Here is a 57,671-nt window from a genome sequence, read left to right as displayed (position 1 = left end):
GACCCGGTTAAAAGGGCGATCGCCCTTCATCCAACTGTTTTATCCAACCCCCACTCGCGTTCCAATTAGCCCACCCGCTCCAGGTATTTACGGATATTCAACAAAAAACATGAACTTTTATCCCGATTCACCCGTCACTCCTGTAAAGCCACTTCATCTTTTCCATTTGTTTAGATAAGTAAAGAAATCTACATAAACCTTGTATAAAGCAACCGGGTCAGTTCTGTAAAAATACGATGAAATCGATACTCGCTCAGTAACTTCTACCAGTCCATCACGTCAGGATAAACACGGAGGCGTGAATAGCGCGACTCCAACTAGCCGTGTCTACCAAGCTCCACTTCGTGATGCATTTTTGCGATGCATCTCTTAGACCGTCTACCAGGGGTTTGTTCATACCCAGGCTGTCCCAGCCAGTAAAACGTTTGGGAAATAGGCCTGCCATTCTTGCTCTGTCCGGGGTGCGCTACCCAGGCTACCGGACGACATTACCGCCCTCCTCAAAGCTTTCCTGCCCCCTTGGTTCAAGGCAGCCCTTTGAAGAGTTATAAAGTAAAATCCCACGTCTTGCCGGGTCTTCTACCAGAAGACCGGTAGCCTACCGAAGTTTGCAAACACGGTTCACGTTCAACAAACGTGCATAAAGGTAGGTTTTAACTATGAACTTAAGAAATTTTGGATTGAAGGCAGTTGCCCTCGCCGCAGTCGTTGCGGCGGGTGCATTATCTGCTGCTCCCTCTACACAGGCTGCTGCTATTAGGCCTGGAGACACGATTGACATTTCCAATGAACCCGGCTTCGGGGTACTAGTTATTGGATCTGGATTCGACGGGCTTTCCCCAGTAGTGGACAAGCTGGATTTTGCAGCTAGTTCTGGTACAGGACAAATTAAAGTCACGGGTGGCACAGGGGGCTTTGTGCCCTACATAGGGAAGGTCGGAACCATCCAGGATTTGACATTCATGGGAGGCGTTTCTGTCCCTGTGAATGCCTTCTTAGACATCGCTCCAGATTTATTGTTTGACCTTTCGAGTGCCACAGTGTTGGTCGGCAGTAAGAATGGAAACTTTCGTCCAGTTGATGTTGAGCTGTTTGGTAACTTTAGGAATGCTGAAGGGAGCATCCTAGGTCAAGGTTTACTAACTGCTCAGTTGCGCTGGACTAATCCTGGGGAGCGGCGGTCATATTCTATTTCCGCAGAAGCTGTTCCCACTCCAGCGCTGTTGCCGGGGCTGATGGCGATGGGGGCGGCGGCGCTGCGGAAGCGGAGGGAAGCGGAAGAAGAAACCCTGGATGCTGAGGTTTGAGCCGCAATTGATGTCGGGTGACATCGCCGTTTTGTAAGTCGCTAGGCATGTTTTGACGAAGCCACAGCACGGGTGTGCTGTGGCTCTTTTTTGTAGGACTTACGCGATTGGACGATTTTTCGCGGGCGCAGCCCGCGAAAAATCGTCAAAACCTAGAAAACTTATTGCGATTGCGTAAGTCCTGTTTTGGTTTGGTTTGTAGTGAGAGGGGATTGGCGGGCCGCTCATGCACGTCTGCTCCGCTGCGTCTTGTCAACCGGATCTCAGGTAAAAACCCCTAACGTCTGTGCCTTACCTGAGAAAGCTAGGCAACCCGGCTGCTACAACGCTTTACCAAATTAGGACTTATGCAGTTGGACAATTTCTCACGGACGCATCCTACAGGAGATTGTCTAAAATTCGGAGGGCTTATCGCAAGTGCGTAAGTCCTGAAAATATAAGGTTCTACAAATCCACAGACTTGACCACAGGCAGCATCACCCGCGAAGGCGTGTCCGTCGTGCCAGAATACACCGACACCGTGATTACCCGTGCCTCCATCAGTTGGCTATCAGCAGGGAGCGTGCCGCCGCCTGCATTTACCGGATAGGCGGGCGAACTGGCTCCGCTGAGGCTGAGACGCAGGGCGCTGCCCTTGGGAAGCTGGATGCAGGTGGGCTGGAGGGCGATTGTGTAGCGCGGCGCGGGCTGGGCGGGGTAGTGTGTGCCAATTCGCAGATAGCCCTGGGTGAATTGCAGCACCGTGCCGTTGGGTTTCACTTCCGACAGCGCCGCGCCCAGGTCAAAGCTAAAGGTGTCTGCGTTGCAGCACACATCTACCAAAATTTCTCCAGCGATCAGCAGGTCATCGGCGAGCGGTTCGCTGGTGTAGGTAACGACATCCGTGCGGCTATCCAGCGCAGACCGATCGACCGGGCCCGGCGGCACAGTTGCATGTCCGCCCAGCGCGGGCACAGGCCGCCACGGGTCGTGGACAAAGCTGTCGGGGATTGCTGCGCCTCGATCCGTATCCGTCCCTGCTGCGCCTCCCTGAGGGGTTAGCGCACCGTGTTCGTCGCCCATGGCCGCCAGGCCGTTGCCTGCTAGCCAGAGCGGGGTCTTGGGCGGATTGGGAAACGCACCGAGCGATCGCCACTGGTGAGTTCCCAAATCAAACAAATGCACCGGCGACTCGTGCATTAGCTCGGAGTCGATGCCCTTCAAAAACTGGTCAAACCAGCGGATCTGCACCTGGTCGATGGGCGAACTGGCCGCCGGGCCGTAGTCTACGCTGCCCACGCGCCGCCCCCAAGGCAAGTGCGCCCAGGGCCCCACCCAGAGGTGCTGGAGATAGCTGCTGCGGGCCGCCATCGAGCGATAGAGCCGCAGCGTGCCCCGCAGGTGTGTGTCAAACCAGCCGCCAATATGCAGCATGGGCAAATCGACCTCGCCCCAATAGGTCTTGGGGGAAAGCCGTCGCCAATAGTCTGCCGTGGGGTCGGGGTTGCTCAGCCAGTCGTGATAAAAGGAGTCGGGCGCGAGGCGTTCCAGCAGTTCCGAGCGGGGACAGACCGGATCGACCTTAAACGGCGCATGGGCCACGGCATACAGCGCTTCGTAGGCTTCTGGGTCACCTTGGCGGCGGGCGGTTTCGCTGGCCAGTTGCAGCGCCCAACTGAGATTGTTCTGATAGCAAAAGGCTCCGCCTTCGTAGGCCCAATCGGCATAGAGGTCAAAGGCGACCATGCTGGGACAGATGGTGCGGAGGGCAGAGGGCTGGGCGATCGCCGCGTAGAGCTGGGTCATGCCCTGGTAAGAAAAGCCGTACATCCCCACCTGCCCATCGCTGCCGGGAAGCTGGGAGGCCCATTCCACCGTGTCGGCTCCGTCCTCGATTTCGTGGGCAAATAGGTGGAACTCGCCCTCCGATGTCCCGCGCCCGCGCACGTCCTGAATGACCACGATGTAGCCGTGGGCAGCATACCAGGCGGGATGAGCATAGACCACCGTAGAGGCGATCGCCCGTCCGTAGGGCTGCCGCATCAGCAGCACCGGAAACGGCCCCTCTGCATCGGGATAGTAGACATCCGCATCCAGGCGCACTCGGTCGCGGGTGTACATGGACGCAGTTTTCTTGGGCAATACAGGCAGCATAGCGGAATCGCAGGGAGAAGGGGGCACTATAAGCAGGGAGTGATCGGAAGGCGACATCAGGAACCCCTCAGTGACGTTGATTGGTGACGTTAACTTGGTGACGTTAACTTGGTAAGGCTGACTTGAAGACTTTAACTCGACTTCAAGCTAGCTTCATGGCTGGGTCAACTGGGGGAAAATACCGAGTTCCTTACAAAAAATTTCCAGAATTGTAAGGAAATTTCAGACCTGAATGTGAATCCTGTCACTATCATGGGCGCTGTTGAAACCACTCTGAGTGTCCACTCTCCCGCGAATCAAGACTATATAAACTACTACTGGCTAAACCAATCCAGACTGGCTAGGGCTACATGAGCCAAATACGTTTGAGTCACGATTTTAGTCAGGATCACCTCGCTCTTCTCACCTTGCTCTTCTTCTGATCAAAGATTTCGAGACTGTATCCTGTCTATTCGCACTTCATTCGCATTCTCTCTCGGTTATTCCCAGATTATTCCCAGGTTAGCGATAAGGACGTTTCTATGAAAAGTCAACGATTTCAATATAAGCGGCTGGGGCTGCTGCTGGCACTCTCCACCGGGCTAAGTTGCGTATCGCTGGGGCTACCCCTTCAGCGGGCCCTGGCCAACGGCTGGATTCTCTACCAGGAAGGAAACCTGCAACCTCTGGTGGGGACGCACACCTTCGCGGGGACAGCAGGGCAGACCGTGGCGATCGCCCTCCGCACGGACGGCTTTTCGGGTGCGGTGGTGCTGATTGCGCCCAACGGCGATGAAGTCGCCAGAAATGAATACTACGGCCGCACGAGTGGCCCAATGATCGTCACGACGCTACCGACCAGCGGCGCGTACAAAATCCTCGCACAGTCGCCCTACGGTCAGGCAGGAACCTACACCGTGAACGTGCGGATTGCGACAGCCTATGACTTGGCCTTTTCGCGCGGCGTTCAGTTGAACCAGGAGGGCGACTATGCTGGGGCGATCGCCGCCTTCAATGAAGCCATTCGTGCCGACCCGCAAAGCCCCGAAGCCTACGTGGAACTTGGCAATCTGCTCTATGACGATGCCAGACGGCTGAAGCCAGAAGAAGCTCGCAGCATCGTTTCTGCCTATGAGCGAGCCGCCGCCGCCTACGAACGGCAGGGCAACCAGGAGATGGCGCAGATGTTGCGCGACCTGATCGTCGTGGTTCAAGCGGAGGTCAGCCCTATTCCTTCTGGGGCTTTTCCTGGAGGAGGCGTTCGGTAATCGAACTAAACCCCTTGGAGGCTTGCCGTCTCCCCTAAACAAGCATTTTTCATCTACATTAGACCTCTTGCATAAATGCTTTTCTGAGAGCGTGAATCGTTGAGCGGCGGTGCTGCTCAACGATTCACACAAGAGGTTTATTCCAGCAGCGGCCGCCCCTAGGCGGTCTTTTTTGTGGTCATATCCTTTTCACACCCCACCTTCACCGCCCCCGGTTGGGGTGTATCCAGCAGAACTTACCGTTTCCGATACTTTCTGAGAGTATCTTTAGCAGCTTGGCACCGGGCTGGTGTCCAAGCGCAAAGGGCTTGCCTGTTCACAGGTTATTGCTTAAACGACTGCTTTAACTGCTTTAGCGAGGTGTGCAACTTTGCCGATCCCTCTCACCCGTCTCTGGTATGCCGAAGGCTCTAAGCCCAGAGCAGGAGAGGGATTCAAGCCACTCTGGCTCTCCTACTCGCCATGTAGGCTGTTGTGTACACACCAGTCTTCTAGGCTTGAGCGGCGATGCTTTGATCCCCCCTAGCCCCCCTTAGCAAGGGGGGAACTGATCCCCCCTAGCCCCCCTTAAGCAAGGGGGAAATGATCCCCTCTAGCCCCCCTTAAACGGAGAGATGATCCCCCCTAGCCCCCCTTAGCAAGAGGGGAAATGATCCCTTCTAACCCCCCTTAAATATGAGGGGAACTGGATCGGAAGTCCCCCTTAGTAAGGGGGATTTAAGGGGGATCTTTCAAAGCCTGATGCAAACAATCGAGATGGGTGTACCCAGTGACACCCTGTCGGGGAAGGGTTGGGGAATGAGGGAAGGCGGAAAGTTGCAAGTTGCATATTGTGTCTGCTTTAATAACTCGCTTTTAAGGAGCCTAAGGAGCCTGCTTTTCAGAGCGTCTATTTTCTGTATTTAGAAAGGCAGCTTAGTGTTTGTCCGTAGTGCCAATCCTATCGGTGACCTTCGATGATGCGACCCCAGCGATTTTTCCCAACGTTTTGCCTTGCGCTCTGCTCCACAGCGGCATCAGTTCTGCTGTTTGGCCCGGCGGCGATTTCCGCAGAGATCGCTCCGCGAATCGCCCAAACTGCTCCGTTCCAGCCTGTCCCACTGTTCGCTGAAGTTGCGCTGAGTCCGGCGGCCCCCAACACGGTGGCGGACGTTTTGGCAGAGGATCTGAATGTGCGGATCGACGGTTCGCCCACGATGCTGCCTATCAACCGGGCACTCAAGAAATATTACGAGCAGGAAGTCGCAGGCAGCGAAGTCACCATCGACGCAAGCGGCACCGAGGCAGCAATTGAGAAACTGCTGGAGGGCGACATTGACCTAGCGGCGATCGCCCGTCCCCTCACCCGCACCGAAAAGCTCAAGGGCCTGAAGGAAATTCCCATCAGCCTGGAAAAAATTGCCATTATCGTTGGCAAAAACAATCCCTTTGACGGCGTGCTGACCGTTGAGCAGTTTGCCCAAATCTTCCGGGGCGAAATCACCGACTGGTCAGAGGTTGGCGGCGAACCGGGGCCGATCCGCTTCATCGATCGCCCGCTGGACAGCGACACCCGCCTGGCCTTGGGCAAATACGGCATTTTGCAGAATACCGAGGTGGCGCTGGGCGACAACGTGGTGCGCCTAGACAAAGACGACACCGCCGAAGTGATTCGCCTGCTGGGGAAAGATGGCATTAGCTATGCGATCGCCAGCCAGCTCACCAACCAGACCAAAGCCCGCCCCGTGAAAATCGGCGTGCTGCAAGAAACCCTGCCCGAAGACACGATTTATCCCTACACCGTGCCCCGTGGCTATGCCTATCGCGACGGCAGCACGGCGATCGCCTCGTTTCTGGGACTGGCTCAGGGCGAGACGGGTCAGTCGGCGATCGCCGCCGCCAAGCTAGAAGAGGCCAAGGCGATTGCCACCGGCCGCGGGGTCAAGAAAGTTGCGGAACCCGTGGTCGAAACCGTGGCCCAGACCGCCGATGATGCTGTAGTGGCAGAGCGACGTGGACTTCCCGGCTGGCTGTGGCTGCTGCTGCCTCTGGCGCTGCTGGCGCTGGCGGCCCGCTGGCTGGGTGGCTGGCTGGCCAAGCGCGGCCCGGCGGCCAAGGATGTACAGCAGTCGTCAATGGTTCCGCCACCTGCACCCAAAGCAGAAACCCAGGTGGAGCCTGTGGTTACGGAAATGGCGGAGCCTGTGGTTGCGGAAACGGTCACCGCAGAACCCGTCGTTGCGCCGCAGCCCGTGATGGAACCCGTCGTTCCTGCGGAGCCTGTGGTCGCTCCTCGCGTGGTGGACGTGCCTGCGCTGTTTATCCAGGCCTCCAAGCTGGTGGAAGGTGGCCGCTATGCCGAAGCGCTGCCCTACCTGGATGAAGTCGTCGAGGCAGAATCCAACGACGCGCTGATCTGGCTGAATCGGGGGCTGGCCCTGGCCGGGCTGGGCCGCCATGAACCTGCCATCGAAAGCTTTGACCGGGCGATCGCCCTCCAGCCCGACCTCACCGAAGCCTGGATTGGCAAAGGCGAAACCCTAGTGCTGCTGGGTCGCGAGGACGATGCCCGGGCCGCATTTAATAAAGTCGTGGAACTGCGCCCAACCTTTGTGCGCCCTGGCTATACCCCCGTTCCCATCGTCACGCCAGAGCCGGAGGTCATCGCGCCCGCGCCCGTAGAGCCGCCTGCGGTGACGGAACCCGAAATTGTAGAACTGATCAGCACGGAAGAGGTGATTGAGCTGACGCAGCAGCCCGTTCCCGAAGCGCCCGTGGCCGACTCCTTTGAAGCGCTGAAGGAATCGGTTGAAGAAGCCGTTGCGCCAATCGTGGAATCGGTAGCGGAACCTGTGGCGGAAACAGTCGAGGAGGTAATTGACACAGTAACGGAAACGGTCATCGAAACAGTGATCGAACCCGTGATGGAACCGATTATGGAACCCGTGATGGAATCCGTTGCAGAACCCGTCACGGAAACCATTAAGCCTGCGATCGCCCTCTCGAATGAACCAGTCACGGAACCCGCTGCGGAACCCATTGTGGAACCCGTTCCAGAAATGCTCGTAGAACCCACCGATGGAACGCTGAAGCAAGCCTTTTTGGACGCGCTGATGCATCGTTGCGGCAAGACGCTGGACACGGCAGAACCCTGGGACAAGTACATGGCGCTGTCCTACGTGGTGCGCGATCGCCTGTTTGCCCTGAGAACGCCAGAGACGGATTGGGCCACCCTGGGCGATCGCTTGGTGATTGAGCTTTCGGCAGAATATCTGCCCGGGCCCCACCTAGCCAATAATCTGTTCGCAATGGGTCTGTCGCCCGAAGCGCAGACTTCGCTAGCCGAACTGGGCATTACCCTGGAGGACCTGATCGCGCTGGAAGAAGAACCCGGTCTGGGCCGCGGCGGGCTGGGTCGGCTGATGATTTGCTACCTCGACTCGCTGGCAACGGCCACCATTCCGGCAATCGGCTACGGCATCCGCTACGAGTTCGGCATTTTCGACCAAGACTTCAGCGACGGCTGGCAGGTCGAAGTCGTGGACGAATGGCTGAAAAACGGCAACCCCTGGGAAATTGAGCGCCCGGAAGCAGCGGTGAACGTGCTGTTTGGCGGCCGCAGCGAAGCCTACATGGATGTCGATGGCCGCTACCGGATGCGCTGGGTTCCCGACGAAGCCATTCGCGCCATCCCCTACGACACCCTGATTCCAGGCTATCGCTCTGGCGCGGCCAGCCTGCTGCGCCTGTGGAAGGCAGAAACCGATGCCAACCTATCCAAGGTGCTGTATCCCAGCGACATGGAGGAATACGGCCGGGAAGTGCGCCTGCGGCAGCAGTTCTTCTTTGTGTCTGCCTCGCTGCAAGATGCAATTCGCCGACACCTAGAGGCAGGCGGCAGCATCCACACCCTGCCAGAACGAGTGACGATCCAAATCAACGACACTGACCCAATCATTGCCATTCCCGAACTGATGCGCCTGCTGATGGACGGGCACGGGCTGGAGTGGGATCAGGCCTGGGACATCACCTGCAAAACGTTTGCCTACACCAACCACAGCCTGCTGCCGGAGGCGTTGGACTCCAACCACTACTCGCTGCCGACGGTGCAAAAGCTGTTCCCGCGCCACTTCGAGATTCTGCTAGACCTCAACAGCCGATTTTTGGGCACAGTGCGCGAGCAGTATCCCGGCGACGAGGGCAAGGTGATTCGCCTGTCGCTGGTGGATGAAGCGGGCGAAAAGCACTTCCGTCTGGTGAATCTGGCGCTGCTCAGCAGCTACGCGGTCAACGGCGTGTCGGCCCAGCATACCGAGTTGCTGAAGCAAAAGTTCGCTGATTTTGCTGAACTGATGCCGCAGAAATTTAGCAACCAGACCAACGGCGTGTCGCCGCGCCGCTTCTTGGCGCTGAGCAATCCGCCCCTATCCAACCTGATCACCCAAAAGCTGAGCAGCGGCTGGGTGACGCACCTGGAAACGCTGAAGGATCTGGAGGCCTATGCCGAAGATGCGGAGTTTCGGGCGCAGTGGCGACAGGCCAAGCTGATGGCAAAGCAGTTGCTTGTGGAACTCATCCAGCAGCAGTGGGGACTTTCGGTGGATCCGATGAGCCTGTTTGACCTACAAGCGAATGAAATCCACGAGCATAAGCGCCAGCACCTCAACCTGCTGCATGTGGTGACGCTTTACAACCGGATTAAGGCAAATCCGGGGGCTGCCTTCACGCCGCGTACCGTGCTGTTTGCGGGCAAAGCCGCGCCAGACTATGCCACAGCCAAGCTGATGATCAAGCTGATCAATGCGGTGGCGGAAACGGTGAACGCAGATGGGGACGTGGGCGATCGCCTCAAAGTGGTCTTTATCAAAGACTTCACCATCAAAAATAGCCAGGTGATTTTCCCGGCGGCCGATGTGGCGGAATTCATCGCCACGGCAGGCACAGAAGCCTCTGCCACGGGCAACCTGATCGCCGCCCTCAACGGCGGCCTGCTATTGGGCACGCTGGACGGCTCTAACCTAGAACTGGCAGATGCCGTCGGCGCAGAAAACAGTTTCCTGTTTGGGCGGACGGCGGCAGAGTCCCTGCCGCTCTACGAAGGCGACCACAACCGCTATCACCTGTACGAATCGATGCCCGAACTGAAGCAGGCCATCGACCAGATCGCGTCGGGAGCGTTCTCCTATGGCGACGGCGGCCTGTTCCGCCCGCTGCTGGATCGGCTACTCTACGGCGACCCCTACGGCGTGCTGGCAGATTATGCCGCCTATGTAGCCGCTCAAGAGCGAGTCGCAACAGCCTACGGCGATGTCGAGGGCTGGACACGCAAATCCATCCTGACGGCGGCGCGGGCGGGCTACTTTTCGAGCGATCGCGCGATTTGTGGCTACAGCCAGTCCATCTGGAAAATTGCCACCAGCCCGCTGCAATCCTCGATGTCGCTTCCCGGCTAGTCTCCTGCTAGCAGGGGTTTAGGTTTGATTGTCGGGATGTGAAACAAATGCAAGAGACGCTGCGTGAGCTAGAAGATTTTTTCCCTACTTACGCAGCGTCTATGAACTTTACACTCAGTTCATAAACCCGTATAATCCACGCTTGAAAAAGAAAAGTTATCATCTCGATTTCATTACTTTTTGATGGCTTCAGGTAAAGTTGCCAGTTGACATTTTTGAATGAGTTCAAGCTGTTTTTGTTTTAGTACAAGAGGTTAGCAATGGTGGGTACTGTCGTCGCCGAACTGGATGTTCACAGTCAGCGGAACTGCTATTTTTTCACGCCTGAGCAAATGGAGAAGCTGCAAAAGGAAGTTGCGGTTTCCACCGTTTTAGAGCCAGGTGTTTACACGCTGAAAATCAAGAGTGGAACCTTTAGCTATCGCGGACTGAGTGGACACTCTGGTGAGCCTCTGGTGCTGCTGTGGATCTATGGCGGCCCATTCACTAATCGAGACACGGGGGTTTCCGTAGGCGCGACCTGGGTTTCGCTAAACGGCTACGAAGATGCAGTGACGCTGGAGGTCAAAGGGCAGACTACAGTGTCTGCTTTCTTTTTTGACACCTATCTAGAAGACAACACGGGTGAACTTTTTTTAACCGTCGCCAAGCACTAGTTTTCTGAGCTTTCTAAGTGTTGCTGAGTTCACTGAGCAGTGTTCTGAGCGTTGATTTCGGGTTGATTCGCTGAGCAGGATTGTAGCGAAAAGTGCGACCCGTAGCCCTCGTAGGATGACACGCAGTTTCAATGGCTGTTTTCTAAACGTTTCCTGATTTCCTACCTGCATCTCCTAATAGTTTCTCAACATTATAGTTTCTCAACATTTGCCCCACTTACTTCGGTTGATTAATCATGCGCTTAAACTCTTCTGTCCTTCGACTATCGGCTACGGTGCTAACGCTAGCCGCCGCTACAGATGCGATCGCCGCATCGCTGAATCGCCGCCCCACGCTGATTTCCCAAGTCATTGCCCAAGCGCCCCAGTTCACCCTGCCCGACTCCCTGCCCGCAGATACCGTCGTGCGGGTAGATGGCTCCAGCAGTATGCGCGTCCCCAATGAGGGGCTTAAGGGTCGCTTTGAGGGCAAATACAGCGGGTCTAGAGTAGAACTGGCCGAAAGCGGCAGTATCCCAGCGCTAGAGGCACTCGACGCGGGCAACATCGACATTGCGGCCATCGGTCGCCCCCTGACCGAAGCAGACCGGGCCAAGGGCTTCCGAGAAGAAAAGCTAGAGCGCGAAAAGATTGCCGTGATTGTCGGCCCCAACAGCGCCTTTGACGGCGACCTCACCTTTGAGCAATTCGCTCGGATGTTTAAGGGCGAAATCACCAACTGGTCAGAAGTGGGTGGCCCAAACCTGCCAATTAAGTTTGTCGATCGCCCAGACTCTAGCGACACCCGCCTTGCTCTAAGTGGCTACGATGTTTTTAAGGAGGTGTTTGCAGGTGGGCCGATTGCAGTCGGAGCGAACGGTGTGCAGGTTGCAGAAGACACCACCGAAGCCGTAACAGCGGAACTGGGCGAAAACGGCATCAGCTATACGATCGCCGATCAGGCCATTGGCAACAGCGCTGTCAAGATCGTGCCCATGCACAAAACCTTGCCGGACGACCCCCGCTATCCCTACTCCCAGCCCCGCGCCTATGTTTACAAGGATTTGAACCCCGGCAGCGAAGCCCTGCTTGGATTTGCCACCACCGCACCGGGTCAGGAAGTGTTTGCAGCAGCCAGCCCTGCGGCATCGCCTTCGCCCAGCCCGGTTGCTGAATCTCCCTCCCCCACACCGACCCCAACTCCCACGGAAACCGTTGCGGCTGCTCCAGCAGAAACTGCTCCAGCACGGGGCGGCTTTCCCTGGTGGCTGTTGCCGCTGCTAGCGGCCGCGGGCGGCTTGCTGTGGTGGCTGACTCGTCCCAAAGCCGCGCCTGCGCCCGTGGTGGCCGCGCCGCCCGTGCCCCTGCCGCCCCCGGTACGCCCCAGCAGCCGTGTGGTGCTAACGCCTTACAATTGTCGAGATGCCTACGCCTATTGGGAACTGACGGACGATCAGAAGGCTGACCTAAAGCGTCGGGGTGGTCGAGATCTAAAGCTGAAACTGCTGGACGTGACAGACATCGACCTGAATCGTCAGGAGCCGCACAGCGTCCAGATGTTTGACGTGGCAGAAACCGACCAGGATCGCCACCTGCCCATCGCCGTGGACGATCGCGATTATCTGGTGGAGGTGGGCTACACCACTGCCGACGGCACTTGGCTTCCGGCAGTGCGCTCTGAACATGTGCGCGTCCCCGCTTGTCCAGTGGAAGCGGCTGATATTGCGCCAGTGGTAGAAACGCCCGAAACTCGTGAGTTCGTCCAGGCGGCTCGTGTCCCCGGCGTGGCTGTGCTGGGAGGTGCGGCGGCCGCTGGGGCAGCGCTGGTGGGGCTGGCAGGCAAGGACAAGACCGGCCGCATCGTGCTAACCCCCCGCGATTCCAAAACAGCCTACGCCTATTGGGAAGTGCCCGACGAGCAAAAGGCAGACCTGAAAGCGAAAGGGGGTCGCGACTTTAAGCTGAAGCTGTATGACGTGACCAACATTGACCTGGACAAGCAATCCGCCCACGATGTCAAAACCTATGACGTGTCGGAGCTAGACCAGGATTATCATGTGCCCATTGCCACGCCCGATCGCGACTACTTGGCCGAGGTGGGCTACACCGCTGCCGATGGCACTTGGCTCCCTGCTGCACGGTCGGAGCATGTGCGCGTTCCTTCGGTGTTTGCCGATGGGATTCCGGCGGCGGGTGCAGTGCTGGGGGGCGTGGCGGCAGGTGGTGCGGCGATCGCCGGTTTGACCCAGCCGACCTATACCTCCGTCACCGACCTGAAGGTAGACAGCAAGGCAAACTGCTTCCTGCTGAGTGACCTTGAAATCAGCCGCATTCAGAACGACATCGCGGTCAAGACCGACCTGGCCCCCGGCAAATATGCTATCCGCATCGCAGAGGGAGCCTTTGACTACAAAGCCGAAGTCGGCCATCCCGGCGAACCGTGGGTCATCCTGTGGATTTACAACGGCAAGGTGATTAACCAGAAGACGGGCGTTCCTGTCGGTGCAACTTGGTCTACGCTGAACGGCTACGATGACGTGCTGCACCTGGAAGTGCTGGAACCGGCCAAGCTAGATGCCTTCTTTGTGGATACCCACCTGGAGGACAACGAAGGCGTTGTCAAAGTGGTGGTGACCAAGGAATAGCGAGGGTTCGCATTCTATTCGCCTGTTTTCAGCCAGTTTTTAGCCTGCTTTCAAAGCGCGATCATGAGTGGCATGGGACAGTCAAGCGTTTCCATGCCGCTCTTGTTTTTAACTTCTTTGCTCTGAAATAAGTAAGTAGATAGACCACATTTTGGTTCTTCTGCTGTTTCAGCGATATCGATTTTGAGGACTCCGCTCATGGCGGCTAGCTCTAGCTCCTGGGTGCATGTCACTTTTGCAGAGGCAGAACTTGAGTGATAGCGCAACAGGGTAGCTGAAAGCCCGTAGATAGAGCATTACAGCCTATGCGTATAAATACCTCCTTCCAAAGATGACATGCTCCCTAGCTCCTTCTTATATGGAGCAGATCTTTGGAGATTTGATATGAGCCGTGCTACTGCGTTTTTTATAATCTTAGGACTTACGCAGTTGGACGATCTCTCGCAGGCTGCGCCCTCCAGAAATCGTCCAAAACCCAAAGAGCATATCGCAAGTGCGTAAGTCCTGAATCTGAATTTTTTATAAAATCTGAGCAGCATTCACAGGACTCAAACTTGTCAAACAGACGTAATTGAAAAGTCTTTGAAACTGCTATTAAATTAAGTTGAAATATTGCTACAACTCATCGCTTCAAAATCTTTTATTGAGGATTTAGCTTAACTTTAAAAAAGTCATGTCACACTAAAATGAGTGCCTATTGCTACTTGGTAAGTAGGTGGACATTAATAAACATAAAACCCAAAAACCCTGCGCCGCCCGCGCAGCGGGCGGCGCTAGGGTTCAGGATCTGTTTTTAATCTAGTCTATCTACTTAGTGTCTGACTTAGTATGGTCTGGCTTGGTAGGGTCTGAACGGTGAAGGTTTGGCAAGTGTCCCTTCAGTAGGGCCTGCCGAAGCATCTTCGTACTAGATCTAGCGCAGCATCGGGTGAAACTTTTCAGATTGAACTGCTGAGTTTGAACCGTTTCGGTCAGACCTTACTTATTTGTTAAGCTTGCCCATTTGCCGATCACCATTTGTGATCACAAATGGTGATGGACTTGAGAGCAAAACATGCTCTCAAATTCGTAACATCTGCCATCATCACGCAATGCTTTTGCCTAGTTCCAATCTGGGTTAAAAGCGATTTAAATCGGATTTGAGATGGATTTTCTCAGAGTATTTGCAAGTGCATTGAATCGCTACTGGCTACGACTAAAAGCGACTACTGGAAAGCGTGTGACGACAAGTGCATCCCACTTGTGTCACCCTCACCCTAAATCCCTCTCCCGCTCTGAGAGAGGGACTTTGAATCCAGACCTCCCTTAGTGGTGCAGAAAACTCCTGGAGCCCTTATAAATCCTCATAAATCAAGGATTCTCGAAAAATGGCGGTCTTGGGATTTCTCGAAAAATCGAACAAGGGCAGTGGGTTTCAGCCACCATTTTGATCGTTCAGACTGTTCATCGTGAGACTCAAAAAAGTTTTCTGCACCACTAAGCCAGACCTCCTTCTCCCAAAACGGGAGAAGGGGTTGGGGGATGAGGGCGAGTTTGCATAACTGGGATGCCCCCTGTGACGACTATGCCTGAGATGACCTTACTTCCTCCGAATTCAGGGGGATTTAGGGAAATCTAACCCCGAAGGTTTTGTCTTTCAGACCTGTTTCCTAACCTTGATCCATCGCTCTTAAACCCTGATTTCTCCAGAGACTATGCCCGACCTGATTGAACTTGATGGACGTACCTTTGTGCCCGCGAATCAAGCACCTGTGGCGGAGTGGGCCTGTGTGACGAGCGATCGCCCCCAGCCGACACTCACACTCAAAGACGATGACCTGTTTCTGATTATCGATACGCTGGGCAACATTTCGGGACGGCTGGACGATAGCACCGTCGCCAGCCTGGGCCTATTTTGCCGAGATACACGGTTTCTCAGCCGTCTGGAACTGCAAATCGAGGGGCGATCGCCCGTATTGCTGAGCAGCAATGCCACCAAGGGATTCGCCTTTTCTGCCCTCTGTACCAACCCGCTGATCGACGACAACCTGCCCGCCGACACTCTCGGCATTGAGCGTGAAATCGTGCTGAATGGCGGTCTGTTTGAAGAATTGACGCTGACTAACTACAGCACGAAGCCTGTGCGCTTTGAAATGAGCCTCAGCTTTGATGCCGATTTTCTGGATTTGTTTGAAATTCGCGGCTTTCAGCGGGGCGATCGCGGGCAACTGCTGCGCCGGGTGATGCCGCCGACCGGGTTTGGCGATGCCGACAGCAACGGCCAGCCCCGCTTTACCCATAGCTCCGTCCCTGACCCGACGGAACTAACGCTAGCCTATCAGGGGCGCGACGGCGTGTTGACGGAATCGCACATCCAGTTTTTGCACCAGCGCCCCAGTTTCCTTAAGGGCTACACCGCCCTCTGGTATGTAGACCTAGCCTCTCACCAGACCGTGAAAGTGGGCTATCGGCTAGAAATGCGGATGAATGGGCGCTTGGTGTCTACGGTCAGCCCGCCGACGACGCTGATGCAGGCAAAGGCCGCCGAGCAACTGGAGGAAACCGAATGGCACGCCGCCACAACGCGCATCCGCACCGACAACAAAGACATCAACCAGATTTTAGAACGGGCGGAGCAAGACATCTACCTGCTGCGGCAGACCTTCGAGCAGGGCAAGGCGCTGTCGGCGGGTGTGCCCTGGTTTTCTACGCTGTTTGGGCGTGATTCCATCATTGCGGCGATGCAAACGCTGATCCTTGACCCGGCGATCGCCCGCGAAACCCTGACCGTCTTGGCGCATTATCAGGGCAAAGCCGACGATGGCTGGCGCGACGAAGCCCCCGGCAAAATTCTCCACGAGCTGCGCTTTGGGGAACTGGCCCGTTGCCAGGAGATTCCCCACACACCCTACTACGGCACAGTAGACGCAACCCCGCTATGGCTGCTGCTCTATGCCGACTATTATGCCTGGACGCACGACCGCGACACGCTGGATCGTCTCTGGCCTAATGCCCTGGCCGCAATGGAGTGGATTGACCAGTCCTGTCGCGAAACGGGCTATCTCAGCTACAATCGGCGATCGCGCAAAGGCCTACCCAACCAAGGCTGGAAAGATTCCGACACCTGCATCGTCGATCGGCATGGTCAAATGGCGCAGGGGGCGATCGCCCTGTGCGAAGTGCAGGCCTATGTTTATGCCGCAAAGCTCCGCCTCAGCGACATTGCTCGGCTCTACAAACGGTTTGACCTGGCGGATCGCTGGCAGGCCGAAGCGCAGGATCTCAAAACCCGGTTCAACCGTGACTTTTGGGTAGACGACCTGGATTTTTGTGCGCTGGCGCTGGATGGGGATGGCAAGCCCGTGGACAGCATTACGTCTAATCCTGGTCACTGCCTGGGGCTGGGGATCTTTGACCTAGAAAAAGCCCGTAGCGTGGCGGAACGGCTGCAAGCGCCCGACCTGTTTAACGGCTGGGGCATCCGCACCCTGAGCAGCCTGTCGCCCGCCTACAACCCAATGGGCTATCATGTTGGCTCGGTCTGGCCCCACGACAACGGACTGATTGCCCTGGGACTGCGATCGCTCGGATTTACCGATGCCGCACTAGAAATTGCCCAAGGACTGCTAGACATGACGCTGCAACAGCCCTACTGTCGCCCGCCGGAACTGTTCTGTGGCTACGAGCGCACCCCCGGCACAGCCCCGGTGCAATATCCCGTCGCCTGTTCACCTCAGGCCTGGGCCACGGGCACGGTGTTTCATCTGATGCAACTGATGATCAACCCCGTGCCCAATGCCCCCGCCAACCACCTGCGAATTCTCGACCCGGTGCTGCCCGACTCGATCCGCCACCTGTCGCTGCAAAACCTGCGCGTGGGCAGCACCCTACTCGACCTGGAGTTTGAGCGCGTCGGCAATGCAACGGGATGCTGCGTCGTGAAAAAACGCGGGAATTTGCGCGTGGTGATCGAGGCGTAGGGTCTATGCCTGAACGACCGCCAAGTACACCGCTTCCAGAAACTCATCCGAGGTCAACCCGTCGGGGATGGCTTCTAGCTGAATGCGCGATCGCACTTGGCAGGCAAGCGTCAGGCTGAGGTCATGGCGGGCTTTGCGGGTCAGGTCCTTGCGGCGGTCGAGGTATTCACGAATGACTGCGAGGTCGTCGGGGTGTAGGTTCCGCAGGTTGGCCAGCGTGGGTAAATGGGCAACAAGCTGCTGAGTGCGGTCGGAAAGGGCCAGGCTGGGCTTAGCGCGACGACCCGTTTCCTGCACCACGATGGTTCCAGCGACCCAATCTCCGATACGCTTTTCTCGTTTGCCAAACAGGATGAACAGCGCCCCGATGAAGAAAAAGTCGTCGATGGGGCGCAAGAGCGATCGCAGCGCCGCTTGCGTCAATCCAATGGGGCGGCCGTCGTCGCGGATGACGCGAATTTTGGCGAAGCGCTTGCCCGGCGTTTGTCCCTGGCGATAGACCTCAAAGCCGATGAAATAGCCCGCATAGATGGCAAACGTACCCAGGATAAACACCGCCAGCAGCCAAGGCGGCACCGCGCTAAAGTCGCCCTCCCGCTGGAGCAAATAGCTCATCAACTGAGTTGACAAAAAAATCCAGAGGATTGAGAAACCCAACAGCGACAGCGCCACAACGTGATAATCAATCAGCAGCGCCAGCGCCCGATTGCCGATGCCCGCCAGAGAAAACTCTAGCTCCACGCTTTCGGGCGTATGCAGATTGATCCGGTTAAAAAAGCGCATAGAGCCTCATCGAGGGGGAGCAGAATCCCGAATATCGGCAGAGCCAAAGTCCCCATCGTCGAGTTCAGGATTGCTCAGTTGCAGCCCCAGACCCTCTCGGCGACGGCGCAAATCGTAGTAAATGGTGGCTTTGATCGACTGCCAGAGCGGTAGGGTAAAAATGCCCAGCAGTAGGCTAATCAGGAAGCTGCTGCCAAACGTGAGCAGGCCATAGAGGGGAGAATTTTCGGGATAGATGCGGACGATCGCCTCTTGGGCAATGCCTAGCAGAATCTGAATCACAAATTGCAGCGGGATTGTGGCGATCCATGTCACCAGCAAAATCAGGAAAATTCGCCCGACGTTTTTATGGGTCAATTCCCAACTGCGCCCTAGCGACTGGGTTGCCTTCAGTCCTGGCTCCACTGCCAGCGGCAGATCGGGCACCGAGAATCGGATGCTAAACCAGGTCAGCATCCAAATCAGCAGTCCGACGATTCCCAAAAAGACCAGAAACGCTAGGAGGATCAGGCCTGGGTTCACTAGCGCTGCCGACTGGGGATTTAGCAAAAAGTCTGTGCCGCCGACAAACACAAGCATAACGACGACCACTACGGCTGCCACGATGTAAAACAGTAGCGATACTGAGGCTCCCAGCAAAAACAGCAGCACATAGACCCACAAAAACTGCCACTGGCGGGCGCGGGTATAGCGACAGGCCGCTTCGATGCTCTCTGGCTGTTGGGTCAGATCGCCAAAGCCCAGACGGGCGATCGCCGCCGATAGCGAGTAGGATCGGGCTGAGCAAAACACCATCAGCACCACCCACGCCGGAATCACCAGCCCTAGCGTGGTGAAGTAGCGCTGCGTCGTGGCATAAAACAGACCCAGGGCGATCGCCAACATAATGGGCAGCAAAACCCATAGCGTAGATCGGGTGGCCAGCCACAAATAGGGCTTGAGCTTGGCTCCATACAGCCGAAAGCCAACGTTTACCGCATTGCCGACAGTGAGTGGCTGAGTCAGGTCAGGAGAGTTTGGGCCGGAGCTAGGGCTGAGGGTCATAAAAATCGAACGAGGCTGGCAAGCAGCCCACCAGAGCGCAAAGGACTGATGCTATCGTAGTCTACGCATCGGCAGAGTTTCACCCTTTTGCAATCTCCTGAAATCTGATCTGCGTCCTCCAACAGACGTTTTGCCCGCTCCGGCTCCCTCCCCTCGCTGACCCCAACATGGACATTTGCCGCTGGACTGCCCGCCGAGAATCAAGCTGGAACGACCTCGACCGTCTGCTGCAACAGGCGGAACGGCGCGGGCTAAAGTCGCTGACGGCGGCGGAAATTCATCAGCTTGCCAGCCTTTATCGAGCCGTGTCGGGCGATCTGGCCCGCGCCCAGCAGATCAGCCCGCGCCTGACCCAAGAGCTACAATCGCTGACCACACGCGGCTATGCCCAGGTTTATCAAGGGCTGCGGCGGCAGGAGTGGGAGGCGGTGCGCCAGTTTTACCAATCGGGGTTTCCGGCGGTGGTGCAGCAGTGCGTGGGGTACATCGCGCTGGCAACGGCCTTGTTTGTGCTGGCGGGCCTGGTCGCCTGGTGGTATTCCTGGCGCGATCCGAGCTTTATCGAACTGATGGTGCCCAGCTCCATTATTCGCCAGGTGCGCGATCGCCAGGAGCTTTGGATGGGGTCGATCGTCGGCGTGGAACCTTACGCCGCCAGCAACATCATGGTGAACAATCTGAAGGTCTCCTTTGCAGCGGCGGCGGGCGGCATCACGGCAGGATTGGCGACGGTCTACATTCTGCTGCTGAATGGGATCAATATCGGGGCGATCGCCGCGCTGGTGGGGCAAAACAATCTCGCCTTCCCCTTTTGGGCCTTTGTCTTTCCCCACGGAGCGCTAGAACTGCCCGCCATTTTTCTGGCAGGGGGCGCAGGGCTGCTGCTGGCTCGTGCCCTCCTCTTTCCGGGGCCGCTGCGCCGCGTCGATGCGCTCAAGCGCTACGGCACCCAGGCCGCCCAGTTGATGTACGGCGTGGTTCCGCTGCTGGTCATCGCGGGCATTATCGAAGGCTTCTTTTCTCCCAACCCCGCTGTGCCCGACCTGCTCAAGTATGTCGCTGGCATGGGGCTATTTGCCGCACTGGTTGGGTATTGCAGCCGCAAGGGCAGGCGAGCGTGATGGGGCGCGGAAGCCAGCGCTCCTAATCCTTCCAGCCTCCCACTCATGCCAGCCTGCCGCCGCGTTCCCCTCTCCTACCACGCCGCCTCGTCCAGCAGCATCTCCAGCGCCTGTTCCACGTTGCTCCAGGCATCGTCGAGCGAGTCCGACAGGTCTGGATTGAGCGATCGCAGATCATCCGCCAGTCCCAGCAGTTCTTCGCCAATTTGCGTCAAGCGACCTTCGGCGATCGCCCGGGCCTGCTGCTGGCGTTTCAGACTGCGGACGCGGCGGGCTGATTCAGGCTTCTGCGGCTGCGGAATGTACAGGCTGTCCGATAGCTCCTCCGACTCAGCAGCAATCCCTGCGGCAGACGACGGAGGTGGGGAAGACTGAGGGGCGATCGCCCCGCCAATCTCATTGGGAGGAATGCTGCTTCGATGGGTCGGTTTCATAGAGTGTGATTGTTTAAGCCAAGAGCAAATCAGTCAAAAGCAAACGGTACAAGCGCCAACCGTGAACCAGTCCAGCAGTTAGCTAATCCAGTCAGCCGCCAGACAAGAGACACGCGAGAAAAGCAAGCCTTATGGCGACAAAAAGTATTATTAGATACAGTTTAACCCGCCTAGAGTGCCCCCAGATGCTCCAGAAAACCGCCATTTGTAGCCAATTCCTAACAATTCTTAGGAATTTTGCAACAATCCAGACTGCCGAAGGAATTCCCCTGGCTGTCTATGCCTTGCGTCCATGCCATGATGGATTTGGAGCAGCCTAACTGGAGCAGCCTAACCATCGTGTTGCCAGCCATCGTGTTGCCGCTCGTCGCCTGCCCCAGCCTCAAGCCATCCCACCGCCCCAGAACGCTTAAAATGCCGCCCAAATCTCGCGAAACCCTGCCCCAGCCCATTCGCTCCTGCAACTGGGCGATCGCCCAACTCCCCGGCCTCAGCGCCGAAAACCTGGACTTGCTCCATCGGGCAGGCTTCAAAACCACCCTAGAGTTCTGGCAGCGCACCCAAACCCCCGCCCAGCGGCACAACTTGGCAGCGCACCTCCAGCTTCATCCCAAATACGTCAACAAATGGGCCGCCCTATGCGACCTGGCCCGCATTCCCGCTGTTGGCTGTACCTACTGCGGGCTGCTGCTCCACACGGGAATCATTTCCGTTCAGCAGCTAGCAGACACCCCGCTCCCCAAGCTTCACCGCCAGCTCATGCGATTGCAAATTGCCACAATGCAGCGCCAAGATCTCTGCCCGCCACTGGGCGACGTATCGCTCTGGGTAGAGCAGGCGCGTCAGCTTGGCCCAACCCGCCGCTAGAGTTGCGCCCGCTTCTTAAAGCCATTCAAAGCCCTTCCTACAGCGCCAACAGCGCTAATCTTCCCGTATCTCCTCTCAAGACTTATCGAGACTTAATCGGGATACCAGAACATTCCCTTAATCCCCTCCGGATCAGACATAAAGCCCAGATGCCGATAAAACTCCACGACATGCGGATCAGCGAACAGGGTGATATTGCTAATGTCTTCGCTGCGGAGCTTCTTGATCACCTGCTTCATCAGCGCCTTACCCAGCCCCTTACCCTGAAAATCAGGATGCACCACCACATCCCAGATCGTGGCATTAAAGGCATGGTCGGACGTAGCGCGAGAAAAGCCAATCAGCCTTCGCTGAGCGCCTCGCTGCTCCCACATCGACACCACCAAAAAGCTGTGCTGAATCGCCTTTTTGACCTTGCGGAGCGGTCGCCGCGACCAGCCCACCGCATCGCACAACTCCTCTAACTCGTAGAGGTCAATCTCACGATCGGTGCTAAAAAAAATCCGAGACCCGCTGGTGGTCGTCATTACAGGTGCCACCTGTCCCTCAGGTTGGGCCGGTCTGGACGCAGCGGCAGCATCAGAAGCAGTGAATAAGCTTTTCCAGAAGCCCATGCGAGTGCGTAGCCTAGACAAAGATTGGGACAGCAGTATTAGCATAGTATAGCGTTCCTCTCTTGTTCCCAAAAAGGCTGCTGCATTTCAACCACAAATTTCAACCCCACGTTTCGACCACAAATTTCGACCCCACGTTTCGACCCCACGTTTCGACCCCACGTTTCGACCACAAATTTCGATGTCCCCGGTCGCAAATTCACCGAATGTAGGGGTGCAATTTGTGAGAGATTGACCTACAGTTAGGGTTTTCTAAGATAGAAGCGCATTACTGCGTCGCCTACTGGCGAAATTGCGATCATCCTGACCCTCAGACAGCTGAATGCCCCGTCAGCAGTTCTGCCGAGCCTCAGGAATCGACTCAAAATCCATCATGTGGGCACACAAGGGCTTTCCCCAAATATGGCTCCGGGCTTAAAACCAACGACGCTGGAACTTTTGAAACGCTTTAACCGGGCGTTTCCACAGTTTTATGAGCAATTTGTCAGCAGCGAGATTCAGCTTCAAAACCTGCGCCTGGCCTATCAGCTCTACAAAAGTCGCCAGGCGGTTATTGAAATCAAGCCAGAGGGCAATAAGAGCGCCTTGCACTTTGCCTACCGCAACCAGTCGTTTTTGCTCAGTGACATTTTCGGTGTGCTGGCAGCCTACGGGCTGACGATTCACGGTCTGAGTCTCTACGGTCAGATCTATCCGCCGATGCTGGTGTTTATCAAGCTGGTGGTGGCGCGGAGCGGCAAGGCGCTGAGCGAAAAGACGGCAGAGAATGTCTGTCGTGCCATTCGAGAGGCGCTGGGCGGCCGCTTTGAAGTAGAAGAGATGCTGGCGGTCGAGTTTAACCTGGATGCTGGTCTGGAACAGGTGGAAACCGAGTTTTATGTGGACCCAGTGTTTCACCTGCCTGCGCTGCTGATTGAAGCAGACAACCAGCCGGGGCTGTTCTATAAGGTGATGTACGCGATTTGGCAGGAAGACCTGCTGGTGGTTAACGCAAACCTACTGGTGTGGCGCGGACGGACGCGGCTCATCCTGTATCTGCTGGGGCCCAATGAGAACCTGATTCCAGAGTATCTGGGGCAGAAAATTGCGGACGGCGTGCGACAGCGGCTTTTGGGACGAAGGTTCTAGAGTGGATTTTGGATTGGGGATTGGGGATTTTGGGTTGCCACTCTTGCAGTCTTGTACGGATTCCTGAACGTGTAATGCTCCAGGAGTCACGTCTGGGAAAGCCTGGATTACGAACCGTCTGATCCATCCGGCAGGGTTGCGCCTTTGAGAATTGCACCCGCCAGATCGGTGCTGCTGAGTTCTGCCCGCACCAGGTTTGCATTGCTGAGATTGGCATTGACTAGGCTGGCTCTGGCCAGGTAGGCATCGGTGAGTTGGGCATACTGCAAGTCTGCCCCCTGGAGGTTGGCGCGGCTGAGGTCAGCACGGCTGAGTTGGGCAAAGGCGAGAATTGTATCCTGTAGCTCGGCGCGGGTCATTTGGGCATCGGGCAGGATGGCGCTTCGCAAGACCGCATTCTGGAGGTCGGCTTCGGTGAGGATGGCACGTTCTAGCTTGGCATGGGTCAGGTTGGCAGAGCGCAGGTAGGCCTGGGACAGATCCGCTTCGGTGAGGAAGGCTCCGCGCAGGTTCGCGCCGCTGAGGTCGGCCCTGCTGAGGGTGGCGCTGCGGAGGGTGGCTTCGCTGAGGTCGGCTTCGCGCAGGTCTACCCGTGCCAGGTCTGCACCCGTCAGGTTTGCGCCGCGTAGGTCGGCTTTGCGGAGTGTTGCGCCGCGGAGGTTGGCGGTGTAGCGACGGTTTTCTTCGCGCAGGTTAGCCCCACGCAGGCAAGCGCCCGTTAGATTTGCGCCACTCAGGTCGGTATTCCGCAAATCTGCATCGCTAAGGTTGGCATCGAGCAAATCTGCTAAGGTCAGGGCTGCGCTGCGGAGGTCGGCCCCGGTCAGGATTGCGCCGTGCAGGTCAGCATCATTGAGGCTGGCCCCGGTGAGCGTGGCTTGACTGAGGTTGATGCCACTGAGAGTTGCGTGATCGAGCGTGGCCTTGCTGAGGTTTGCCCGATTGAGATAGGCAAGGGCAAGATTGGCGTGGCGCAAATCAGCGCGGCTGAGGTCGATGCCAATCAGATCTGCATGGCTTAGATAGGCTCCGGCTAGGTTTTCGCCGCTGAAGTGGGTTTCGCGTTGAGCGTAGCGCTGGAGCAGTTCTTGCGGCGTCATGGAGAGAACAGGAATGGGGATTGAAATTTGGGAGTTAGACCTTCATGATGGGCTAATTTGCGGAACGGGGCGTTTTTAGTTTGGTTCGGGATGGCTGACGATGCCAGTGGGATCATCGCCAGTTGGGGTAGAAGCGGGGGGAGCGCAGGAGTTGGGGCGATCGCCCGCTCCATTCTCCGGGAAGGCGGCTGGTAAATCGGTTTGGGTGCAATCTGAACTGGGATAAAACGGCTGAAACGCCCGCAGCAGGGCACTGGCAACGGGCTGGTAGGGGTTGGCACGGGACTCGGCAGGGCGATCGCCCGTGGATTCCAGATCGGCCAATAAATCAGCGGCTTTTCCCAACTCAGCACTAAGCACGTTGAACGAGGAATACTGCTGCCATACCTGCTTGAGCAGCGTGTCCAGATCGTAGCCTTTCAAGTGCGTCCAGGCTGGCAGACCCGGCGGCAGGGGTTCGTATAGCACCGTGTATAGCAGCAGCTTTGCCCGTAGTGGGTTGCTGAATTTCATTAGCGTTAGCCGCAAATCAACCCACAAGGCCGGGTCGTCTAGTTTAAGCAGCGATTCACAAGAAGCCGATGTAGCGGAGCAGGCTCTAGATTGCGGAAATGGGAAATCTGTGGCAAGAGCTTCTGTAGGCTCTCTAGCAGGAGATGCTTCAACAGTAGAGCGGATAGAGGGCGGCGCAACCGAGTTGTGAATGCGCGTTTCGTCGGCAAGCGAGGAGGGAGGGACTGCCAGATTGGCCTGGGTAACCTCTAGTATGTCCCCATAGAGCGGCGTAAAGGCGTGGATAATCGTCTGGGCGACGCGAGTGTATTCGGCTTGGCGATTGAGCGTGCGGACGATGCTGGAGAGGATGGCATCGAGGGTTTGAGGCGTGGCGGTCAACCGATGGAGCCGCTGCACCAATTCAACTAGGGAATGCTGGCTCAGCACCTGGGGGTCATTTTCCCAGGTCTGGGTGCAGGCGGCGAAGAGCAGCTTTTTGATGCGGGAACTGTTGGTATTTTGCTGAAACTGGGCAGCAACCTGCTGATAGTCTTGGGGACTGGCGGCGATCGCCAAAGACTCGTTTGCCGGATAGAGCGGCTCTAGATAGCTCAGCGCAGCATTGGCTACCAGGGTATACTCTGTCACTTTGCTGAGCGTGTTGACGAGAGCCGTCAGGTGCGCTTCCAGAATTTGGCGCGTGGGATACTGGGCCCGCAGGTCTTGCACCAGCGGATACAGGTCTACCTGCTGGATTTTGATTGGATCTCGCTCCCAAGTTTGCTGGCTGGCGTAAATCAGCAACTTCTTGATGCGAAGCAGATTGGGATCTTGCGAGAGGTTTTGTACTACCTCGTCCAAGGGCGATCGCACCGTTTATCATCCTCATGCGCGGCTTATTTCTTATTAAATAACGACTTTGCAAAACTGTCACAGTCAACCTGCACAGTAAGCCAGGCAATGCCCAAATTTCAATTTCACATAGCGCTAGCCACGGCATTTTCTTGCGATGTGAGACATTTGCTCACTAGGAAAGGCGATAGCTCTTGACCCATCTCGTACCTCACTAGTTTCAAACTGGTCAGGACTTACGCACTTGCGATAGGCTCTTTGGGTTTTGGACGATTTCTCGCGGGCGCAGCCCGCGAGAAATCGTCCAACTGCGTAAGTCCTACTGGTTTCAAAAACGCTGTAGGTTGCCTACGCCAGTGTAGGTTGCCTACACCAGCCCCAACTGCCCGGCCAAGCTAATCACGCCAAACCGACCTAGCACCGAGGCTTGCTGCTGCTCAACCATATCCACCGCAATACCAATTAAAGCGGGAGGGTCAGGTCACACAGCTTGTTCATCAGCGAATGACTTTGCGAAATTTCCACATCCCTCGACCGGATATGGTTTGTGTAGTTTTGTTTACGAGAGCGATTGGGAACTCTATGAGAGAAGTTGCTCTACAGCACTCCCCTGCAAGGCGAGGCATATGCTAGCTATGCGACGGCTTTTGTCCCATCTATACCTCACTAGCTTCAAAAACGCTGTAGTCGCTCCGTAACATTCGCTCTGTATCAGATGAATATTCGCTCTGCATTAAACGACCATATTCGGATTCAATCAACGGTGAAAATCATAGCAGTGGGCTACACGTCGGTTTCATGTCTATCTGTAGCGTTCTTGACACTAGTGAGTTACTCCAACGGGTGCGCCATCTCTATCTTTAACTTATCAAAGCAGCCTTTTCAGGGCAGTGCGACTTCATCCCACCCAACAACGCTGTAGCGTTCACCGAGTCAGCTTATTAAACCATCATCAAACCTATGTCTCCAGACGAGGCTCTTTCTTCCCAATTGCTGTCTGATCCATCGTTCGCTAAACCATCATCTCAATCCTCGTTGTCTGAACGACCCTCCACGGGCGATCGCCCCGTTGGCACGGCTGGCTCGATCGACCCGCTCACTGTGGCGGCAGCCTCGGGCAGCGCCCAGGGATTTTTGAGCGCGGTGCTGGAGGGCATCACCGACCCCATTTTTGTCAAAGACGATCAGTATCGCTACTTATACTTCAACGACGCTTTTTGCCAGCTCACGGGGCTGACGCGAGAGCAGATTCTGGGCAAATCCGATCAAGACCTATTCTTGCCCCATGAGGCAGCGGAGTTCCAAGCGGCGGATCGTCTGGTGCTGCAAAGCGGAGAAGCCCAAGTCCATGAAGAGTCGATGACCGATGCCTCCGGCGTGACCCGAATCGTGCTGGTCAAGAAAACGCGAATTCAAGACGCACTGGGCAATTGCTATCTGGTTTGCACGATTCAAGACATGACTGCGCTGAAGTGGCGGGAGGCAGAGCTAGAGGTGGCGATCGCCCGCTTTGATCTGGCCAATCAGGCCACCAACGAGGGGCTTTGGGAAATTGGGCTGATCAACGGCGACTTGAACCATCCCGATAATCCCGTCTGGTGGTCGCCCAAGTTTCGCGAACTGTTGGGCTTTCAGACAGTGGATGAGTTTCCTAACCGAGTAGATGCTTGGCGCGATCGCATCCATCCCGACGATGTCGAGTGGGTCACCGCCGCCCTACTAGCCCACATCCAAGACCCCACAGGGCAAACCCCCTACGACGTGGAATACCGCATGTTTACCCGCACGGGCGAATGCCGCTGGTATCGCGATATTGGCGTTACCATCCACGACGAAAACGGTATCCCGCTCAAAGCCGTCGGCACATTTCGCGATGTCACCGATCGCAGGCAGGCCGAGGAAGAACTGCGCCGCCAAAAACACCTGTTCAAATCCGTACTGGACAACATTCCTCATCGCATCTGGCTAAAGGATTGTCAGGGACAACATGTGGTGGTAAACCAATCTTTTGCCGAGTCGGTAGGGACTGCTCCGGCAGCCCTGATTGGCAAAACCGATTTTGATCTCTGGCCGACCGACAAGGCGCAAATGTTCCAGGATGAAGACCAGGCCGTGATGAACACGGGTCAGATCTTCTCGCTAGAAGAGCAGCTTCCCATGCCAGACGGCACCATACGCTGGTTTAGCACAACCAAAACGCCGATGTATGACGAGGCAGGGCAGGTTATCGGCACGACGGGCATCTCGATGGAGGTGAGCGATCGCCGCCACGCCGAAGAAGCCCTGCGCCAGGCCAAGGAAGAGTTGGAGTTTCGCGTGGAGGAGCGCACCGCCGAACTCCAGGAAACCGTCGATGAACTGCAAAAGGCTGTCTCTATCCGCGAACGGGCTGAGCATTCCCTGCTGAAAACGCTGAAGGAACTCCAGTTCCGCCAGTTCGCAATGGATCAGGCTGCCATTCTTGCAGTGACCGATCCCCACGGCATAATCACCTATGTCAATGATAAGTTTTGCGAGCTTTCAGGCTATAGCGAGGCAGAACTAATTGGCAAAACCCACCGGATTGTTAACTCTGGCTATCATCCACCGGAGTTTTTCCGGGACATGTGGGCGACGATTCGCAGCGGCAAGGTGTGGCGCGGCGAGGTGAAAAATCGCGCCAAAGCAGGTCATTTTTACTGGGTATCTACCACCATCGTGCCCGCGCTCGACCAGGATGGGCGCGTGCAAAAGTATCTGGCTATTCGCTTTGACATCAGCGATCGCAAATTTGCCGAAGAAGCCCTCCAGCAGTCGGAAGCCCAACTGCGCCAACAAACTGACGAATTGCAAAACACACTTTGGGAACTCCAGCGCACCCAATCGCAACTGATTCAAAGCGAAAAAATGTCATCACTGGGGCAACTGGTGGCAGGCGTGGCTCACGAAATCAACAACCCGGTGAACTTCATCTACGGCAATCTCAACTATGCAAACGAATACACCGAAGACCTGCTGCAAGTGGTACGCCTCTATCAACAGCACTATCCTGACCCTGTGCCTGCCATTCAAGACTTGCTGGGCAACACCGACCTGGACTTCTTGCTAGAAGATATGCCCAAGCTGCTAAAGTCTATGCGGGTTGGGGCAGAGCGCATTCAGAAAATCGTCATGTCGCTCCGCAACTTCTCGCGCATGGATGAGGCGGAATTCAAAGCCGTCGATTTGCATGAGGGCATCGACAACACGCTGATGATTTTGCAGAATCGGCTTAAGGGAAAGCCGGGCCAGCCCGCCATCGAGGTGGTGCGGGAATATGACTCGCTGCCCAAGGTGGAGTGCTACGCTAGCTCGCTGAATCAGGTGTTTATGAACATCCTCAGCAACGCCATCGACGCGCTTGACGAGGCGCTGGAAAAAGGAGACTGGGGCAATTCGCAAAGCAATCCCGGCAGGAATGGCTCCGATTCCCCCCGCATCACCATCCGCACGGAATACATCGTGCCCGATCGCGTTGCTATCTACTTGATCGACAACGGCCCTGGCATCCCCGAATCGGTTCAGAAGCGCCTGTTCGACCCCCTCTTTACCACCAAGCCCGTCGGCAAAGGCACGGGACTTGGCATGTCCATCAGCTACCAGATCGTCACGGAACGACATGGGGGCATTCTGGAGTGCATTTCCGAACCGGGCCAGGGGGCGATGTTTCGGATTGAAATTCCGATTCGGCAGGGAGGAGGGGGAGATTGAGGGGGAAGGGGGAAGGGGGAAAAGAACGAAGAGGGAAGAGGGAAGAGGGAAGAGGGAAGAACGAAGAACGAAGAACGAAGAGGGAAGAGGTAATAGATTGGTGGGCACAGTGTCCTTTGAGCGTCATCAGTAGAAATCCTGAATTTTGAGAAAAGCGGGCCGGATTCTGGGATTTTGAGCTATAAGTTTCGTGAAAAGATTGCGCTCTCAGCATCTCCAGGGTTTTGTTATGCGATCGGCCTCCTCTCGCTCTGCTGGTAAACGTCCGCCCGCCCGCTCCGGAAAGTCGCTCGTTCCCAAACCGCCTCAGCCGTCTCACCCATCGCCGGGTCGTCGTCCTGCCCCCCGCCCAGTGGCAAGTTCCCCTCCAAAGCGGTTACCATCGCTCAAGACTCCGCTAAACAAGACGGTGCGGAGACAACTCCCTGCCCACTCCCCTAGAGCGATTCTCCGCAAGATGAAACGGAAGCGAACTGCAAATGCCCTATGGCTATCCATCGGCACGGGATTGACTGTGCTGCTGCTAGGTGCCGCCGCGACGCGACTTTGGCCCCAGGCATCCTCCAATTCAGCCCAGAACCCGACTGGAGAAGAAACGCTGGCGATTCCCGAAACGCCGCAATCGGCCGTGTTTTCCCTAGCGACGCAGCCCCCCCAGCAGCGAGCCGCCCAACTGCAACTGCTGGCCCAGGGCAAACGATCCGACGATCAAAAGCGGGCGCGATTTCTGCTGGCCAGCGACCTGATTCAGCAGGGACAGGCCGCCGCAGCGGTTCCCTTTTTGGAAAAGCTGGATAAGGATTACTCGACGCTTGCGGCCTATGCGCTGAAGCGACGGGCCCAGGCCCATGCTGCCACAGGGGAAACCGAACAGGAAACGGAAGCCTGGAAAGAACTCGCAAATCGCTTTGCAAAGAAGCCCGCCTCGGTGGAAGCGCTGTATGAGCTGGGCAAAGCAGACCCCAGCTATTGGCAAACGGCGATCGCCCGCTTTCCGGCACATCCGCGATCGCTCGAAATTGCCCAAACGCTGCTCAAGCAAGACCCCAAGCAGCCCGAACTGCTGCTACAAATTGCCCGCTATGGGCACTATCTGCCAGAAGTGGGCGCATATCTCGACCGTCTGACCAAAGACTACGCCGACACGCTAGAGCCAGAAGACTGGGAGGCGATCGCCTTTCTGAACTGGGAAAAGCAGCGCTATGGCGAAGCGGGCAAGGCCTATGCCAAAGCCCCCCGCACGCCGCTCAACGCCTACCGAGAAGGACGGGGCGCACAGCTTGCGGGCCGCCGCGACACCGCAGTCACCGCCTACAACAAAGTCGTTGCCGAGTTTCCCGACTCGCCCGAAGCCCCCACCTCGCTGCTGCGCATGGCCCAGTTGGGGCGCGATCGCGCAGCAAAGCTCACCTATCTCGACCAAGTGATCAGCCAGTATCCCGACCGGGCAGGCGACGCGCTGCTAGAGAAATACAAACTGGTCAAGCCCGACGCGGCCCAGGCAACGCTGACGGCCCAGGTTGCCCAAATGCTCCTAGAAAGCCACAGCAAGACCGATGCCGCCGCCGAACTGCGCTGGATGCTGGCCGAAGAGAAGGCCGCCCAAGGTGATATCCAGGGCGCGTGGACTCTGGCGCGACAGGTGGCCCAGGAAAATCCCGACAGCCCCCTCGCCGCCGAGGCCGCCTTCTGGGTGGGCAAGTGGGCGCAACGGCTAGGACAGGCCCAAGAAGCCTCCCAGGCCTACGAATATGTCCTCAGCCGCTATCCAGAGTCTTACTACGCCTGGCGATCGGCGACGATGCTGGGCTGGGACGTGGGCGACTTTACCACCGTGCGACAAAAGCTGCCGCCTATCGCACTGCCCGCCATGCACCCGATGCCGCTGGCTGGCTCCGACACGCTGAAGGAACTCTATCAACTGGGCCAGTATCAGGATGCGTGGGCGCTGTGGCAGACGGAATTTACCAATCGCCAGTCGCCAACGGTGGAGGAGCAATTTACCGACGGGCTGATCCGGCTGGGCGTGGGCGACAACCTGGAGGGCATTTTTCAGATCTCTAGCCTAGTGCGCCGCACCGAGCCTACAGAACAGGCACAGGTGCAAGCACTCCGACAGCAGGGTGACTATTGGCGATCGCTCTTTCCGCTTCAGTTTGCCGAGCCGATTCAGCAGTGGTCACAAACCATGCGGCTAAATCCGCTCTTGGTGACGGCGCTGATCCGCCAAGAGTCGCGCTTTGAGCGCAAGATCGTGTCCTCCGCCGGAGCCAAGGGGCTGATGCAGCTGATGCCAGGAACCGCAAGCTGGGTGGCCAGCAAGCTGAACCAGCCGCAGTATGACCTGGAAAACCCCGACGACAATATCAAACTGGGCACCTGGTATCTCAACTACACCCATGAAACCTACAGCGACAACTCGCTGTTTGCCGTAGCCAGCTACAACGCCGGCCCAGGGGCGATCGCCCAGTGGATCGAGCGCTTTGGCTACAGCGATCCCGATCTGTTTGTTGAGCAAATTCCCTACCCCGAAACCAAGGGCTACGTTGAAGCCGTCTTCTCCAACTACTGGAACTATCTACGGCTGTATAACCCCGACGTATCCGCCAAGCTGGCCCAGCTTTCCGCCAGCCACCGCGCCATTGCCGAGTCGCTGCCCTAAGCCCCCATTTCTAAGCCCCATTTCTAAGCCCCACTTTCAGCGAACCGCCCCCTCACTCTAAATCCCAAACTCCCCAAATGCCCCTCGTGATTTTACCGTCGCAGGGGCATTCCGCATTTTGGCGGATGTTGTTTCGGGCGATCGCCGATGGAAATACAGCCAAGTTTATGCATTAGGGCGAAAATGAGAGCAATCGAATCAGACGTTAGAGATGTTCTCAAGCCTTTACGCCCTGTCCAGTGTATTTAAAATTCCTTTACCTGTTTTAGCGTTTGTGCCCCATGGCCACTGCTATCTATGGGACCCTCGACTAGTGTGGCTACATGGACTGTCGAATGGGCTGACTGCAATTTCCTACTTCGCCATTCCCGCAGCGCTGCTCTACTTTGTGCAGCAGCGGCAAGATCTGCCCTATCGCTGGTTATTTAAGATCTTTAGCGCCTTTGTTGGCGTGTGTGGGCTGAGCCATGTGATGGAAATCTGGACGCTGTGGCATCCCGACTATTGGGTATCGGGCGGCATCAAGGCGTTTAATGCAATCTTGGCGCTAACCACTGCTACCAAGCTGATTCCGCTAATTCCTGAAGCCTTGGCTCTGCCTAGCCCCGCCCAGCTAGAAATCGCCAAAGCCAATCTGGAAGACCTAGTGCGCGATCGCACGCAATCACTAAAACTCAGTGAAGAACGCTGGCAGCTTGCCTTGCAGGGCACCAACGACGGCATTTGGGATTGGAACTTTCAAACGGGTGAGGTCTTTTTTTCTGACCGCTGCAAAGAAATGCTGGGCTTTGATGCAGACCAGTTTATGGATAGCCCAAAAGTCTGGGAGAGCCTGATTCACCCGGATGATTTGCCTGCGGTCACGGCTGCATTCTACGAACACCTAGAGGGCAAGGCTCTTTTTTATACCCTAGAGCATCGATTGCAGTGCAAAGACGGCACTTATAAATGGGTGCTGTCGCGAGGGCAAGCGCTGCGAAATGAGGCAGGAACCGTGACCCGCATGGCAGGTTCCATCAACGACATCACCGAACGCAAGCACGCCGAAGCCGCCCTGAACGAATCCCGCCGACAGTTTCGCAACCTGGTCGAAAATTCACCCGACATTATCGAGCGGTTTGACCTAAACCTGCGGCATCTCTACGTCAGCCCTTCTTTAACCCGCATCACAGGCCTTTCTACCGAGGTGTTTCTGGGCAAAAGCTGCCGCGAGATGGGGCTGGATGAAACAATGGTGAACACCTGGGAAGCCGCTGTAAATCGCCTGCTGGCGACAGGAGAAAAGCAGGTCATCGAGTTCTCGACTCCAACGCTAGAAGGAGTCCGAGCCTTTGAAATGGTCATTGCGCCGGAATGGGACGAGCCGCAGGCCGGAGAATCGGCGGCGAAGATTACCTCTCTCCTCTGCATTTCCAGAGACATCACCGAGCGCAAGCAAGCGGAAGAAGCCCTCGCCGCCAGCGAACGGCAGCTTTCGACGCTGATCAGCAACTTGCCAGGCTATGTCTACCGCGTGCAAAATGACCCCAACTTTACGCCCATCTTCATCAGCGCAGGCGTAGAAGCCGTGACGGGCTATCGTCAGGAGGAGTATCTGGTTGAGCGCTCGATTTCCTGTGGTCAGGAAATTCATCCCGATGACGCAGAGTGGGTTTGGGAACGGGTGCAACAAGCCGTGGGCGATCGCACGCCCTACGAATGCGAATATCGTATTCGGACAAAGACCGGCGAGGAACGCTGGGTCTGGGAGCGCGGTCGGGGGATTTACGATGAAACCGGAAACCTGCAATGGCTGGAAGGATTTGTAACCGATATCAGCGATCGCAAGCTTGCCGAAGCCGAACTGCTGGCCCAGAAAGAACTGTTGCAAATTACCCTCGACCATCTCCCGGTCATGATTAGCGTGCATTCAGAAACGGGCAACATTTTGCTGGTCAACCAGACTATTGAGCAGACCGTCGGCTGGACTCAGGCAGAACACCTGACCCGCGACGTGCTGCGAGAGTGTTACCCCGATCCGGCTGACTACGACCGGGTGACTCGCCACATCGCAGCCGCCGACTCCACCTGGCAAGAGTTCCGCCTCCGAACCCGCGACGGCCGCCTGATCGACACCGCCTGGACTCAAATTTCCCTGCCGGACGGTCGCAGCATCGGCATCGGGCAAGACATCACCGAACGCAAGCAAGCCGAAGCAGCCCGACTACAAGCCGAACGACTTCAGCAAGAGCTAAAGCTACTAGAAACCATCCTCGACTCGGTGCTGGCGGGCTATTGGGATTGTAATCTCCGTGAGGGCACAAACTACTGGAGTCCGGGCTTAAAGCGAATGTTGGGCTATGCAGACGACGAAATCCCCAACACGCTCGACAACTGGGAGCAGTTCATTCTGCCCGAAGACTTGCCCAAGACGAAGGCTTGCCTGGAGCGCCATGTCCAGAGTCGTGGGGTAGAGCCATATTACAACGAAGTTCGCTATCGCCATAAGGATGGGTCAATCGTCTGGGTGATTTGCACCGGGCAGGCAATTGAGTGGGGCGAGTCGGGCGAGATGCTGCGGATGGTGGGCTGTCATGTAGACATTACGCCGCTCAAAACAATCGAGGCACAACTGCAAACCAGCAAGGCCCACCTGAAAGAAGCCCAACGCATCGGCAACATTGGCAGTTGGGAGTTTGACATTCAAACAGAACGGATTACTTGGTCAGATCAGGTCTTTCGCATTTTTCACCGCGATCCGGCTCTGGGAGCGCCAAAGAACTTTGCAGAGCTTCAGCAGTTGATTCATCCGGGCGATCGCGAGTTGCACGCCCAGGCAGTCTACACATTAGTAGATACCCATCAGGCTTATGACGTTGAATTTCGGATTTGTCGGGGCGATGGATCAACTGGACATTTACAGGCCAAAGGCGAAGTTGTGCTGGATGCAACGGGACGCTTGATTCAGTTGAGAGGCATCGTCCTCGACATCACCGAACGCAAACAGATTGAAGCACAAAACCGCCTACTGGCCGATCGCCTGACGCTGGCGCTGAACGCTGGGGAAATTGGCACTTGGGATTGGAACATGGTTGATGAGGTTAGCTGGGATCAGCGCATGTATGAGATCTACGGGCTACAACAAATGTGGGAGTCTGGTCAGACAGCAACCTATCAAGTTTGGCGCGATCGCCTACATCTTGATGATTTAGCTCCTACTGAGGCTGCCCTGCAAGCGGCTATTCGCGGTGAAGGAGACTATGATGTGGAGTTTCGCATCTGGCGCACCGATGGTCAACTGCGATGGATTAAGGCTAATGCGGTGGTGCAGCGCGATGCGGAGGGCAAGCCATTTCGCATGACAGGCATCAACTACGACATTACTATCCGCAAGCAAACCGAAGCAGCACTGTTGCGAAAGTCGGCCCAGCTCGAAGCCTCCAACCAGGAGCTAGAAGCTTTTGCCTATTCGGTGTCGCATGATCTGCGATCGCCCCTCCGCGCGATTGACGGCTTTAGCAGGGCGCTGCTGGAGGATTATGGTCATCAGTTTGACGACGAGGGCAGGGATTATTTCAATCGGATTCGGCACAATGTGCAGCGCATGGGAATGCTAATCGACGACCTGCTCAGCCTGTCTCGCGTTTCGCGGCTGGAGATGCGATATGCCACTGTTGACCTGAGTGCGATCGCCCACGAGCTTCTGCAAGAGCTACGAGCCGCCGAACCCGAACGTCAGGTCGAGTGCATCATTACGCCCGATGTCATCGTCTGGGCCGATTCCTGCCTGATGCGCGTCGTCCTCAGCAACTTGCTGCAAAATGCCTGGAAATTTACCAGCCACCACAACACTGCCCGCATCGAGTTTGGCATCCTCCAGCAGCCCGAACAGACGGTCTACTTTGTTCGAGACGATGGGGCCGGCTTTGATATGGCCTACTCCGCCATGCTGTTTGGTGTCTTCCAGCGTCTTCACAACATGACTGAATTTCCCGGCACGGGCATTGGGCTGGCGACTGTCCAGCGCATTATCCATCGCCACGGTGGACAGGTCTGGGCAGAGGCGGCAATCGAGCAAGGAGCCACGATCTATTTCACGCTTCCAATTCCCGTGCTTGAGGCAAGACTTGAGGCAAGATCTGATTTATGAGTTCCTTGCGCCCTATCCTCCTTGTCGAAGACAATCCGGATGACGAACGCCTGACGCTCCGAGCGCTCCGACGGGGCAATCTAGGCAATGAGATCCTGATTGCTCGGAACGGGGAAGAAGCCTTGAACCTGCTATTTGGACTAGAGTTGCTGCCCTGTGTGGTGCTGCTCGATCTGAAACTGCCCAAAATTGACGGCTTGGACGTATTGCGTCGAATTCGGGCCCATGAGCGCACCCGCCTGCTGCCCGTGGTGATCTTGACCTCTTCCAGCGAAGATCGCGACATGATTGAAAGCTATAGCCTAGGAGCAAATAGCTACGTGCGAAAGCCGGTTGAGTTTGAGCAATTTACAGAAGCGGTACGCCAATTGGGGCTATATTGGGCGCTAATTAATGAGCCACCCCCAGAAAGTTTCCCTGGGAGTTCGCTGGCATGAGTGAGCCACTGATTGTGCTTATGGTCGAAGATTCTGAAGACGATGCGCTGTTGGTGCTGCGGACTTTGCAGCAAGACGGCTTTCATGTGGTCTGGGAGCGCGTGCAAACGGCCGATCAGTTTCGGGCAGCGCTAGTATCGCGCACTTGGGATGTGGTGATTTCAGACTATCGGCTGCCGGGGTTCGATGCGCCTGCGGCCCTCAGCATCCTTCAGCAAAGTGGAGTCGATCTGCCCTTTATCGTCGTGTCGGGCACAATTGGCGAGATCGCGGCGGTGGCCATGATGAAGGCCGGGGCGCACGACTATCTGATGAAGGAAAACCTGACCCGATTGCCAGAAGCCGTGCGCCGCGAGGTTCGAGAAGCGCAGGTTCGAGCGGAACGGCGACAGGCAGAAATTCAACTGCGACAAACGGCAGAGCGCGAACAACTGATGCGGACGGTGACGGAGCGCATTCGGCGATCGCTCGATTTGGACGAAATTTTGTCCGCAACCGTGACCGAGGTGCGCCAACTCTTGCAAGCCGATCGCGTGATCCTATTTCGGGTCAGTCTCCAAAGTCAGGGCTATGTGGTTCAAGAATCGGTAGGCGATGGCTGGCAACCCTTGCTAGGGCAGGACTTCTACGACCCCTGCTTTCAAGAAAACTACATCGAGCAGTATTTTCACGGTCACACTTGGGCGATCGCCGATATTGAGGACGGCAGCATCCAGCCCTGCCATGCAGAGTTTCTGCGACAGCTTCAGGTACGGGCCAGTCTGATCGTGCCGATTATCCAGCCTAACTATCTCTGGGGATTGCTGATTGCTCACCACTGTAGCCAAACACGACAGTGGCACTCGGAGGAAATTCAGCTTTTGCAGCACCTGGCAGACCAAGTGGCGATCGCCCTCCAGCAGGCTGACCTCTATCGCCAGACCCAGCTAGAACTCTCAGAACGGCAGCGAGCCGAAGCCGCCCTGCAACAGTTGAATCAGGAGCTAGAACAGCGCGTTCAGGAGCGCACGCTGGCATTGCAGCAGCAGGCAGAACAAGAGCGGTTGCTGCGGCTGATTGTGCAAAATATCCACCGATCGCTCGATCTAGACGAAATTCTGGCAACCGTGCTGGACGCAACGCGACAAACGCTCCAGGTCGATCGAGTAACGGTTTACCAGTTTGCGCCCGACTGGAGCGGTCGGTTTGTGGCAGAGTCGGTGGGGGAGGAATGGTCACCCCTGGTCGCAGAGGGCGGGCAGACCGTTTGGCAAGATATCTACTTGCAGGAAACCGAAGGCGGGCGCTATCGCAACGGCGAAACCTTTGCCGTCAGCGATATTTATCAGGCTGGGCACACGGATTGTCATGTCGAAATCCTGGCCCAGTTTCAGGTGCGGGCCTATGCGATCGCCCCTATTTTCCTAGACGAACAGCTTTGGGGACTGCTGGCCATTTATCAAAACACGGGACCCTGCGACTGGCGAGCCTGGGAACTGCGGCTGCTGCAACAAATTAGCCTGCAAACGGCGATCGCCCTGCGTCAATCCAACCTGTACCAAACCGCCCAAGCCCAAGTCGCTGAGCTCGAAAAGCTACATCAAATCAAAGACGACTTTCTCAGCACCGTGTCTCACGAACTGCGATCGCCCATGACCAATATCAAAATGGCAATCCAAATGGTCGAAGTGCTGTTAGAACAACACCAAATTCAGGACGAACGCCTCACGCGCTATGTGCAAATCCTAGAAGATGAATGCTCACAGGAACTAAACCTGATCAACGATTTACTCGATTTGCAGCGTCTAGAAGCAGGCGTGCAATCCATCGAACTGGAAAACGTCGATCTCAACTATTGGCTTCCGTCGATCATTGAACCCTTCGAGGCCCGCATTCAGGAACAGCACCAGCGCTTGAAGGTCAACTTACCACAAAACCTACCGTCCATCACCACCGACCTGAACGGCTTCAAACGCATCTTAATGGAACTGCTGCACAACGCCTGCAAGTACACTCCACCCCATGAACTAATCACGCTAACGGCCCACGTTGCGGATGGAATGCTGAACGTTCAGGTGAGCAATTCAGGAGTAGAACTGCCCGCCGAAGAACTGCCGCGCCTGTTTGAAAAGTTTTACCGGGTGGTCAGTGTAGATCGGTGGAATCGTGGCGGTACTGGGTTAGGACTGGCACTGGTCAAGCGGCTGGTAGAACGCTTGCGCGGTTCGATTCAGGTAGAGAGCGCCAACGCCCTCACTAGCTTCACGATTCGGTTACCGATTCAGCCTAAGCCTGCAAGCGCTAATTCTGCAAGCGCTAATTCTGCAAACGCTTGACTAGCAATCCAAAATCCAAAATCGCAAATCCAAAATCGATATCACAATCAACATCACAACAGATGCAAGATATAGGCTTGTCGCAGCCGCCGCACGATTTCTCGCCGCACTTCATTCGTCACCCGGTTGCCGCGAAACCAGTGTTCTAGCTTGATATTATCCACGTAAAAGCGAATGGTAAACTGCATCGCATTGCCCTGAATATCCGTCATGCGAACCTGGGGTTCTTTCCAGATGGTTTGCGATTCCTTAAAGTTGTCTCGTAGCCAGGTCAAAAAGCTATAGGTATAGTCATCTAATCGAGTTTCGTCCTGACCAGAAGCTGACTGCCTGACACATCTTTTTATGCGGACTGCCCGGGTGTCGGCTGGCAGCACAAGGATTGAATTCTAGAAAACCAAATGCGGTCATAATAGTGGGCTTCAGCTTTTTTAGAGGCAAAACAGGGTTCAGGGTCAACGGTAAATAGGGCAATCAGCTGAAGCAGTGTTCGCCCTTTATTGACGGCACCCTTGAGCCAGCGCAAACCTATGTTGAGATAGCTAATCCCTCGCCTCCAGTGCGGGTCAACCTGGCAGCGTAGCCCATCGAGTTGCACCGCCATGCCCTGGGTCGTGCCATCAAGGATAGCGATCGCCGCGACCAGATAGAGGCGTTCGAGAGCCGGAGCGGAGCGGATGCCGGAAGCTTCTAACTCAAAGACACCAGATTTAGAATCGAGGAAAAGCTCCTCGACTCGAAAGCGGAGAGCATATTGCCACAGGGTATTGAGGGAGGGAGACTCATCAGTGATGACCGCCCAGGGTTCCTCGACGCCTTTGACATGAGCCAGCACCAAATTGCAGCGCCAGCGCCCCTCGCTCCAGATTCCCACCCCTTCATAGAGTCGAGCTTCACCTTTGGGAGGCCACAGATAGCCTACCTTAACAGGATGACGGCGCGGACCCTGCACCACTACGTCACTGGGCAAGCGTAAACAATAGTGCCAGCGACTTTGGCTTAGCCACTCCAGCAGGTCATGGTTAGCAAACCCGCGGTCGGCTAACACCATCACATCGGGGTACGACTGCAACAGCCGATGGGCTAACCGCAGCATGGGGAGGTATCGCTTCGTGCTGACGGTGGCACTGGGATGCTCCAAAACCCGCCACAGCAGCGGCACCGCTCGTCCGCAACAGGTAACCGTCAGGTGAATCCTGCAGTAGCGATTCCACAACACCGTCGTATCAAGCGCCAGGTAAAGCCGCCGACCTTGCCAGCGATGGATGGCGGCTAGCACCAGCGGCACGTACAGACTTTTGACCCGCACCCGGCGATTGCCTAGGAAGCGCTGCCACCGGCGTTCGGTGCTTTGCGCCTGACGGGCCCGACTGGGCACATAGGCTTCCCACTGCGGCAGGCTCAACCGACCGCTGCACACCAGGGCCGTCACCATCCACGCCAGCGCTTTGAGGTGGCGCAGGTCGCGGGCATTACTGGATTGACGCAATAACGACAGCACTTGATCATAGAGGCAGGTGGTGGCTGGCATGATACAGACCCTGAGATGACGCAAATTTCAGCGTCTCATGTCAGCTCACCTTTTCCCTCTGTTGACGAGGTCTCAACTCTTTCAACCACTTGTGTCAGGCAGTCAGGATGCTAGCTGCAATATTCTCACAAAAGTTTATATCAAGTGGCTAGATTAGCCTTAGCGATCGCTCCTTACACCACTCAAAAACTCACTGAGCTTGGATTCGAGCCACAGATGATTGGAGACCCGGGGCATCCCTCTATCAGAGGTTGATAGATATCAAAAATTTCCTAGCTCAACTGCACGACGGCTTGATTTTCGGTGAGGGTGCGGTTGGTGAGCAGGTCATCGACGGTGATGCGGAGGAAGCGATCGCCATCCACCCAAAATTGCACCTTGATGCGATCGCTCCCTGGCGCACCGGGCGGGTCTAGGCGGGCGATGCTGCGGGCGCGGTCGGTGTCGTTTAGCGGCTTCACCTGGGCCGTGCCGCCCGTGACGCGGGTAACGAGGCGATCGCCCTCAAAGAACACTTCCGTCGTGGTGGTGTCTGCGCCCAGTTCCCCAATGATTAGCTCAATGCTGGGCTGGTTGTCCATCGACGCGCCGAGGGTTAGCTCGACGGGCTTTTCCATTGGGTAAGGCTGTCCCTCGCGGATAATGGGATGCCAGCCGTGGCGACGGTTGCGCCGATCCCAATAGCGCACGCCATAGCTGTGATAGAGATAATCCTTGACCTCCACGCCCTGGGCAATTTGCAAGGCTCCGTGGGCGATCGCCTCGAAGGGCTTCTCAGAGCGGATCTTGTCGGCGGGGAAATATTGCCGCACCCAGGCCTGCACGGCGGGAATCTGGGCCGTGCCACCCACCAGCAGCACTGCATCGATGTCGCCGCTTTCCAGTCCCTCGCGTCGTGCCTGCTGAAGCACCTGACTCATCGCGTCGTCCAGTCGGTCAAAAAAGCCGTTGGCTTGCAAGATCTCCTGGAGGCGATCGCGGCTCAGGTGTAGCTCCACGCTCTCCAGCGTTTCGTCGTTGAAATAGGCCTCCGTCGCCTCTGGTTGTTCCGAAAGCTGAATCTTTAGCCGTTCTGCCAGCCGCAGCGTCAGCGAAGAAACGGGCAACCCCTGCTCAGTCGCAAAGTGATCCGCCAGCCAGTTGTCAATATCTGCACCGCCCAAGTTTTGTCCCGCCTTGGCCAACACGCGAGCCGTTTTGGACTTTTGCCCCGATTCCGTCAGCGTCTTTTGTCCCCACTTCAGCAGCACGCCCAGGGGTTTCGCGCCGCTCAGCGACTTCTCCAGCCGCACCAGCGACAGATCCAGCGTGCCGCCGCCAAAGTCTACCACCAGCAGCGTGCTGCCACCCGCCAGCCCATAGCCCAGCGCCGCCGCCGTCGGCTCATCCAGCATCCGTACCTGCTGCACGTTCAGCGATTCACAGGCCTGCGCCAGCCACAGCCGATAGGCCTCAAAGCTATCCACGGGTACGGTGAAGACCAGCGTCTCTAGGTCAGGGTCAGTGTGCTGAAGCTGCCCAATCACCTGCGCCAAAAACCACTCGCCCACTTGCTCAAAGCTGACGCTGCGCCCGTCCAGATCCGGCAAAAAGCCCTGAATCTCTGCGCCCACGCCCCGCTTGAAGTTGCGAAAAAAGCGCGGGTCGCGAGACAGATCCAAGCCGCGATCGCGCACCGTTTGTCCTGCAAGCGTCTTGCCCGTCGCCGCATCTTCTATGTACAGCAAGCTGGGCACCAGCGGCGGATTGCCCCCCAGTTGCAGAGAAAGGCGGTCTAGAACAACGGTTTCGGGCTGCTGCGTGGCGGCGTTCCAGCGGGCAATGACGGTGTTGCTGGTGCCAAAGTCGATTGCGTAAGGCATTGAGCGAGGGTCAGGAGTTGGGGGTTTGGGATAATGACTCCAAAATTGAGACTACCAATTAAAGAGAGCAAGTGCCAGGACTTGTGTTGTCTAGCGCAAGCCGTCCTTACAAACCATCTGCAAAACCTGCAATTTTTCCTAGCATGGGGCGATCGCACTCACGAATTCCTTAGACCTCCTGCATGGATGGGAAAGAATGTGCCAGTTAGGAATACCCGATTATGTAACGGCTCTGTCAAGCTGCCAGAGCTTTGCTTGCAGAGTGCGAAAACTTGCCTCTTGGAAATTGCCCAAAAATCGCCCTAAAAATCGCCCCAAAAATCGCCCCAAAAATCGCCCACATGGTGGTATTGGCAATGTAGCACCTGGCTCTAGCATGGGCAGAAGCTTTGCCTTTAAGCACTACCACTCCAAAGCCTTGCCTTTGAATTTCGTGAATCCAAAACCATCTCTCGGCTCCGTTTCATTTAGGCGAGAATCGGGGCTAATCTATGCTTTGCTGGCCTATACCGCGTGGGGATTGCTGCCTATTTACTGGAAAGCGTTTGGTTCTGTTTCTTCAATAGAAGTGTTGAGCCACCGCTTTTTCTGGTCGGCGGTGTTTTTGATCAGCGTGCTAGTCGCGCAAGATCGGCGGGCAGAGTTGCAGGCTATCGGGCGATCGCCCCGCACGCTGGGCATTTTGCTGATCACGGCGCTGCTGCTGGCGTTTAACTGGGGGCTATATATCTATGGCGTGAATAGCGATCGCGTCGTAGAAACCAGCCTCGGCTATTTTATTAACCCCCTGGTCAGCGTGCTGCTGGGCTTTGTGGTGCTAAAGGAGCGGTTGCACTGGGGACAGCAATTGGCCGTGGCATTAGCGACGCTGGGAGTGATTTATTTTATCTGGCAGCTTGGTACAGTGCCCTGGATTGCTCTGTTCCTGGCGTTTTCCTTTGCGCTGTATGGACTTGTGCGAAAGATCGTCCCCGTTTCGCCCGTGGTTGGGCTGACGATAGAAGCGTTGTGGGTCGCTCCGGCGGCTATCTTATTCATCAGCTTTGGCGACGTAACGGGCACAGGGCATTTTTCTGATAGCCTGGGGCTGATGCTGCTGTTTATGGGCTGCGGCATTGTCACGTCGTTTCCGCTGCTGTGGTTCAACAATGCGGCCAAGCGGCTGCAACTTTCAACGCTGGGGTTCATGCAATACCTTGCGCCCAGCTTACAGCTTCTCCTAGGCGTGTTTCTCTATCGCGAACCCTTTACGCCTGCCCATGCGGTCACGTTTGGCTGCATCTGGCTGGCCTTGCTGATTTATTCCACGACCTCCTGGCTGCGAACTCGAACACAGAGGATATGAGTAATCCTGACCTCCGCATCTGCTTTGTGGGCGACTCGTTTGTGAATGGCACGGGCGACTCGACGCTGCTGGGCTGGACGGGGCGAGTCTGCCAGTTTGCCAGCCAGCGGGGCGTGCCGTTGACCTATTACAACCTCGGCGTGCGGCGAGAAACCAGCGCTGATATCGGCGTGCGCTGGCAGTTTGAGGTGATGGCGCGGCTGCCGGAGGGCTGCGACGGGCGGGTGGTATTTTCCTTTGGGGCAAACGATATGACTTGGGAGCAGGGCGGGATGCGGGTGAAAACGTCGGACTCGCTGCGGCACACGGGCATGATCTTGCTGGTGGCCAAGCGCCAATATCCAGTGCTGATGGTCAGCCCTCCGGCGATCGCCGATGAAGCACAGAATGAACGCATTGCCGAACTGGTGAGCTATCAGCGGCAAATCTGCGAGGGCTTTGAGATTCCCTATCTGGACGTGTTTACGCCCCTGCGGCGATCGCCCGTCTGGATGACGGAAGTGCGATCGGGCGATGGCGCGCATCCCAATGCAGCGGGCTATGCGGAGCTGGCGCAACTGGTGCTGAGCTGGCCAGCCTGGTGGAAGCTAGACGGCTCAAACCGGCTTTAGACCCAAAAGCCCTTCTTCCTTCAGCTTGGGGTCAAACCGAATGGGTGTCGTCACGCCGCGATCGCCCAGCGCTTGCAGCACCTCTGCCTCGACCCGTCGCGCCACCTGTTTCAGCGCTTTGATTTTGCCCTGGTCGTCAGCATTGGCATAGGCCGCCTGCTCCTGGCTCGTCATATGGACTTTGGCATCAATGGGCTGATTCCAGAGGGCTTCGTCGTCGCCGTTGCCGGGGGGTGTTGCGCCGCTTTCAGCAATCCAGTCGGTGCGGATGGTTTCCAGCAGGGTGCGGCTGGGGCGATCGCACGTCCACACCTTCACCCAATGGCAGCCCTGCGGCACGCGCACTAAGTGTTGCAGCAGGCTGGCGGTGATGTCACGGGAATAGCCGATGTATTGCAAAGTCTGGTCAGCCGCAAAGATGGCGTAGGCTCCTACCTTGCCGTCGAATTCGTGGATAATCTCGCCCTGGTCGTCCAGATAGGGCAAAAAGGGCAGTTCGGCGAGGGTGGGCATAGGCAGTGGGGTGGGTGAATCGCTGGGGCTTTGGAGATCCCCCCTAGCCCCCCTTAGTAAGGGGGGAACCGGATTCGGGTGTCCCCCTTACTAAAGGGAAGAACCGGATTCGGAAGTCCCCCTTATTAAGGGGGATTTAGGGGGATCTCATATCGACATCAAACGAGGAACCGCATCGGAAGTCCCCCTTATTAAGGGGGATTTAGGGGGATCTCATATCGACATCAAACGAGGAACCGCATCGGAAGTCCCCCTTATTAAGGGGGATTTAGGGGGATCTCATATCGGCATCAAACTACGACATTTGCTGGAGATACGCCTGATATCCTACCGCATCGAGCTTCGACTGCTTTTCTAGCACCCTATCGCGCAGGCTTTGGCGATAGCGCTGTACCTGGGCCAGCAGGTCGGGCTGTTGGCAGGCGAGGATCTGCACGGCGAGGAGGCCGGCGTTTTGAGCGTTGCCGATCGCCACCGTGGCCACCGGGATTCCGGCGGGCATTTGCACAATGGAATAGAGCGAGTCCAGTCCTTGCAGATGGCGGCTGGGCACGGGAACGCCAATCACAGGCAATGGCGTGAGGGCGGCCACCATTCCCGGCAAATGTGCCGCACCGCCTGCACCCGCGATGATGACCTTTAGCCCGCGCTCGTGGGCGGTCTGGGCATAGTCCACCATGCGCTCTGGGGTGCGGTGGGCGGAGACGATCGCTACTTCGCAGGCAACCTGGAACTGTTCGCAAATGGCGATCGCCCCCTGCATGGTGGGCAGGTCAGAGTCGCTGCCCATAATAATGCCCACCACAGGCGAGGCGGCGGGCGATGGTGTGGATGGTTGTGTCATGTCAAGCAGGAAATGGATTCAACGAGAAACGCAGAGCGCCTTACTCATCGTCCATTAGACCAAAGATCACGGCGCAAAAGGCGAACGCCGCCACTAGTGGCATCGGCGACTGGAAGTATACGCCCAGACCTGCCGAAATCACGGCTCCCGCCCAGGCCGCACTCAGCCACAGCCGCTCTTGGGGGCTAAAGCCCTTTTCCGCCTTAATAGACAGCAGCGCTTCTGTGGGAATGGGCAGGGGCATCACGGCGTGGGGCGGAAACGCCCAATATTCCCGACGCTCCTGAAACAGATCCGTCCAACCGTTTTGGAGGCACCATTCTTGAATCCATTCAGTACAGTACTTATTCATAGCCACGGTGGATCGATCGACAAAAGAGGTTAAAAAAGTAAAGATTCCGAAGAATGCTCAGTAGCATCAATCGTTCGGAACCCAAAGCAGCACTGAAACCTAGAGGAAACCTAGAAAAAGCTTGATGGCAAAGCCTGACTGCTTGCTATGTTTGTAGACTAGCAGAGCGGAGTAAATGCCCGGTTGACAAGACATCAAATGTTACTTAACAACCAGTTAGAATAGAAGGCTGCTGGGTCGCAAACAGCGCTAACTCAAGCGGTTCAACGGATTTTCACCGGGTTGCAATATGGGTAGTACCTTTGGGCATTTGTTTAGAATTACAACATTTGGCGAGTCGCATGGCGGCGGCGTGGGCGTGGTGATTGACGGCTGCCCACCCCGTGTAGAGATTTCTGAAGCCGACATTCAAACAGAGCTAGACCGCCGCCGCCCCGGACAGAGCCACATCGTCACGCCGCGCAAGGAAGAAGACCGCTGCGAGATTCTATCGGGTGTGATGGACGGCAAGACGCTGGGCACGCCGATCGCCCTCTTGGTGAGAAACAAGGACGCGCGATCGCAGGACTATGACGAAATGGCGGTGAAATATCGCCCGTCCCACGCCGACGCGACCTATGACGCGAAATACGGCATTCGCAACTGGCGCGGCGGCGGGCGTTCCTCTGCGCGGGAGACGATTGGGCGGGTGGCCGCAGGGGCGATCGCCAAGAAAATCCTGCACCAAGTCGCTGGTGTCGAAATCATCGGCTACGTCAAGCGCATCAAAGACCTAGAAGGCGCAGTTGATCCCAACACCGTCACGATGGAGCAGGTGGAAAGCAACATCGTTCGCTGCCCCGATCATGAATGCGCCGAGCGGATGATCGAGCTAATTGAGCAAACCGGGCGATCGGGCGACTCCATCGGCGGCGTGGTGGAATGCGTGGCCCGCGCCGTGCCCAAAGGACTCGGCGAACCCGTGTTCGACAAGCTCGAAGCCGACCTCGCCAAAGCCGTCATGTCTCTGCCCGCCAGCAAAGGCTTTGAAATCGGCTCTGGCTTCGCGGGAACGCTGCTAACTGGCCTTCAGCACAACGACGAATTCTACATCGACGACCAGGGCGAAATTCGCACCGTCACCAACCGCTCCGGCGGCATCCAGGGCGGCATCTCCAACGGCGAAAACATCATCCTGCGCGTCGCATTCAAACCCACCGCCACTATCCGCAAAGAGCAGCGCACCGTGACCACCGACGGCGAAGAAACCGTCCTCGCTGCCAAAGGTCGCCATGATCCCTGTGTGCTGCCCCGCGCCGTGCCAATGGTCGAGGCGATGGTCGCCCTTGTCCTCTGCGATCACCTGCTGCGCCATCATGGGCAGTGCGAATTACTCTAGGGCAGGGAGCAAGGGTGAAGAGGGAGGTTAATTGAGGATGCGCTAGTAGGCAGAAGGCAGTTGCGGGCTGCCGCCCATGCAATGCGAAGCGACCTCTCACCACTCACCGACCCGCCCTTAGGAGGGGGTGTGGGGGACGCTTCGTCCCCTGCAAGCGGGGGTTTGGGGGAAAGTCCCCCAAGGCTGTTTGGCTCGGATTCCCACATTATCGCCCCCCACAGATCAATAGACATCCTGCATAAATATTTTTTCCAAAGCATGAACTGTTGTGTGGCAACACCGCGCCACAGTTCATTCAAGAAGTCTAATTTCTGTCACCCCCAAACTCACCATGAAACAACAAAAAATTCGAACACTGGTGCTGTGCTTATTTCGGCATCAAGACCGCATCCTCGTTTCCCGCGACTATGATTCTGTCAAGCAGTCTGATTATTATCGACCGCTGGGCGGCGGCATCGAATTTGGCGAAACCAGCCGCGACGCACTGATCCGCGAGATACGCGAAGAACTGGGCGCAGAAATTGAGCAGTTGACCTGGCTGGGCACGCTAGAGAATCTCTTCACGCTGGAGGGCGAGCCGGGCCATGAAATTGTGCTGATTTATGATGCCCAATTTTGCGATCGCACGCTCTACACTTTAGTTTGGACTAACTGGCATCACAATAATGCTCAACAGGATGCCATAAAGAATCTGCTCAACCGTTCATAACAGTTGAACTTAAGGAATTGGATACAATCCTGCTCGCAGTTAAGCTGCTGTTGCAACCGGACTGTTCAGGGATTGTTCGGATGTCTTGCGTTTCGAGGCTCGTTTTTTGACCATCGGATAGCAGGGACGAGGAGTTGGCTTGTGCCCCTTGCCTCGTCCTGGCGATTTACCACGAGGTTTAGGCGCAGGAGCAGGGGTGCCAATCGCTGCCAAAATGCCTGCAAACGCTTGTGCGACCCGACCCGGAGTCAACGTTTCTTGCGGTGCCTGCCAGGGCAAGGGGTGGTCAGTACAGTCCTTTCGCGCTAACCACAACTGCCAACTGAGCAACGGCATCAGGCTGCTCCACTGTTCGGTTGCCGATACAGAACTGAACTGGGGATGTGTCCAATATAGCCTCTGCTTGGCAAAGCGATACCAGTGTTCAATGGCAAAGCGACGGAGGTAGTGCAACCACAGGGTTTCTAACGGAGGCATCTGCTCACCCAGCCAAACTAACCACAAAGGAGCCAAGCGTCGCGTGCTGCTCTGTGTCTCCAGCACCTCCACGCGCAACACTTCCATTGCCCGTTTGGGGGATTTGCGGAAATGGTATGCACTCCAACGACTGACCCGCACTCGTCCCCAGTTGGGATCATCGACTTCAACGGTTTCGACCGGGACACTCCAAGTGTCAGGGTCATTGAGTTTCATCTTATGTCCATGCTTGGCAGGTGCGCCTCGCCCTCGATACGCTGGGGGCGCGCCATAGACACATCGATTGGATGTAACCCGCAGCAGCAAGTCTGCCTCAATCCCTGCCGTTTGGTTGACAAAACTGGCATTGCCGTACCCTCGGTCGTAGATCGCCAACGGACGCACCGCTAACTGCCGAGTCACTTGTTTGAGTTGGAATGCCGCTTTACTGGCGGGTGTTTCAAAGCTGGTGATGCGCTCATGCCGCAATGGTAATGCCCAACTGCCCCTGTCTTCAGCAATCCAGGCTAAGGTACTGTAGTTTTGTCCGGCTATCGGGGCATGTCCTGTTCTGCCTGATAAGGTGCGGTCTTTCAAACGCCTGGCAGCAGGACGGTTCCACCGACTCGCATCACCTGCCAACAACGGTTGCTGCTGAGTCGGTATCTGCTGCACCAACAGCTTCAGCACCTTTGATCGGGGTAGGCGGCTATCGCGCAACGCTTCATAGGTGCTCGACCACTGGCGACGAAAGACAGGACTCTGCGATAGCCTCACAAACGACACGATGCACGCACTCACTAACACGGCATCCATCAGATCAAACAGGGCATCTCTGGCGTTTCCCAAGCTGGCATACAACGTTTGGCGAAATTGCTGAAGTTCGTTGAAAATCATGGGGTCAATGTTGGTTGTACTTCATTGACCTTACGGCAGTCGGTGCTTCTCATTGACTGCCTTCCTCTTCACCATTAGTCCAAACTAAAGTCTACAACCAGCCACATCTTTCCGGTTCCGAAGGGGACAAGCCCCTGCTGGCCGAGTGGAAATCTCTATCCGAGTTCAGCAATGCAGGGCTGCGACTGGTTCCCGATAACCTGAAGGACTTTGTATGGGGACATTCGTAATCTGCAAGGATTCTGATTCTCTGAACAGGAAATAGGGATAATCCTGCTCGTTCGTAAACACATAGGCCGCGACTGCGTTTGGGTCATCAATCACGCCTGCTTCCAGCTTTGAGGCGGCGTAAATGTTGGCATAGTGAAGCGCCTGTTTTATAACCTGGTGTCGCCGGACTCGGACTTTTTCCTGTTGAGCTTTTTTATTGCCGCCACAACCTGTCCGATTTAGGCACTTGACCTCTACCACCGCAAATCGCCCTGCCCCATCGGTAAACACCAAATCGCCCCGCCCCTTATGCCCTCGACCGGGTTCGACTTCCCACTCGTTTTCCACAACGTAGGGATAGTCAGGCAGGAGGCGATCGCTATTTAAAACCAGCGTTCGTTTTAGCTCATACTCTCCATTTTGATCCCAATCGCACCCTTCAAAATAGCTGCGAAGAACGCGATCGCGGTGTTCGATTTCTTGCTGATTCATACTCTCGCTCAGTGCTTTGAACTCACTTGCCAAAAGCTTCATGATTGCTCAAGGCAACTTCGCCAGCATCGAGGTGCGGAAGCTACCCCATTTTGAGGGGGATGAGCGAACTTGCAAAATCGGCAGCGGGCAGAAAGTGGAGACGCTACGCCACATGAGCACCATTTCCCGACTCATCAGGCATCGGCAGTGGACAACCCCAACCTAAGCCAAGATCATCATGCCTGCGGGCGGCAAGCTGACATGAACCACCCGTCGGTCTTGATAATGCTCCACGGTGACGGTTTCATCCGTCGGCGGGTTCTGGAGTTGCTCGTCGCTCCAATCGCTGTTGTACAGCACCGTCATGGTTGAGCCATTGGGATGCAGCGAGCGATCAATCGTTACATACGCGCCTCGCCCTTCTGTGCCATGGGTGTTCAGCACCATCAGCACTTCTGCATTGAACTGAATTTGTGACCAGGCGGCCAGTTCTCCCGCACCGGGATAGGAAAAGGGACGATCCATAAACGAGGTTTCGCGGGGATAGTGTTGCCCTCGGCGCAGGGCGCGGCCGATGCGATCGGGACGCTGGCGCACACGAGCGATCGCCGCAATTCGCAAATAAGTCGGATGCTGCGGGTTAAAAAAGTGGCATCCCTCCGTGCCAAACGCGCCAAACTTGCCGCCAAACATACACTCGCGGATATAGCGGTCGATATAGGCGTGCTGCGGCTCGATGCCATAGTCGTGGTAACTTTCGGAGCCATCGAGCGCCTGCTCTGTGCCGTAGTAAATCGACGGCACTCCCGGCATGGTCAGCATCACCCCAACCGCATGGGCCGCCTGGTGATAGCGGGTGGGGAGGTCGCTACCTGCCGCAAACCGCTGCTTTGTTGGCCGCGAACACATATCGTGGTCGTCCAGCACCGAGACGTGATACGTCCCCAACTGGCGGATGCTGCCCGAAAGCTGCGCTTCGTCATATAGCCCGAAATAGGCTCCAGGATGGCCCAGCCCCTTCACCAGTGCCATCAGGTTATTTGGCGCGGCGGCAATGTCCAGCACCGAGTCCAGATTGCGCCCAAAGATGTCGCGATAGCCCTGCACCAGGTTTTCATCCGTCAGTTCCCCTGCCAGCAAGAAGTTTTCCTTGCCAATGGCCTGGGCATAGCCGTGGATCTCGCTGCAAAATCGGCGCGAGGAGGCAGGCGAAACGTGCTTGACGGCATCGACTCGAAAGCCGTCGCAGTCCGTCAGCGCAATCCAGTATTGATAGACCTTGGCCAGCGCCGACAGCGTTTCCTTATTTTCCAAGTTGAAATCGCGCAGTTCAAAAAAGTCGCCCTGACGAAACTCCACGTAGGGATTGAGCGGGTCTTCCCACGGCGACACTTCCCACTGGCTAATCATGCCTGCCCGGTTGTACCAGTCTGGGTTTTGAAATTCTTCGGGAAACACCCCATCCTCCAGGGTGAGGGGCTGGGGAATGCTGCGGCTCTCGTGCGATCGCCAGCCGTGAATCTCGTAGGGCGGCGAAAAGCGGTAGGGCATGGTTTCTGCTGGAGAACCCTCCGGGCCGCGATAGTACCAATTGCTGCCGCTGTGGTTGTAGATAATGTCCAGAACCACGTACATGCCGCGATCATGCGCCGCATCGACCAGATCCCGCAGGTCTTGTCGCGTGCCAAAGCGCGGATCGACCTCCAAGAAATTCTGAATCCCGTAGCCGTGATAGGTTTCGCTATCGATCCGCTGCTTCCAGGGGGGATTGAGCCAGAGCGTAGTCACCCCCAGAGTCTGCAAATAGTCCAGCTTGCTGAGAATGCCCTTCAGCGTGCCGCCATTAAACCGATTGCCTGCAGCCATCCAGGCGGCCTTGCTCTCGGCGCGAAACTGCTCTGGCCGGTGGCGATCGAACATCGGCCGCTCTCCCTCGCGACCGTCACTGAAGCGGTCTGGCAACAGCTGGTAGAGAAACTGATCGCGCCAGGATAGAGGACTGGGAAATACGCGGCCGCGAGGATTCAAATCTGCATCTGCCAGCCGCCGGGGAGCCTGCGGTTCAATAACAGTCAGCATTATTTTTAGATTTCTAACGTTGATGAGGAACGATGTGCCCAGATCATAGTTGGCGCGATTGAAAACCCTTGGTCAAGGGGAATACGTCAGGGGGCGATCGCCCTTCTCGCCGTCCCGATTCCTTACACGCCATTCCTGACATGCTATTCCTTTTGATTTATTTCTAAGGTTCTATTTCTAACGCCCTATTTCTAATGCCCTATTTCTAATGCCAGATGTGCCCAATCTTGGCATCGCCAATAATGAAATCGCTAGTTCAAGCTTTCCCGACGAAAAAACTATGGCAAGTCCTATTGAATTCAGTTTGTTTGCGCCCTACAACGAAGCCGCATCGCTCATTGGTTCCTTTTCAGACTGGGAAGAAATCCCCATGAAAAAGGGAAAAGACGGCTTCTTTCGGGTTAGCGTGGATTTGGAAGATGGTGTTTATAATTATAAGTTTCGGGTTCAAAGTAAGTCCTGGTTTTTTGAACCCAATCAGTGGGTAGATGTGACCGATCCCTACGCCACCGATGTAGATGGAAAATCTTCTGAAGAGAACGCCATCGCGCGAATTAAAGACGGAAAGCGAATCGTTGATACCTACGTTTGGCAATATGACGACACGCCGCTGCCTGCCGATCACGAGCTGGTGATTTACGAAATGCATGTGGCGGACTTTTCGGGGGGTGAAGACGACCCCCACGCCCGCGGGCAATACAAGCATGTCATCGAAAAACTGGATTATTTGTGTGACTTGGGCATCAACGCCATTGAGCTAATGCCTGTGAAGGAGTATCCCGGCGACTATAGCTGGGGCTACAACCCTCGCCACTTCTTTGCCACCGAGTCGAGCTATGGGTCTACGGCTGACCTCAAACGATTGATCGACGAATGCCATCATCGAGGTATTCGCGTGTTCATGGACGGGATTTACAACCATTCGGAAGCATCGTCGCCGCTGACGCAGATCGACCATGACTATTGGTATCACCATGAGCCGCGCGACCCCGACAACAACTGGGGTCCAGAGTTTAACTACGAACATTACGATGAAAATCTGGAAACCTATCCTGCCCGCCGCTTCATTGGTGACACGGTGCGCTACTGGGTGCGCGAATACCATCTAGACGGTATTCGGTATGATGCGGCGCGTCAGATTGCGAACTATGATTTCATGCACTGGATCACACATGAAGCCAAGGAAACCGCAGGCGCAAAACCATTTTTTAACATCGCAGAACACATTCCCGAAACCACGAGCATTACCAATGTAGACGGGCCGATGGATGGCTGCTGGCACGACAGCTTTTATCACACGGTGCTGGCCCACATCACCGGCGATACTTTTGATCTGGAAGCGCTCAAGGATGTCATTGATGCCAAGCGCCAGGGCTTTATGGGCGCGACCAATGTGGTGAACTATCTGACCAACCATGACCACAACCATGTGATGGCAGAATTGAGCGATCGCCAAATTTTTGACGAAGCCGCATTCCGTCGCGTGAAGCTGGGCGCAGTGCTGCTGATGACGGCGATGGGCGTACCGATGCTGTGGATGGGCGAGGAATTTGGAGAGTACAAGTACAAAACGCCCGATCCCGCCAAGATTGACTGGACGCTGCTGAGTAACGACCTGAACCAGGGCTTGTTTGATTACTACAAGGGGCTAATTGCGCTGCGGAAACATAACGCCGCTCTGCACACCGAAAACGTCGAGTTTTTCCACGAAAATCCTGAAGTCAAGGTGCTGGCTTACACCCGCTGGAACGACGAAGGCTCCCGCGTGGCGGTGGTGGCGAACTTCTCTGACCAGTTTTTGGCAGGCTACACCGTGCCCAACTTCCCTGCCAATGGCACCTGGCACGAATGGACGGGCAACTACGAGGTGCAGTCTGGCGACGACCAGTTGATGACCGACCTGGGCGAGTTTGAGGCCAAGGTGTTTGTCTGGCAGGGATAGCCCTCAGCCTTTGCCGCTGCCCATCAGGTAAAGCAGCGCCATTCGCACGGCCACGCCGCTGGTCACCTGCTGCGAAATCAGGCTGAAGTCTGGATCGTCCATCAGTTCAGAGCTAATTTCCACGCCGCGATTGACCGGGCCGGGGTGCAGCACTTTGACGCTGGGCTTGCAGCGCTGGAGGCGATCGCCCGTAATACCAAACTGCTGGTGGTATTCGCGCAGGCTGGGCAGCAGGTGGCTGGTCATCCGCTCTTTTTGCAATCGCAGCGTCATCACAAAGTCGGCGTTTTCGAGCGCAGGATCGAGTTCCCAGTGGATGGTCGGCGGCAAGATAGAGGGTTGGGGAGTTGGGTTAGCCTGCTCCCCCGCTTTTTTCGACGGCGGTTTCACAAATTCTGCAAACCAGTGGGGCAGCAGCGTGGGCGGGCCGGCCAGGTGAACCTCTGCGCCGCTGGTGGTCAGGCTCCAGAGATTGGAGCGGGCCACGCGGGAATGCAGAATGTCTCCCACGATCGCAATTTTCTTGCCACGCAGCAGATCCACGCGGGGATAGTCGTGGTCTAGCAGCGTGCAGAGGGTAAACAGGTCGAGCAGTCCCTGCGACGGGTGTTCGTGCTGGCCGTCGCCTGCATTCAGCACGCCGACGTGGGTATTGAGCCGATCCATTTCCTGGGCGATCGCCTGGGGCACACCTGCTTCTTTGTGGCGAATCACCATCATGTCCGTGCCCATTGCCAGATAGGTCTTCGCGGTGTCGAGGATAGTTTCGCCCTTGGTGAGGGATGACGTGCCGGGGGCAAAGTTGAGCGTGTCGGCAGAGAGGCGCTTGGCGGCCAGTTCAAAGCTGCTGCGGGTGCGGGTGGAGGACTCAAAAAACAGGTTGGTAATCACCTGCCCCTGGAGGGCGGGCACTTTTTTGGTGCGGGTAGATAGCACTTCGCGGAAGCTGGCCGCCGTTTGCAGCACGGTGTCGTATTCCGCTGGCGAAAAGTCGGCCAGCGAAAGGACATGGCGGCGCGTCCAGTTTGGGGTCACCATAATGGTCATATGCAATACGATTTAGAGTTTAGACCATTGCTCTACTTCCTCCGCGCCCGATTCGGTAGAATCCGCAAAGTTTGGGGCGATCGCCCTTCTCCGCCACCTTCCTGCTGCCAAACCCTGCTGTTCGATCTGTCTAGAACCCTGTCATGAAATTTCCTGTATGAAACCGAGAGTGCTGAACCTGGGGGTGAACCGGATGCCAAGGGCGATCGCCCCACCCCGCCAACTTTCTGCCTGCCTGCTTTTCCTGCTGGCTGTGCTGCTTTTGGCAGGCTGCGGGAGCCGCACAGCCCCCCCGCCCAACGCTGCATCACCCCAGTCGCCAACTCGCACACCCATCGCAGCATCTTCCCCAGACCGTTCCAGTCCTAGAAGCTCCGATAAACCCGCCGCGCCCGCCGCCCCCGCCGCGCCCCAGTCCCTCGCCGCGCCGATTTCCCCCACTGCTGCCCCCCGGCTGACCACGGTCACGGTTTACCAGGCCGATGACCAGTGCGTGAACTTTGTGCCAGAGCAGGTGCAGGTGCCCGCCGACCGGCCGATGCAGGCAGCCGTGGGCAAGGTGCTGGAAAAACAGGGCGATGGTGACTTTGACCTGGGCGGCTATCGCGTCAGCCTGAATGCCCAAACGGGCGAAGCCACCATCGATCTGCGCCTGGTGCCGGGGTCAAAGCGGCAGATCGTTTCCCTGTCGGCGTGCGAACAGTTTGCGCTGTTTGGCAGCCTGCGCGAAACCCTGATGAAAAATCCTGAGTGGAATGTGAAGTCTGTCCGCTTTACCGAACGCGGGGAGGAGATTGTATTGTGAAGGACGTGAAAGTAAACCGTCGCAGCATAACAGAGGCAGAATACTAAGTCAGTGTTAGAGCCAATTTCTACGTCACTCAAGCATCCTGTTTCTAATTGCTCGATTCCCCAACCATTCCTCCCATGCCTAAAGCCCCCATCCTCCAGCCCGATCAGTCTTACATGTTTGCAGATTATTTCAGGCTCAACTTTGCGCCGAGGGATATTCTGGCTCATTTTGGGGTGACGCTCCAGAAGCGGGCGATCGCCTTTTCGCCTCATAGAGGAGAACTGGATCGACTGGACAGCCTGCAACAGCGCATTGAAGAGAGTCTCCCCCGACTCAGCCTGACCAGTGAAGCGGCGCGGCGCGAGTTTTTGATTGCCCCTGTGCTGACGGATGTGCTGCACTACACGCAAGCATTGCTGAATGTAGAATACCCAGTGGCGGTGAGCAATCAGCTTAAGGGATCGCTGGACTATTTTCTGCAAACGGACGTGACAGTTTTGGTAATTGAAGCCAAAAACGAAGACCTAGAGCGGGGATTTGTGCAGCTAGCAGTAGAGCTAATTGCGCTGGATCAGTGGATCGAGTCGGAGCAAGGGGTGCTGCCGGGGGCAGTATCGACCGGGAGCATCTGGCAGTTCGGCCAATTTGACCGACAGACACGACAGGTAACGCAGGATCTCAACCTGTACCGGGTTCCGGCAGATCTGGAGGCGCTGCTGCGAATCCTGGTGGGCTTGCTGAAGCCTGCACCGGGCGATAGCGTGGGGGCAGAACCTTAGCGCCTAGCCCAAATTCACTTATGTCTCAAGTTCATGTGGCGATCGCCATTCTGCATCAAGACGGTCAGTTTCTCCTGCAACTGCGGGACGACATTCCGGGGATCTATTACCCTGGTTGCTGGGGTTTCTTTGGGGGACATGTCGAGCCAGATGAAGCGCCCGATGTGGCAGTGCAGCGCGAACTGCTGGAGGAAATTGGCTACGCGCCCGCGCTGCTGGAGCCGTTTGCCCGGTATGACCTAGAAGACGTGGTGCGGCATGTGTTTCACGGTCGCCTGGACGTGCCTTTAGACCGCTTGCAGTTGAATGAAGGCTGGGACTTGGGCCTGCTCAGCCTGGAGGATATTCAGCGGGGCGATCGCTACTCGGCACGGGCGGGTCAGGTGCGGCCGCTGGGTCAGCCCCATCGCAAAATCTTGCTGGAGTTTGTGGAGCAGGGTTTTCTGAAGTCGACTTGATTCAGGATTTTCGTGGATTAGACAAGTTTTTATGAACGATGCGTTTAGCAAACAAAGCGGGCGGGGCGCAATGGGCTATCAGGGGGCGCTGGGTGCAAACACGGCGGGCGATTCTCTACCCAGTTCAAGCGGGAGTTCAAACGGCTTAGACTACCGCATTCGCGTCAGCAAGCGGGCCAAAAATATCAATATTCATGTCTCGCATTGGGGCGACGTGGAAATCGTCATTCCCCCCAGCGTTGACCCGCGCCAGGTGCCGGAGATTGTGGAGCGGCGACGGGAATGGATCGTGCGGACGCGACAGCGCTTTTTGGATCGCCAAG

Annotated in this window: 41 protein-coding genes (1 of these 41 only partly in view); 23 read left to right on the top strand and 18 right to left on the bottom strand. The window is 56.4% G+C overall.

Annotated elements, in window-relative coordinates:
• Positions 1–274: 274 nt before the first annotated feature.
• A complete protein-coding gene (locus HPC62_RS24010; protein WP_255548755.1) occupies positions 275–397 on the bottom strand; it encodes a hypothetical protein in 123 nt (40 codons plus the stop codon).
• 262 nt (positions 398–659) lie between these two features.
• Here HPC62_RS24010 and HPC62_RS18375 point away from each other — a divergent pair, with 262 nt between their 5' ends.
• A complete protein-coding gene (locus HPC62_RS18375) occupies positions 660–1,307 on the top strand; it encodes a PTPA-CTERM sorting domain-containing protein (RefSeq protein WP_172357978.1) in 648 nt (215 codons plus the stop codon).
• Positions 1,308–1,751: 444 nt separating this feature from the next.
• On the opposite strand, the gene HPC62_RS18370 is transcribed toward HPC62_RS18375, so the two are convergent.
• Entirely contained in the window at positions 1,752–3,440 is a 1,689-nt protein-coding gene (locus HPC62_RS18370; RefSeq protein WP_172357977.1) for a CocE/NonD family hydrolase, read from the bottom strand.
• A gap of 521 nt (positions 3,441–3,961) precedes the next feature.
• Between HPC62_RS18370 and HPC62_RS18365 the strand changes: the two genes are divergently transcribed.
• The 5 genes from HPC62_RS18365 to HPC62_RS18345 all read left to right on the top strand — a co-directional run bounded on the left by HPC62_RS18365 (position 3,962) and on the right by HPC62_RS18345 (position 17,358).
• Positions 3,962–4,687 (top strand): tetratricopeptide repeat protein, encoded by a 726-nt coding sequence (locus HPC62_RS18365; protein ID WP_172357976.1) that lies wholly within the window; start codon positions 3,962–3,964, stop codon positions 4,685–4,687.
• A gap of 956 nt (positions 4,688–5,643) precedes the next feature.
• On the top strand, positions 5,644–10,119 hold the full coding sequence (gene glgP / locus HPC62_RS18360) for a glycogen/starch/alpha-glucan family phosphorylase (RefSeq protein ID WP_172357975.1): 4,476 nt from the start codon (positions 5,644–5,646) through the stop codon (positions 10,117–10,119).
• A 260-nt stretch (positions 10,120–10,379) separates the two neighbouring features.
• Complete coding sequence (locus HPC62_RS18355) at positions 10,380–10,775, top strand: hypothetical protein (protein ID WP_172357974.1); 396 nt, start codon at positions 10,380–10,382, stop codon at positions 10,773–10,775.
• 236 nt (positions 10,776–11,011) lie between these two features.
• On the top strand, positions 11,012–13,399 hold the full coding sequence (locus HPC62_RS18350; protein ID WP_172357973.1) for a DUF4912 domain-containing protein: 2,388 nt from the start codon (positions 11,012–11,014) through the stop codon (positions 13,397–13,399).
• Positions 13,400–15,093: 1,694 nt separating this feature from the next.
• Entirely contained in the window at positions 15,094–17,358 is a 2,265-nt protein-coding gene (locus HPC62_RS18345; protein WP_172357972.1) for an amylo-alpha-1,6-glucosidase, read from the top strand.
• Between the two features lie 3 nt (positions 17,359–17,361).
• Here HPC62_RS18345 and HPC62_RS18340 read toward each other — a convergent pair whose 3' ends face one another.
• Together HPC62_RS18340 and HPC62_RS18335 are read right to left on the bottom strand one after the other, a co-directional pair.
• On the bottom strand, positions 17,362–18,141 hold the full coding sequence (locus HPC62_RS18340; protein WP_172357971.1) for an RDD family protein: 780 nt from the start codon (positions 18,139–18,141) through the stop codon (positions 17,362–17,364).
• A gap of 6 nt (positions 18,142–18,147) precedes the next feature.
• Positions 18,148–19,185 carry a DUF975 domain-containing protein gene (locus tag HPC62_RS18335; protein ID WP_172357970.1) on the bottom strand — a complete coding sequence of 346 codons (1,038 nt, stop codon included), beginning with the start codon at positions 19,183–19,185 and terminating at the stop codon, positions 18,148–18,150.
• A 167-nt stretch (positions 19,186–19,352) separates the two neighbouring features.
• Here HPC62_RS18335 and HPC62_RS18330 point away from each other — a divergent pair, with 167 nt between their 5' ends.
• Positions 19,353–20,306, top strand: a complete 954-nt coding sequence (locus tag HPC62_RS18330; protein ID WP_172357969.1) for a stage II sporulation protein M — start codon at positions 19,353–19,355, stop codon at positions 20,304–20,306.
• Positions 20,307–20,380: 74 nt separating this feature from the next.
• Here the strand turns inward: HPC62_RS18330 and HPC62_RS18325 are convergent, their stop codons facing one another.
• On the bottom strand, positions 20,381–20,740 hold the full coding sequence (locus HPC62_RS18325; RefSeq protein WP_172357968.1) for a hypothetical protein: 360 nt from the start codon (positions 20,738–20,740) through the stop codon (positions 20,381–20,383).
• Positions 20,741–21,019: 279 nt separating this feature from the next.
• On the opposite strand from HPC62_RS18325, the gene HPC62_RS18320 reads away from it, so the two are divergent.
• The gene (locus tag HPC62_RS18320) at positions 21,020–21,607 is read left to right on the top strand and encodes a DUF4332 domain-containing protein (RefSeq protein ID WP_228721652.1); all 588 of its coding nucleotides are present in this window, start codon (positions 21,020–21,022) and stop codon (positions 21,605–21,607) included.
• A 92-nt stretch (positions 21,608–21,699) separates the two neighbouring features.
• Here HPC62_RS18320 and HPC62_RS18315 read toward each other — a convergent pair whose 3' ends face one another.
• On the bottom strand, positions 21,700–22,134 hold the full coding sequence (locus HPC62_RS18315; RefSeq protein WP_316786785.1) for a GNAT family N-acetyltransferase: 435 nt from the start codon (positions 22,132–22,134) through the stop codon (positions 21,700–21,702).
• Between the two features lie 489 nt (positions 22,135–22,623).
• On the opposite strand from HPC62_RS18315, the gene HPC62_RS18310 reads away from it, so the two are divergent.
• A complete protein-coding gene (locus HPC62_RS18310; protein WP_068513509.1) occupies positions 22,624–23,349 on the top strand; it encodes an ACT domain-containing protein in 726 nt (241 codons plus the stop codon).
• 107 nt (positions 23,350–23,456) lie between these two features.
• Here the strand turns inward: HPC62_RS18310 and HPC62_RS18305 are convergent, their stop codons facing one another.
• On the bottom strand, positions 23,457–24,449 hold the full coding sequence (locus HPC62_RS18305) for a pentapeptide repeat-containing protein (RefSeq protein ID WP_172357967.1): 993 nt from the start codon (positions 24,447–24,449) through the stop codon (positions 23,457–23,459).
• 75 nt (positions 24,450–24,524) lie between these two features.
• Entirely contained in the window at positions 24,525–25,805 is a 1,281-nt protein-coding gene (locus tag HPC62_RS18300; RefSeq protein WP_172357965.1) for a hypothetical protein, read from the bottom strand.
• Between the two features lie 1,026 nt (positions 25,806–26,831).
• Between HPC62_RS18300 and HPC62_RS18295 the strand changes: the two genes are divergently transcribed.
• The 5 genes from HPC62_RS18295 to HPC62_RS18275 all read left to right on the top strand — a co-directional run bounded on the left by HPC62_RS18295 (position 26,832) and on the right by HPC62_RS18275 (position 39,068).
• Positions 26,832–29,525, top strand: coding sequence for a PAS domain-containing sensor histidine kinase (locus HPC62_RS18295; RefSeq protein WP_172357963.1), 2,694 nt, complete (start codon positions 26,832–26,834; stop codon positions 29,523–29,525).
• Between the two features lie 229 nt (positions 29,526–29,754).
• Positions 29,755–32,187 (top strand): lytic transglycosylase domain-containing protein, encoded by a 2,433-nt coding sequence (locus HPC62_RS18290; protein ID WP_205369449.1) that lies wholly within the window; start codon positions 29,755–29,757, stop codon positions 32,185–32,187.
• Between the two features lie 313 nt (positions 32,188–32,500).
• Positions 32,501–36,316, top strand: coding sequence for a PAS domain-containing sensor histidine kinase (locus HPC62_RS18285; protein ID WP_172357961.1), 3,816 nt, complete (start codon positions 32,501–32,503; stop codon positions 36,314–36,316).
• The gene (locus HPC62_RS18280; RefSeq protein WP_172357959.1) at positions 36,313–36,753 is read left to right on the top strand and encodes a response regulator; all 441 of its coding nucleotides are present in this window, start codon (positions 36,313–36,315) and stop codon (positions 36,751–36,753) included. The genes HPC62_RS18285 and HPC62_RS18280 overlap by 4 nt, the downstream gene beginning before the upstream one ends.
• Complete coding sequence (locus HPC62_RS18275) at positions 36,750–39,068, top strand: GAF domain-containing protein (RefSeq protein ID WP_172357957.1); 2,319 nt, start codon at positions 36,750–36,752, stop codon at positions 39,066–39,068. Before HPC62_RS18280 ends, HPC62_RS18275 begins: the two co-directional genes overlap by 4 nt.
• 53 nt (positions 39,069–39,121) lie before the next feature.
• Here the strand turns inward: HPC62_RS18275 and HPC62_RS18270 are convergent, their stop codons facing one another.
• The 3 genes from HPC62_RS18270 to HPC62_RS18260 all read right to left on the bottom strand — a co-directional run bounded on the left by HPC62_RS18270 (position 39,122) and on the right by HPC62_RS18260 (position 42,461).
• Complete coding sequence (locus HPC62_RS18270; protein ID WP_172357955.1) at positions 39,122–39,343, bottom strand: hypothetical protein; 222 nt, start codon at positions 39,341–39,343, stop codon at positions 39,122–39,124.
• Between the two features lie 68 nt (positions 39,344–39,411).
• Positions 39,412–40,599, bottom strand: coding sequence for a transposase (locus HPC62_RS18265; RefSeq protein WP_172354921.1), 1,188 nt, complete (start codon positions 40,597–40,599; stop codon positions 39,412–39,414).
• A 272-nt stretch (positions 40,600–40,871) separates the two neighbouring features.
• Positions 40,872–42,461: an Hsp70 family protein gene (locus HPC62_RS18260; protein ID WP_172357953.1), complete on the bottom strand. Its 1,590-nt coding sequence runs from the start codon at positions 42,459–42,461 to the stop codon at positions 40,872–40,874.
• Positions 42,462–42,837: 376 nt separating this feature from the next.
• On the opposite strand from HPC62_RS18260, the gene rarD reads away from it, so the two are divergent.
• Both rarD and HPC62_RS18250 read left to right on the top strand, forming a co-directional pair.
• Entirely contained in the window at positions 42,838–43,806 is a 969-nt protein-coding gene (rarD, locus tag HPC62_RS18255) for an EamA family transporter RarD (RefSeq protein ID WP_172357951.1), read from the top strand.
• Positions 43,803–44,417: a GDSL-type esterase/lipase family protein gene (locus HPC62_RS18250; protein ID WP_172357949.1), complete on the top strand. Its 615-nt coding sequence runs from the start codon at positions 43,803–43,805 to the stop codon at positions 44,415–44,417. The genes rarD and HPC62_RS18250 overlap by 4 nt, the downstream gene beginning before the upstream one ends.
• Here the strand turns inward: HPC62_RS18250 and HPC62_RS18245 are convergent.
• The 3 genes from HPC62_RS18245 to HPC62_RS18235 form a co-directional block, all read right to left on the bottom strand.
• The gene (locus tag HPC62_RS18245; protein WP_172357947.1) at positions 44,403–44,930 is read right to left on the bottom strand and encodes a GIY-YIG nuclease family protein; all 528 of its coding nucleotides are present in this window, start codon (positions 44,928–44,930) and stop codon (positions 44,403–44,405) included. The genes HPC62_RS18250 and HPC62_RS18245 overlap by 15 nt on opposite strands.
• 295 nt (positions 44,931–45,225) lie before the next feature.
• Entirely contained in the window at positions 45,226–45,774 is a 549-nt protein-coding gene (purE, locus tag HPC62_RS18240) for a 5-(carboxyamino)imidazole ribonucleotide mutase (protein WP_172357945.1), read from the bottom strand.
• Positions 45,775–45,814: 40 nt separating this feature from the next.
• Positions 45,815–46,126, bottom strand: coding sequence for a slr1957 family protein (locus tag HPC62_RS18235; RefSeq protein ID WP_172359034.1), 312 nt, complete (start codon positions 46,124–46,126; stop codon positions 45,815–45,817).
• A 289-nt stretch (positions 46,127–46,415) separates the two neighbouring features.
• On the opposite strand from HPC62_RS18235, the gene aroC reads away from it, so the two are divergent.
• Together aroC and HPC62_RS18225 are read left to right on the top strand one after the other, a co-directional pair.
• Positions 46,416–47,504: a chorismate synthase gene (gene aroC, locus HPC62_RS18230; RefSeq protein ID WP_172357943.1), complete on the top strand. Its 1,089-nt coding sequence runs from the start codon at positions 46,416–46,418 to the stop codon at positions 47,502–47,504.
• A gap of 331 nt (positions 47,505–47,835) precedes the next feature.
• Positions 47,836–48,213, top strand: coding sequence for an NUDIX hydrolase (locus HPC62_RS18225; protein WP_172357941.1), 378 nt, complete (start codon positions 47,836–47,838; stop codon positions 48,211–48,213).
• A gap of 39 nt (positions 48,214–48,252) precedes the next feature.
• Here HPC62_RS18225 and HPC62_RS18220 read toward each other — a convergent pair whose 3' ends face one another.
• The 3 genes from HPC62_RS18220 to HPC62_RS18210 form a co-directional block, all read right to left on the bottom strand.
• Positions 48,253–49,566: an NF041680 family putative transposase gene (locus HPC62_RS18220; protein ID WP_172353244.1), complete on the bottom strand. Its 1,314-nt coding sequence runs from the start codon at positions 49,564–49,566 to the stop codon at positions 48,253–48,255.
• A gap of 165 nt (positions 49,567–49,731) precedes the next feature.
• Positions 49,732–50,268: a hypothetical protein gene (locus HPC62_RS18215; RefSeq protein ID WP_172357939.1), complete on the bottom strand. Its 537-nt coding sequence runs from the start codon at positions 50,266–50,268 to the stop codon at positions 49,732–49,734.
• Between the two features lie 204 nt (positions 50,269–50,472).
• Positions 50,473–52,329 carry an alpha-amylase family glycosyl hydrolase gene (locus tag HPC62_RS18210; RefSeq protein ID WP_172357937.1) on the bottom strand — a complete coding sequence of 619 codons (1,857 nt, stop codon included), beginning with the start codon at positions 52,327–52,329 and terminating at the stop codon, positions 50,473–50,475.
• A gap of 280 nt (positions 52,330–52,609) precedes the next feature.
• Between HPC62_RS18210 and HPC62_RS18205 the strand changes: the two genes are divergently transcribed.
• The gene (locus tag HPC62_RS18205) at positions 52,610–54,271 is read left to right on the top strand and encodes an alpha-amylase family glycosyl hydrolase (protein WP_172357935.1); all 1,662 of its coding nucleotides are present in this window, start codon (positions 52,610–52,612) and stop codon (positions 54,269–54,271) included.
• 3 nt (positions 54,272–54,274) lie between these two features.
• Here HPC62_RS18205 and HPC62_RS18200 read toward each other — a convergent pair whose 3' ends face one another.
• Entirely contained in the window at positions 54,275–55,309 is a 1,035-nt protein-coding gene (locus HPC62_RS18200; protein WP_172357933.1) for an aspartate carbamoyltransferase catalytic subunit, read from the bottom strand.
• A gap of 166 nt (positions 55,310–55,475) precedes the next feature.
• Here HPC62_RS18200 and HPC62_RS18195 point away from each other — a divergent pair, with 166 nt between their 5' ends.
• The 4 genes from HPC62_RS18195 to HPC62_RS18180 form a co-directional block, all read left to right on the top strand.
• The gene (locus HPC62_RS18195; protein ID WP_172357931.1) at positions 55,476–56,123 is read left to right on the top strand and encodes a sporulation/spore germination protein; all 648 of its coding nucleotides are present in this window, start codon (positions 55,476–55,478) and stop codon (positions 56,121–56,123) included.
• A gap of 122 nt (positions 56,124–56,245) precedes the next feature.
• Complete coding sequence (locus tag HPC62_RS18190; RefSeq protein ID WP_172357929.1) at positions 56,246–56,890, top strand: hypothetical protein; 645 nt, start codon at positions 56,246–56,248, stop codon at positions 56,888–56,890.
• A gap of 20 nt (positions 56,891–56,910) precedes the next feature.
• A complete protein-coding gene (locus tag HPC62_RS18185) occupies positions 56,911–57,348 on the top strand; it encodes an NUDIX hydrolase (RefSeq protein ID WP_172357927.1) in 438 nt (145 codons plus the stop codon).
• A 31-nt stretch (positions 57,349–57,379) separates the two neighbouring features.
• Positions 57,380–57,671, top strand: partial view of a M48 family metallopeptidase gene (locus HPC62_RS18180; RefSeq protein WP_225906614.1) — the start only. 551 nt of this gene lie beyond the right edge of the window; only the first 292 of its 843 coding nucleotides appear in the window; it begins with the start codon at positions 57,380–57,382; the stop codon falls past the right edge of the window.

The organism is Thermoleptolyngbya sichuanensis A183 (assembly GCF_013177315.1).
GTDB classification, from domain to species: Bacteria; Cyanobacteriota; Cyanobacteriia; order Elainellales; family Elainellaceae; genus Thermoleptolyngbya; species Thermoleptolyngbya sichuanensis.
Note: the sequence above shows the minus strand (reverse complement) of the source record. Positions and strands in the feature narration are given on the sequence as shown.

Coding starts and splice junctions, on each gene's coding strand:
- HPC62_RS24010 (WP_255548755.1), bottom strand. CDS start 397: ATGAACAAACCCCTGGTAGACGGTCTAAGAGATGCATCGCAAAAATGC.
- HPC62_RS18375 (WP_172357978.1), top strand. CDS start 660: ATGAACTTAAGAAATTTTGGATTGAAGGCAGTTGCCCTCGCCGCAGTC.
- HPC62_RS18370 (WP_172357977.1), bottom strand. CDS start 3,440: ATGCTGCCTGTATTGCCCAAGAAAACTGCGTCCATGTACACCCGCGAC.
- HPC62_RS18365 (WP_172357976.1), top strand. CDS start 3,962: ATGAAAAGTCAACGATTTCAATATAAGCGGCTGGGGCTGCTGCTGGCA.
- glgP (WP_172357975.1), top strand. CDS start 5,644: ATGATGCGACCCCAGCGATTTTTCCCAACGTTTTGCCTTGCGCTCTGC.
- HPC62_RS18355 (WP_172357974.1), top strand. CDS start 10,380: ATGGTGGGTACTGTCGTCGCCGAACTGGATGTTCACAGTCAGCGGAAC.
- HPC62_RS18350 (WP_172357973.1), top strand. CDS start 11,012: ATGCGCTTAAACTCTTCTGTCCTTCGACTATCGGCTACGGTGCTAACG.
- HPC62_RS18345 (WP_172357972.1), top strand. CDS start 15,094: ATGCCCGACCTGATTGAACTTGATGGACGTACCTTTGTGCCCGCGAAT.
- HPC62_RS18340 (WP_172357971.1), bottom strand. CDS start 18,141: ATGCGCTTTTTTAACCGGATCAATCTGCATACGCCCGAAAGCGTGGAG.
- HPC62_RS18335 (WP_172357970.1), bottom strand. CDS start 19,185: ATGACCCTCAGCCCTAGCTCCGGCCCAAACTCTCCTGACCTGACTCAG.
- HPC62_RS18330 (WP_172357969.1), top strand. CDS start 19,353: ATGGACATTTGCCGCTGGACTGCCCGCCGAGAATCAAGCTGGAACGAC.
- HPC62_RS18325 (WP_172357968.1), bottom strand. CDS start 20,740: ATGAAACCGACCCATCGAAGCAGCATTCCTCCCAATGAGATTGGCGGG.
- HPC62_RS18320 (WP_228721652.1), top strand. CDS start 21,020: ATGCCTTGCGTCCATGCCATGATGGATTTGGAGCAGCCTAACTGGAGC.
- HPC62_RS18315 (WP_316786785.1), bottom strand. CDS start 22,134: ATGACGACCACCAGCGGGTCTCGGATTTTTTTTAGCACCGATCGTGAG.
- HPC62_RS18310 (WP_068513509.1), top strand. CDS start 22,624: ATGGCTCCGGGCTTAAAACCAACGACGCTGGAACTTTTGAAACGCTTT.
- HPC62_RS18305 (WP_172357967.1), bottom strand. CDS start 24,449: ATGACGCCGCAAGAACTGCTCCAGCGCTACGCTCAACGCGAAACCCAC.
- HPC62_RS18290 (WP_205369449.1), top strand. CDS start 29,755: ATGCGATCGGCCTCCTCTCGCTCTGCTGGTAAACGTCCGCCCGCCCGC.
- HPC62_RS18280 (WP_172357959.1), top strand. CDS start 36,313: ATGAGTTCCTTGCGCCCTATCCTCCTTGTCGAAGACAATCCGGATGAC.
- HPC62_RS18275 (WP_172357957.1), top strand. CDS start 36,750: ATGAGTGAGCCACTGATTGTGCTTATGGTCGAAGATTCTGAAGACGAT.
- HPC62_RS18265 (WP_172354921.1), bottom strand. CDS start 40,599: ATGCCAGCCACCACCTGCCTCTATGATCAAGTGCTGTCGTTATTGCGT.
- HPC62_RS18260 (WP_172357953.1), bottom strand. CDS start 42,461: ATGCCTTACGCAATCGACTTTGGCACCAGCAACACCGTCATTGCCCGC.
- rarD (WP_172357951.1), top strand. CDS start 42,838: ATGGGCAGAAGCTTTGCCTTTAAGCACTACCACTCCAAAGCCTTGCCT.
- HPC62_RS18250 (WP_172357949.1), top strand. CDS start 43,803: ATGAGTAATCCTGACCTCCGCATCTGCTTTGTGGGCGACTCGTTTGTG.
- HPC62_RS18245 (WP_172357947.1), bottom strand. CDS start 44,930: ATGCCCACCCTCGCCGAACTGCCCTTTTTGCCCTATCTGGACGACCAG.
- purE (WP_172357945.1), bottom strand. CDS start 45,774: ATGACACAACCATCCACACCATCGCCCGCCGCCTCGCCTGTGGTGGGC.
- HPC62_RS18235 (WP_172359034.1), bottom strand. CDS start 46,126: ATGAATAAGTACTGTACTGAATGGATTCAAGAATGGTGCCTCCAAAAC.
- aroC (WP_172357943.1), top strand. CDS start 46,416: ATGGGTAGTACCTTTGGGCATTTGTTTAGAATTACAACATTTGGCGAG.
- HPC62_RS18225 (WP_172357941.1), top strand. CDS start 47,836: ATGAAACAACAAAAAATTCGAACACTGGTGCTGTGCTTATTTCGGCAT.
- HPC62_RS18220 (WP_172353244.1), bottom strand. CDS start 49,566: ATGATTTTCAACGAACTTCAGCAATTTCGCCAAACGTTGTATGCCAGC.
- HPC62_RS18215 (WP_172357939.1), bottom strand. CDS start 50,268: ATGAATCAGCAAGAAATCGAACACCGCGATCGCGTTCTTCGCAGCTAT.
- HPC62_RS18210 (WP_172357937.1), bottom strand. CDS start 52,329: ATGCTGACTGTTATTGAACCGCAGGCTCCCCGGCGGCTGGCAGATGCA.
- HPC62_RS18205 (WP_172357935.1), top strand. CDS start 52,610: ATGGCAAGTCCTATTGAATTCAGTTTGTTTGCGCCCTACAACGAAGCC.
- HPC62_RS18200 (WP_172357933.1), bottom strand. CDS start 55,309: ATGGTGACCCCAAACTGGACGCGCCGCCATGTCCTTTCGCTGGCCGAC.
- HPC62_RS18195 (WP_172357931.1), top strand. CDS start 55,476: ATGAAACCGAGAGTGCTGAACCTGGGGGTGAACCGGATGCCAAGGGCG.
- HPC62_RS18190 (WP_172357929.1), top strand. CDS start 56,246: ATGCCTAAAGCCCCCATCCTCCAGCCCGATCAGTCTTACATGTTTGCA.
- HPC62_RS18185 (WP_172357927.1), top strand. CDS start 56,911: ATGTCTCAAGTTCATGTGGCGATCGCCATTCTGCATCAAGACGGTCAG.